The sequence below is a fragment of the Cobetia sp. UCD-24C genome, assembly GCF_001306765.1.
In the GTDB taxonomy this organism is placed as follows: Bacteria; Pseudomonadota; Gammaproteobacteria; order Pseudomonadales; family Halomonadaceae; genus Cobetia; species Cobetia amphilecti.
On the sequence record NZ_LJTD01000004.1, the window covers coordinates 57672 to 115342 of the forward strand.

Here is a 57671-nt window from a genome sequence, read left to right on the forward strand (position 1 = left end):
TCGGCACGGCGGCACTGCTTTTGAATGTGTTGACGTTGCTGCTGCAACCTCGTCCAGCCTTTGCCTTCGAGACCGGCTTTCTGTAGCTGCTCCTTGAGTATGACTGAGTCGGATAGATCAGCGAGCGTGGTAACCATCTGTTGCATTTGGCGCTTCACAAACGGATAACTGAATCGGCACTCATCCGAAAAGGCCTGCCAATCGCGCGGTAGTAGCTGCATCGAATTGAACTCCCCGCCGAGGGAGAAGGCCATGTCTGAGTCGTAACCGAGCACTATGGTGCCAACGAGGTCATAGGCTGGGGCGATCTGCCAACGACCTCGGGAGTCCTGTAACAAAGACACGTTCTTGGTATGGCCGTCACTGTTGCCAACCAGCACATTGAATATTTGCCAGCGAAGCAGCTGCTGAATGGATGTCGCTGAGGGTCGGCAGGCTTCGCGGACTGTTTGCACGATTTCTCCGAAACGTGGCCCACCGTAAGCCTGGTATTTCTGATTCCGTGACACGCCCATGGCCTGACACAGATCCTCCTGATGCAAACGCTCGACGTGTCCGCTTTCAATACCCAAGCGGTCGTAGCGTTCGACCATCAAGTAAGGATGTCGGCCGGCATAGACCATCGTGGTCCTCGGGCAGGCTATCCCCCCCAAGCGTGCCAGATTGTTCAGATACAGCTCATTCAGAATGACTTGCTCACGCCCTTCGACGGCGAATTTCAAAATATGGGTAGAGGGTTCGATTCCGATAGGTAAGTAGAGTGTATCGTTCCACAGTCGCACAGGGATCTTGTCCTGCGCGCCGGCCAGCGAAAGACGAGGGCGTTTGGCCAGAGCTCCTTCGTTCATCAGGGCATACCGCTCGCGAGCACCTGCCCATTGCGCAAGTCGATCGAGCGGCAACTCGCGGTAGTTGTCATCGAGGGATGACGGTAGGGCTTTTGACGGCGGCATATGATCGCTCGGAAGGATCGTCAGCGCACCAGCACAATCGCCGCCTATGGTCGCCAGTAGCGAGAAGTCGTCGTCTGGTATACCCAGGCGCTTGATCAGCGCCGCTCGGGCTTGCTCTTCAGGCAGCAAATTTGCGAACCAGTGATGCGCCAGAAGGTCTTGGGGCTGCCAAGCCTTTTGGCTTAGTGGCAAGCTATACGAAATGGCATGCCCATTCTGTCGCCAGGTATCGTTGTATTCGAAGCCCATCAGTCGGCCATCCGTGCCGCGCCACAACGTCCCTACATGCTGCGTGTCGCGCCATACGTTCAACGAATCCGGCAATATCATGATTCGAATCCCTCCGGAGGAACAGCGGACAGCTCGATGCCTAGCGTATCAAGTACGATCAATATGCGACCCAACCCGCAGGTGTCACGGCCGTTTTCCAACTCACTCAGAAAGCGAATGCTCAACCCGCAAAGACCTGCGAGGGTTTCAAGATTTAGCCCTTGCTGCTTGCGAGCGCGGCGAATCAACTTGCCAAGCGTTGCGGCATCATGAATGGGAACTGCTTGCGATAGGGGCATGCTAAGACCTTTCACGATAAGAAAGCGGGTTGTTGTAAACAATTTAGTATACTTAAAAATTTCCCTATAGGGATAATTGGGTAGATATATTGGAGCAGTCCTTAATTTTTCCCTATAGGGAAAATAGTTAGTGTGCGGGTTGCAAGTGCTGCAATTTTTCCCTTTCAGGACAATTGAGGGCGATCAGGCTGTCAAAGTATCAAGGAGATCATCGCACCACGCATGAACTGCTAATGCTCCATCCGTGTGTACAGGCTCGGACGGCCTACTCCACCTCCTGATTCATCCCGACTGCCGAGCGTGAGATGGCGCAGGCAGACTCTGAATGCAACACCGCGATTGATGGAGGATGGTGCATCGTCGTTATGCTATTCCCAATCTGTCGACCATCTGCGCTTCGATATCCACTGGCGACAGCCAGTATGCGGCCTTCGCCTTCAGCGTCGCCTCATCAGCTCTAGAAGTACCTCACCATGTATCTCACCCAGCACATGCGTGTAGTGATGTGTCAGTGTTTGAGAGCTGCGATGTCCGATCAACTTGGCGAGTAATTCGAGACGATGACCTCGTGCCTTGGCATCCTTTTCCAGTACGTCGTAGACCGCTCGGCGGCAGTTCGCCAGTGCTGGGGGAGTGAAGGACCAATGCCCTCGGCAGGCGGAGGAAAGACGATCCAGGAGCTGAGGGTAGTCGTCGCTGTAGAGACGAAGTACGAGCCACGAGATCGCGTTGTGCCTCAAGAGATGAAAATCGAAGTGGATGTCCTCCAACTTCAGGCCGGGCGTGAGGGCACCTCGGAGAGACTGCCGGGCCCATGCCATGAGCGGGGTCAGCAGGCTCTCTCTTGAATAGCCCAGCGGAGAGCTTTCTGGCCCCAGCAAGGCAATATTCTGCAAACGATGCTGGTCAGCAAAGGACTCTCGGCGCCTATCAATCCATTCTCTCACCAGCGTCATCAATTCTGGGGATATCAGAAGATGAAGAGGAACGCTGCGACGAGCATTTGCGGTCTTCCCTGCATGGATTTCTACGTAACAGTAGGTGGGGCCGTCATCTCCCGGCTGATTGATGATGACGTCATGCAGTGTCAATGCCATCACTTCTCCTGCCCGAAGGCCCCCGTAGTAGCCAAGGAGGAAGGCGATCAGCCAGCTGCGCCGCAATCCACTTCGTCTTCGGGAGAGTGCCCGGGTCAGATGTTCCGCCTCGTGTGGCATGATCAGATGTGTACGCAACGTACTGATGAAACGACCTCCCTCACCCTGTACTGGTGGAATACCCGTTAAACGATCGTTACCTTGGCAAAAGCTGATGAACTGATTGAATGTCTGGAAGAAGTTGTGGGACGTTGAAGTGTCCCAGCCTTTCTGAGTCGGTAGCTGTTCGCTGATAGCCTCCATCAGTTCTCCATCCCAGAGAGCCAACCATGGGATATCGGGCAACATCATCATGGAGGCGGGCGTCAGTCGACTGAGGTAAGTCCTGAGCGTGCTGGCTTTGTTGCCTTGAGTGCTCGATTGATAAGACAGCCATAGCAATATCCAGAGTGGGTAGCTGTCTTCGCCCAGCATGTGTATCAGCTTCTTCGCGTAGCGAGACGTAACGGTGTCATGCCGCTGGATCGCAGATCCCCCTCTGGGGGTTATCAGACCTTCATGCTCCAGTTCGGTGATATACGCATATAGTTGGTTGCCTGCTTTCACATACCAGTCTGTTGATAGTTGATCCTGCCGGTATCGGGGAGAGGTAGATGGTGACGATTCGTTGCTCCTGACGCCTCCTCCCATAAGGAGTTCAGGGGTGTGAAGATCGGTATCGATGTCTTCCGGTTCAGAGACATTCATTGCGTCAGAAGCGCTTGACGTATTGGAGGTAGGGAGAGTTTCCGCCGAAAAAAAGAGGCTTTCGTCATGTTGCCAAGGAGAGCGCCAGCTACACACTGGCAGGGGATAGCGTCGAAGCAGCTGTGACCAGAGGGGCGCAGGGCCCAACAATGTCGTGCACCGGAAGGCATGACGAAGCAATGATCGGGCATTCTTCAGCGAAGCGGAGGAACCAGCCCTGCGTGATGCCTGGCTATCTAGTAGCTGTGACAGACCGGTGACCAAGAGCTGGTCCAGATGGGTAGCTCGTGCTTCCAATGGACTGTTCAGATCCAGCGTAGCATCCGAGGAGAACCACCATACATCTGCTTGCTGGGAGGAGGTGGCTGGTGATGTGACAGGGGACTGACGGCAAGCCCTGAGTAGCCTCCTGAGATGATTCGGGATTTTTAGCCGGTAATGGGCTGGATGTGTTCGAGATAACCCTGGCAGGCAACCGATGAACCAATGGTGGGGGCCGCACTTGGTGTTCAGGCGTGGCAGATGCTCTGAGCTCAAGTTCAGCAAAGTATGGCGAATCACTTCTTCCTCCATCCCCAGCAGGGTACCCATGCTCAGGGCCAGGAAGAGAAGAGACTGCTCTGGCGTACATTGGTTGGCGGGAATGCGCTGCAGGGCGTGTACCGAATCCAGCACCCGTCGCTGAACCTTGATATCTCGTGATGAGGTAGCCGCGGATGAGGGTCTTACCGGGCGTTTGATACTGGTCGGAATCGTAGCCTCGAAGTCAGGCTCTCGGTTGAGATGAGTCAGTACAAGCGCGACTTCCTTGGTGACCTTTCGGGAGCTGAAGTCAAGTTCAGTTTCCTTGGCAAGCTGGATGGCGTTGCGAATCAAGGCTTGTACATCTCGCTGGTTCAAGCGTGTGGCATTGTGTCGAGCGCGAGACGGCTTGGTGGAAGGCGCACTTTGCGCTCTGGCTTGTGCTCTGGTTACCTTTTTCTTATGCCGTCGCCAGGCGTAGCGTGCGACATTCTTGCGGAAATGTCTGAGCTCTTCAGAAGAGGAGAAAAGGCGATGATCTGGATCATCCCAGCGACGGAATACCCTACCCAGTGTTTTCGAAAGCTCGATCGGAGACAGCTTCGGAGTTGTAAGCTCTTGGTGCGTGGCCTGGGCAGGTACATCGGTTTTCTTCCGAAGATCAATGGTGGTAATAGCGCTCATCCTCTATCTCCTTGAATGGCTGGTCCGGCGTGCTGAATGGGCCATGGGAGGTCGTCTCTGTGAAGCAGATCCGGTGTCAAGCCGCATAGTCTGGCGGTATCGGTTAGTGCGCTTCGTGTCGCCGATTGAATCAGGTTCCGATCACTGGATGGGGATTGGAGTGAATGTCCCTGAGTGGTGTGTCCAGCGAGCGCGCTGAATTCAGCGTGAGAAAGTCGCGATTGGAGCGCGGTGATCATACTGTGGCGCGTGATATTGGAAGACTGGCGGCCCCACTGGCTCAATTCAGTTGCCAAAGGGCAAGGCATGAATGTTGGAAGATCCTTGAGCCACTGCCGCCAGTCAGCATGCTGCATGCATTGCTGCGTCAACATCATTGTCGAGGTATTGAACTTCCATTGAACGGGGTAGGCGATTTGCTCATCCCCAAGAAAATCTCCCTTACCACCCTGGCGTTTCCACCATCGTTGCCATTCCTCCCGCCACTCATGCTGAAGCCGGAGCAATGCGCCAAGGGCGGGGACAAGTGGAATTTGGCGGCTTTCCTGTGCCCGAGCCGAATCCTTGTCGCGTAGCCAGAGCGTATTTTCCAGCTGCTCACATTGGGTTTTGGATCCAATTGGGCGAGCCAAGGTGCAGAGCTGCCATGCAAGTAAGGTCAGCGCCCCCAGTATCTGACCTTGCCGAGCAATGGCTTCGCCGTCTGCCCGTAAGTCGCTACTACGATTCCCTTGTGAGGTAATCAATGAGGTAACCAGCATGGCGTGGTTCTTGGTAAGTTGCGTCAGCAAATGAAGCGGACGTTTGAAATAGCTCGGCTCCTGGGCTTTTGTGGATCCCACGGTGTGATCTTCGCGAGGTGTACGACAGTCTTCTTCTAACAAGGGAAATAGGCCAAGCGCAGCTTGAGCCGAGAGAAAAGCCTTCTGAATCTTGTGCAGAGGTATCGTTCGATACGTTGCCGGGGCAGAGAGTGAGAGCGGGAGCTCGCCTCGCAACCAGGTCGCGATCACTTCATCTTCACAGGCAGGCACCACCCAATGATGATGACTGGCAGACACGCGCCTCAACGTCAGGGTACTTCCCGGGCGATTATCCCCCCAGCGCTTGAGTTTTTTCTCGATTATTGATTTCAGTGCTTTGAAAGGCTGAGCGCCGGGGAGCCATACCTTTTCGGCCATGAGTGACTGATTGAGAGCGTTGGGCAATGGCAACGTGATGATGGTTTCGGTAGGTGCCTTGTTGACAGAGTAGTGGAGTAGCCCCTCCTCCGGTGACCAGCTGGGAATTTGATCCAGCGTCTGGCAGATGATCCACTCACGATTGCTGTCGCTATTGAGGGGCAGCTTGGGGGATCGGGAGATTACCGTCGTCTGCAGCAAGCGCTCAGGTGCTATTCCACTGCAAAGTAGAATGCTAAGAAATGCCAAGGCTTGTCGGTTTGCAATGACACTCTCAGATTCTATGAGAAATTCCTCATCTTTCGGTGGTTGGAAGATACGTAAAGCTGCTAGAACCTCTTCTTGTGGGCGTAGGCTGATGTCTGCAGATGTCTTGAGACTGCGGGCCTGTTGCAAGAGCTGAACGCGTTCAAGGTGAAGCGCCTGATCGCCTTGTGAAAGCAGCGTGTTATGGAATAGCTCTTTCACTGGGTCGAGGGGTGAGATGCTGCTTTGGCTTAGGTCATTAGATGATGATTCATTCTGATGTTCATTGCCATCCGTGAGCTCTTCATCATCCTCTATTAAGGCATGGTCAAGTGCTTGGATTGACCTGTCAAGGGAGCAATAGTCGGTATATTCAGCATGGATTTTGTAAGATTTGTCACTGGCCCAAAGTGGCGAATCACGAAGAATGGTATCGACATGTTGGCGTCTTTTTTGATTTTCATTGCGAGCTCTATGCTGTTTTCTTATTGGGCTACGAGTGAGCTGGCTCGACTGATAAATTTCGTCAAGCAAAGCGCGTGTCGCTTTCTTATTGCGCAGATGGTTGGGATGCTCCGATGGACGATCAGTTGCTGTATCATAGGCATGAAGAAACTGTTCGAGCAGCTTCAAATCAGCATTGGAAAAATGCTCGGGAGGAGGAACTAACTGCTCTCCCAGGGTAGGGGAAATGGGTCTGGGAAAGCTGTTGTGAATATCATCCAGGTCACCCCAGTCAAGTAGCCGCTTGAGCGTCTTTCTAAGCTCAAGTATCTGGGTGTAGTATTTTATGGCAGAGCCACGTGTCACAGTATGATAAGGCTGACCGAAAATCAGTCTAAGCAGCTTTCGGATACTGCTTGCGCGAGGGTCAGTGAGCGATTTAAATCGGTAATTTACCGTATAATGAAGGCAGTGAGACATTCTATAATTTCGATGTGTCTCGTCCTCCATAAAAAATTGGCTTCCTAGGAACTCCTCTACTTGGGACACAAGGTCTGGCATCGAGTAATCGTTGGCAAAGAGGCGAGCGCTGAGGCGATATTCTGAGGCAATCAAGGGAGGGAGGCTCCCCTTGAGCCACTCCGGTATAAGGGCCCAGCGGGACCCGATCGCATTGAGGTCGTAATTAGCCAATATTTGGTCAGGTAGTTGGTGTTCACTCACGTGAGAGCCTCCTGTTAATCAGTCAAGCGAACTTGAAAGTGCAAGTCCCATTTGCGGATTCGAGTCGGTTTCCTCCTTGTTATTCGAGTGCTTGCTTTTTTCTTTAGCGTTGCTTTTCTTATTGACATCTGGTTGCTGCTTCCTATTATCTTTTCGTTTACTATGAGCGTTTTTATTATTTGTTTCAGCAGCAGTAGCAGCGTGTGCCGTATTCCTATCTTCAGATACACCGCTTTGGTGAGTATTTGTATTTTTATTTATTTTGTTCATAAATTTCCTGATCGAGTCATCAGAATAACGATGCCTGAACATTGATGAGATTTGCTTGCGTGTTATTGGCAAGTTTTGTTGAGTGACTACATTGCTCCATGCGTGTTGTAATCTTTCATCATTAATGAAGTTTCTGAGTATAGTGTTCCATAACTTCTTTTCGTTAATTCTGATATCGCCAGTGGTATGTAGGTTGTGGATATTGATCCATTCCCAGCCAAGCTCGAGCAGAGGCTGTAGCACCTGGTAATAGAATCTCACCACCTGGACTTCATCTTCGTTGAGTCTGCCGATCTCGATGCAAAATACACTTTGTGAGACGGGCACTTTCTGTGTGGATACGATGGCTTTGATGACATGAAAATTCACGAACTCCTCGGAAGTGTGAGTTGACTGAACGTTGCTGCGGAAGCGGACAGGCGCTAGGGGCAGATTCTCTGTCGCGACCGTTGGTCGAAAAGCATGCTCCTCGCTCATAAGCTCGGCGGTGTCCACCTCGAGTACTCGCTGATGGATGACAAGCGTCTTGTCAGCGCTGATTTTCACTAGTGACGGTGTATAGGTAGCATCTGGCATATTGATGACTCCAACGATAGGCAAAGGGGGGCCGAGACGTATGAGAGAATCATTCGTCGAGTTCATGTCCAGCAAACGCGAGTAACTTTGAGTAGTGATGATCAGTCGAGTAATACACCCGACCTGTAGAACGATATCTCTGGGAGTGCCGCCTCCTGATATATCCAAGCTGAATCAGTGTGTACTAATAGCATAACTCAAGTGGCAAGAATCTAAGGTATCTTTTAACCGTCAAAATCGACCGTTTCGAGAGCATTAGGGATTTTTGACGTCAAACTTGGTAGATGTTTTATATTACGACGCCTCGAGCAATTGCTTTTGTCAATTCATCGATTATTGAACGGTAATATGCTGCTCATGTTCATCAAAAGTCGTTGGCGCTGTTTTCGAAAGGGTCTGCGACCCGAATGTACTCCGTCAAGGTGCTGAGATGTCTGTGACCTGTCACGCGTTGTATCTGCTCCAGGCTCTTCCCCCGCAGATGAGCTTCAGTGATCAGGCCAGCACGCATGCTATGTGTGCTGAATCCGCGTGAATCCAGGTTTGACCGCTCAAGCCCCCTGATCAACGCATTCTGAAAAGCAGTTCGAGAGAGTTTCGAGCCTCCTGGCCTGCCGCCCAGCGAGACGCTGCGAAATACCGCACCTCTCTGGATATGGGCGGCTTCCAGCCAGCGATACAGGAGATTGACGGGGCAGTAGGGGAGCGAGGTATCCGCATGGTGAATAGCTTTGACTTCATGACGTCCTTCTTGATTGGTCTTGCTGCGGGAGAGCCTGACCAACACGCCTCGTGTATCCCATGTGAGGTGCTCGACACGAAGGTTGAGGACTTCGCTGTAACGGAATGCTCCATAGAACGTCAGGCAGAACATGGCGGCGTCGCGCAGATCTCGCAACTCGCTCAAATCCAGGCTATTCAGCAGCTGATGCAGATCGTCTCGCATCAAGGCTGGTGCACGTTTCACCGGCACTTCATTGAGGCGTGCACAGCCGCGCATGACCCCCTTGATCATTTGCTCATTGCCCAGGGTGGGGCAATTCATGACAAGGTGCCAACGCCGTAACGAGCACAGCTGTCGCTTGAGCGTATTCGGTTTATAACCGTCCTCGAAACACCGGGTGAGGTAGTTGGCAATCTCCGTGTCGGTGCTGGGGAGGGTGCCGCCACGTCTGAGAAACATCCGTATGTCGCTTTGGAAGGCTCGGATGGTACTCGGTGCAAGGCTTGCCATGATCAGCTTTCGTGCCGAGACCGTCAGGCAAAGTCCCGGCAGAGAGTCCTGGTTTCCCTGATAGGGGATCACTTGCATTGCCTGATGTCTCCGTCTTTGAGGCGGATGGATGCCTGTCGGTGGTCTGGACACCATGAGGGATCTCCATCGAGTCGAAAAGTTGGAATGAGGGCCGATATGCGCTGTGAGGTGGCCATCGAATTTCACGCTATCACCCTTCGTAAATCAGCCAACCCGAAATGCATGCCCTAGAAAGCCTGGAGAGTTGAGAGTCACGCATATGCAGGGTTGTTCGAGCAATCCCACTGGTAAATATGCGTTTTGTAGATGTTATATTTAGGGTTAAGCAATAAAAAAGTGAAATCATCTGGTGATCGAGCGGGCGTGGCTGCCGAGCCGCCTTCTGTAATCAGAGCGATACCAGGCGCGCCAAGAAGGCGTTGGAGAACGCCACATCATTTGCCAGATCAAGAGTGATCTCTCGTACTCCCTCTGAGAAGCTCACACACTCACTCATGGGGGCCTGAGCATGTGGCGCGCCATGCATGTCAATCGTGGGGAGTTCTCCGCACGTGCCGGGGTCGTTGGAGGCTATCGAATCAGTGGCTGGATAGACGATCGGGGCGGGTAGTGTTGGCGAGGAGAAGGAATCCAGTTGGATCGCAGCATGCTCGTCGGGCAAGTCGTCAAACAGTCGATAGGCGTAGTGTCGTAACGTGCTTTCGTTGAGGGCATAGAAATAGCACACATCATCCTGTGCATGTCGACGCCGTATGATCCGGCCTAGCACTTGGCGAAAATACTGTTCGGTCCTGATGTGGCTGAGATAGCAACATACCTGCAAGCGGGGAATGTCGATCCCTTCACTGACCATGTTGACGGAGACAATCCACGAGGTATGGCCGTAGCGAAACGCCTCAAGTCGTGCGTGCGCTCCTTCTGTCTGGCTGGTTACCAGGCACACCGTCTGTCCCATCTGTTTCAGACAATCAGCGATGTCTTCTGCATGAGAAATGTTGGATGCCACCACCAATCCTGCGGCGGTCGGGTCTTTCTCCTGAAGCTGTCGCAAGCGTTGGCAGCTGACGTCCAGCAAATGCTGCTGAGGTCCGGGGTGACGCAGCAAGGCGGCGTAATGCACCCCTGGGTGACGCAGCAAGGCCGGGATGCTTTGGTAATACAGTGTCTCGCGCTGCGCCTGCTGCTCAGCCACCAGACGTATGTCGTCGTTATCTATTAAATAGATCTGGGGAGTACGGCAGACATCATCTTGGATGGCATCACGCAGGAGATAAGTGAAGTCTGGGATCAGCGCGAGGCGGTCACTGTCCGCCGATGGCAGGGTTGGCACCGATGGCTCGGACGCTGAGGCGTCTTCATGGCTCGGTGCCATATAACGCAGCATCGGAAGGCAACTGCCATCAGTGCGCCAAGGAGTGCCTGACAAGGCGAGCGTAAAGCGAACATCGCGCTCCAATGCCAAGAGTGCCAACCCCCATTGATTGGCGCCGGTGGCTGCTGAGCTGGTGTAGGCGTTTTTTGCGGCGCATGCTGTCGCGCCGGCGGCATGGTGGCTTTCGTCCCAGACCAGCAGGACACGCCCTTGGCGACAGAGTTGCTTGAGGTCCTCCAGGCGGAAGCTGAGCGCTTGATAGGTCAGCGCGATACCGATGTCCCCCAGCCTGCCCTGCATGGGCCGCCCCAGAATTTGCGAAAACGTCTCGCGTGCACGCTCCATCACGGCAGAGGTGGGGCCGAGATAGATGACGTGATCAATGCTCCCGTTGAGAATCAGCTCCTCAGCCAGGACGGCGGCCATCAGCATCTTGCCCGCACCCGGGGTGGCCTGGCACAGGAAATGGGGCCGCTGATCCGAAAGCCGTTGAAGCGCTGTCTCAATACAACGCGCTTGCCAGGCTCTGAGTGTCGGGCTTGTCAGAGAGGGCAGTAATCGATTGATCTGACGCGGCGTCATGAGGCACCTCCAGCATGGCGCTTTGCAGAGAGCGCCAGCACGGCAGCCAGTTGTCCCTGGAGTTCGCAGGCGCGCTGAATTGCATCCTCCTGGAGTGGAGCGATGTCGGGTTTCGCCTCCGGATAGTCCTTTGCCAATTGATAGAGGTGCTCGGCTTCCGCGCTCGCGGCCCGCATGGATTTTTTCAAGGCTCGACGTTGTTCCTGCAGTGCTGCATCGAGCGGTAGATGCGATGTGCTATCGGTTTTCGACGTGGCAAGATCCTGTCGATTGCTCGGCAAGGGGATATCCGGTGAGCGCTCCGGAATGCTATCGATGAGTTGATAGACGCGGCGACGCTTGCCGATGGTGTCGGATTGCACAACGTGACCATCAATGACCAGGCGATCGATCAGGTCACCGACACGCTGCAGGACAATAATGGGTTTATAGCCCGCCAACTCTGGATGTTTCATCAGCTCGTTGCGGCAGCTGACTTTCGTGAAATGAGTCGGTTTATCCTTTAAGGCTTTCAGCCACTGCTGGAAGTGCTGTTTGATCAACTGTCCTCGCCGATAAGCTGCGGCAGTCGAAGAATCTTGGAATGTGGGAGTGCTCGAGGTGTGAGGGGGAGGAGAGCGACGCTGGCTCTCTGAGGTGATGGTAGATGTCGAGTCGTGTGACACCGAAGTCTCGGGCGTTTGGGAAGACTCGGCTATTGCCTTGCCCGTATCAGAGGGCGCAATAGGAGTAGATGAGGGTGTTGGTGTGGTGTGAGAAGAATGCGAGGTCATGACAGCACCTCGCTGCAGTCGCCAACGACGCGTGCGCGACAGTCTTGGGAAGGGGGATCGGGATAGCCGCCATAGGGGGTAGGCAGATCGGGGCTACGCGGAGATGCCGTAGTCTGAATGACCATGGTTGAAGCTCCTAGAGTTGAGGAGCCGCACCCGCTGTCGCCAAACAGTGATGGGGGCGGCCGTACACGGGTTGGCGAACCGGCACTCTAGGAAACCGGCAGACCCGGAGGTCTCCCACGCACGACCGCCATAACGCATGGCAGACACAAAAAAAGCGCCTGTCATGGTCTGGGGCGCTGATGCGCCTAGAGGTATTCGAGTCGCCAAACCCGACCGAGGATTTTGCCTCGATAAACCAAATCTAGCAGATGAAAGAGAGGTCGTAAATATCACCCATCGGCAAAAGAGGCGTCTATTCGAAGTTGGCCTCAATATCGTGAAAATTCGTCTCTGGCGTGGCACGTTGCCATGGCATTCCGTCGAGGGAATCGGGAGAATGCTGCCTTTCTTTCAGCCGCGTAGCGAATCGATAGTCATGACGGAGTTGGTGGATCGGCCCTTGGCCGGAATTGTTCTCAGATTGCTGTCTGGTGTGTTGTTCACCGGCATGATGGTGTGTGTGAAGGCGGTCAGCGAGACGGTGGAAGTGGGGCAGACGGTGTTCTTTCGTTCGGCCTTTGCCTTGATTCCGATCATGATCTTCATGATGTGGCGCAAGGAGTTCCCGCGTGGTCTGGCGACCCGCCGACCGGGCGGGCATCTGCTGCGCTCCGGATTCGGTGCGGCCGCGATGTTTGCCTCCTTTGCGGCGGTGGCCTTGCTGCCCATCTCTGAGGCGACGCTGCTGGCACAGCTGACGCCGGTCATGATGGCCGTGGGTGGTGTGGTCTTGCTGGGGGAGCGGTTCAGTCGCCAGCGGGCGTTGGCGCTGGGGTTGGCCTTGGCGGGAGTTCTGGTGCTGATTCTGCCGTCGCTGAACCTTGAGAGCAGTACCGGCAATGTGACTGGCTACGTGCTGGGGGTACTCTCGGCACTGCTGACGACTGGCGCGTTGTTGACGGTGAGGCGAATCTCGCGTACCGAGACGGCCGGAGCGATCGCCTTCTATTTCATTCTGGTCTCGGCCTTGGCAGGCTTGGCGACGCTACCGATGGGATGGGCGCCGCTTTCACAAGAGGCGCTGGGGCTGTTGGTCCTGTCGGGATTGTTCGGGGGTGCCGCGCATATCTGCATGACACTGGCATTGCGCTACGCTGAGGCGTCCCGCCTGGCACCCTTCGAGTATGTCGCGTTGCTCTGGCCGATTCTGGCGGACCTGCTGATCTTCCATGCCCCCATCTCGAGTGGCTTCCTGTTTGCCCTGCCCCTGATGCTGGCAGGAGCAGGGCTGGCCGCCTTCGAAGGGCGTCAGGTCAGATGGCCTCTTCGACGATGAGCTGTGGCTGCCCCTGGGAGCAGGGCTCGATGCGGGCAGCCACGCGATAGACCTCACGCAGTCGCTCCGGGGTGACCACCTCAGCGGTTGGGCCGCTGGCGATGAGGCGGCCGTTCTGAAGCAGCATGGCCTGGTCCGTGAAGCGCAATGCCTGGCCCAGATCGTGCAAGGCGGCAATGATCAGCATGCCTCGCTCGCGGGCGAGGCGGCGCAGAATCGTCAACAGCTGCAGCTGGCGATGCAGATCCAGTGCGGAGGTTGGCTCATCCAGCAGCAGAATCTCGGGTGACTGCACCAGCGCCTGGGCGGCACCCACCAATTGGCGCTGGCCTCCACTCAGACCACTGATGTCCCGCTCGCCCAGCGCGCTGATTCCCAGATCGTCCAGTGCACGCTCTACCTCTGCCATGTCCTCAGGCTGAACCTTCAGGCTGCGGCCCTGCATGCGCGCCAGTAGTACCGATTCATAGACCGTCAGCACGGCATTGACGCCGGTGTCCTGTGGCATGTAGCCGATGGGGCGCTGGCGAGTCGCGCCCTCGACGCGTGCCTCTCCACCGCCGTCGATCAACCCGAGGATGCGCCGGAACAAGGTCGACTTACCGGCGGCGTTGGGCCCCAGCAAGGCCACCACCTGGCCCCCTTCGAAGCAGGGCGTCGTGACCTCCGCCAGAATCTGGCGGCGACCATAGTGGGCGGACAAGCGATCAAGCGTGAGCGTTACCATGAGGAAGACTTCTGTCGCAGGATGAGGAACAGGAAGAAGGGAATGCCGACCAGTGAGGTGATGATGCCGATCGGGATCACCGTACCCGGCAGGATGATCTTCGACAGCACCGAGCCGATCGAGAGAATCAGCGCCCCGCACAGGGCAGAGCCGGGCACGAAGAAGCGTTGATCTTCCCCCAGCAGCAGGCGTGCGATATGTGGACCGACCAGACCGATGAAGCCGATGGTGCCGACGAAGGCGACGGCGATGGCAGCCAGTAGCGAGACCAGTACCAGCACTTCCAGGCGCAGCGCCTTGGGTTTGACGCCCATGCTTTCCGCCTTGGTATCTCCCAGACGCATGGCCGTCAGTGCCCAGCCATGACGTGCCAGCAGCGGCAGCACGATCGCCAGAACGCCGAGCGAGACCCAGAACTTGGGCCAGGTGGCCTTGGTCAGGCTGCCCATGGTCCAGAAGACCACGGCGGCCACGGCCTGTTGGCTGGCGAAGAACTGGATCAGGGCCATCAACGAATTGAAGATGAAGACCATGGCAATGCCGAGCAGCACGATGGTCTCGATCGTCACGCCACGCTTCATGCTCAAGGCGTGGATGAAGAAGGCCGTGATCATGGCCATGACAAAGGCATTGATGGGGACCACATAATCGATGGCGGCGGGAATGATCGCGACGCCAAAGGCCAGTGCCAGCGCGGCACCGAAGCTGGCCCCGGCCGAGATGCCCAGGGTGAAGGGACTGGCCAGGGGATTGCTCAGGATGGTCTGCATCTGGGCACCGGCCACCGACAGGCTGGCACCGACCACCAGCGCCATCAGGGCGACGGGCATGCGAATTTCCCACAGGATGACTCGCACTTGATCACTGACGGAGTCTGGTGAGATCAATGCCGCGATGACCTCATCAAGCGGGAAGCGTGCCGGACCGAGCGACAGGTCTAGACACAGACTCAGGAACAGTGCCACGCCCAGTGACACCAGAATCAGCTGTCGTTTGACCACCGAGGCGCGGTAATGGCTCCCCCCTTGCGAGAGGGGAGTGGAAGAGGTGACATCATTCATCTTTCAGCGATACCCAGTAGCCAGGTGCGTAGCCCACGGGCAGGAAGCGTTCGTGCAGTTCCTGCATGGTGGCTTCCGGATCAAGATCGGCAAACAGCTCCGGATGGAACCACTTGGCCATCTTCTGAACCGCCACGAAGTAGTAGGGGCTGTTGTAGAACTGATGCCAGATAGCGTGGAAGTTGGCGTCGTCCACGGCTTGAATGCCTGTCATGGCGGTGCGCTGAGTCAGGGCCTGGAGCTTTTCGCGAGCGAGATCCTGATCAGCCCCCGGACCGACACCGACCCATTTGCCGCCCGGGACATAGGCGTCCCAGCTTCCCCCTGTCACGACGACATGCTCAGGGTTGGCGGCGATGATCTGCTCGGGGTTCAGGGTGCCGAAGGTGGAGGGAATGATGCCGTCGGCAATGTTGTGGCCGCCGGCCAGGTCAACGTATTCGCCGAAGTTGCCCGGCCCGAAGCTCATGCAGCAGTCGTCGGAGTAACCGCCGGCGCGATCGATGAAGACGTCAGGGCGCTGTGGGTCCTGCTTCGCGATGACATCGGTGACGCGAGCCATCTGCGCTTCGGTGTAGGCGATGAACGCTTCGGCCTTGTCTTCCTTGCCCAGCAACTGGCCCATCAGGCGCATCGACGGCGTAGTGTTCGCAAGCGGATCTTCGCGGAAGTCGACGTAGACGATCGGGATGTCCAGCTGTGCCAGCTTGTCGTCATAGGCTGCGTCCTCGGTTGCCTGACGGGCTTCCAGATTCATCAGCACCACATCCGGCTTCAGGGCTGCTGCCTGCTCGACATCGAAGGTGCCATCCTTGAAACCACCGAAGGTCGGAATCTTCTCGAGTTCGGGGAAGCGCTTGGCATAGTGGGCGTAGTTGTCCGGGTCGGCTTGAGAGAAGTCCTCACGCCAGCCGACTACCTTGTCGAAGGGAGCCTCGGGCTCCAGCGCGCCCAACAGGTAGACCTGGCGACCCTCGCCCAGGATCATGCGCTCGACCGGGGCGTCGAGGGTGACTTGCCGGCCGGCAACATCTGTCAGAGTGATCTCATCGGCGACAGCGCCGAAGCTGGAAGCCAATAGCAGGCCGCCGGCTGTCATGGAAAGCAGAGGCTTCATGTGTGACTCGCTGGGAGGGTAAGGAAAATTCATCGGGCGCGTTGTCGCCCGCACGGCTGTGATCGATGCGGAACAGGTTGCATCTCATTATCATCTGCGTTGCGATTATGAAGTAATTCCCGATGAGCGTCGATATGGTCCCTGTCGTCTCGTTTTTCGTCGGTGTCGTTACCTGGCACTCCAAGAGGCAACGACATTGTGTGATGGTGTCGGCCAACGGCACCGGCCCCAGCAAGCGACGTTGTTTGGGGCCGGCGAAGGCGGAAGAGGGGGGGAGAGAATCGCGGTCAGCAGCACCTCACACCACGGGGATGGCCCCTCACACGGCGAGCGCTGCTTTCTGAACGTGTTGTGTCAGCAGTCCCCTCAGATGGCCAAGGCCACCAAGAAGCGAGAGACCATGTTGTAGGCGGCAACCGTGGCGACGGCCTCGACGGTCTGCTGTTCACCGAACAGGGTCTTGAGGGTCTCGATGATGGCGCCATCGACTTTCACCTGGCGGGTTGATTGATCCGTCAACGCCAGCAGTGCACGTTCCTCTTCATTGAAACGCGATGACATGCCTTCCTCACGCAGCGCGTCACATTTTTCCTGTGTGCCGCCGGCCTCCAGGTAGGCGGGTTGGTGTACTTGCCATTCAAACTCGGCCCGATTGAGCACGGCTACGCGACACATGATCAACTCGCGATATTCCAGGCTGAGCGTGAAGTCCTTGCGAACACGGCCTAGCAGCCCATTCCAGCCCGTGGCCAGTGGCACACTCTTGAGCAGATAGCGATCGATCCCGATAAGCTCTCGGTTGGGGCGGCGTGCTTGCATGCTTGCCAGCAGGTCAGCAGGGACGGCATCGCCGTCTTGCCAGAGAGTGACACGCGGTTTTGTCTCAAGACCTGCTGCCACCGAGGGGGAGGCGGAGAGGGTGGTGCTTGATTGCGGGAAGGAGTTTGACTGTGACATGAGGCTTCCTGTGTCTAGAAAATGTCATGCCTCGGGTCGCACGCATGTCGTGGTAGTGCTTGTCGCAGGGCGGGGCAATGATGGTGGGAAGTGGTAATATGCGGGGATGGGCGATGCAGTAGGCGCATCGCCACGTGTGAGCTCTGAAACGGATTGCCTGGCTGAGCAGGTCAGTTGGTGCGATGTGGCCAGGGGCATGACCCGGTGGTCATTTGGCCGCGAAGATTTCCTTTACTTCCTTGTCGCGTACTTTCTTCGCCATGCCGGTCAACAGCACCTTGAACAGCAGGCCACTCACCAGGGTGGAGAGCGTCAAGGTGAAGAAGCCGGCCAGGATGCAGTCCACCAGCACAAATCCGCTGTTCGTCAGGGTCGGGTGATAGAACACCATGCCAGCGAAGACCACCCAGTGGCTGATGCAGAAGAAGCATTGGAAGAGGTGGCCGGTCATGTGGCCAAAGCATTGTGCGTACTGACGCAAGGGCGCGAACAGTTCACCTTGGGTGATCGAGATTGCGATGCTGCTGGCTGCCAAGGCCATCACTAAGCAGGTCCTCGGGGGAAAATACGGTAGTCATGGGGATCCTTGTGTGTCTTCGTCAAAGTGACGAGTGGGGAAAGTGAGTGGGTCGTGCTCAATGTCTGTCGATGCGGGTGTCTGGTTATCTCTCAGCCTTCTGTCTAGCGTGCGCTCAGCATCCGCTCGACACCTCGGGTGGCGGCATCGAGGGCGCCCGCAAGGTGACCCGGGAATCGCGGTGACCATTCACTGGCGATACCGAACAGACGTTGCTGCCAAGGGCCTTCATTTGCCTCCAGCAGCGGCACCGAGACATGGGATGCCACGTCTTCCAGATCTGCCGGGCTCACGATGAAGGGTGAGGTTGCCCAGTCCTTGAGGTATTCCTGCCGAGGATGTGCCGCCTCAGCGCCGAACAGGCGCGCCAGCTGGGATCGACAGTGCTGGCGTAATGCGTCCGGCGTGATCTGACGTCGGTGACCTGCCGGGACTCCCACGAACCCGAAGAGTGCACCCGAGCCTTCCATTGGGCTGGCATCGTGAATCTCCACCATCGGGCCACGCGCGCTGCGTGCGACGCCGGACAAGCCGGCCTAGCGCCAGAAAGGACGATCGTAGACCGCGAGATACTTGGCATGGGGCGCCATCCAGGTCGCGGACTGCTGCCACTGTGCCGTCATGGCACTCGGCAGTGCCGGCGTGAACTGGATATGCTGGAGTGCCTGACGTGGCGGGACAGTCAACAAGACCTGCCCCACTTTGCAGGTCATGCGTTGCCCGGTGTCATTCTCGCTGTTCAGCGCAACCCCGTCTGGCAAGCGCTCGAGATGACGGACGATCTGTCCAGTCAGTGCCTTGTTCGCGGGAATATCGCGACGCAGCTGCTAGATCAGTGTTTCGACTCCGCCGGTAAAACGCATGGCGGTCAGTAAATTCCAGTGGATAACCACCGTGATGAGCAAGATGATGGGGCAGGTCAATCTCGTTCGGATCGGTCAGCACTATATTGCCGAGGGCGGTTCATTCACTCTTATCAGCGGCATTCTCAACGTGAAGCCGATTCCCATGGCCATCGCGGATGCCACCACCAGCGGTGCCATTGACACCGTCGTCAAGTGCGTCGCCTATGAGCTGCCGCGTGGCGTGCGTATCAACGCCATCAATCTTACTGTGCTGGAAGAGGCCTGGGAGGCGTATGGAGAGTTGATGCTATGCGTCATCCCGCTCAAGCAGATCTTGAGAGGGCCAGCTTGCGCCCGCACACTAGGGGAGACTCAGTTTGTCGCCGAAAGGGGAATGATGCCGAAGTCTTTCGAGAGTGCGGCGATTTCACTGCCATCCTTATGCAGCAACCGGTCGACGCTGACGTGGCAGGTCACTTCGCAGACACCACTTTCGGCATCGACGTAACTTCTTATGCTTTTCTTCATGGCCCCTTCAATGAGGACTTGCTTGAGCTCTCCTTCCAGCAGAAGCGAGATAGGCAGTCGGATGGTTGCGCCATCGTGAGGGATATCCTGCGTGCTCGCGATGGGGAACCAGTGTGAGTAGGGAGGGCTGTCTTCGGGAATATACTTCATGAGGTTCTGATAGACAGTGCCGCCCGATAACAGGAAATCAAGAAAGTACTTCATGGTGTCCCTCCCGGGAGATGTGCATCGATTCGAGGTGATGAAGGCTCATGACACTGGTTCCTTTAGCATGTCGGGGGAAGGGCGGGCCGGTATCATCAGCTTCAGGTGGTGATGTCCGCCATCCAGCGGCAAGTGGACTTCGCCTGCTTCACACAGGGTGGTGTCCCCATTGAGGTGTGCCTCTGTCAGGGTGAGGTCTTCCAGGGTGGAGTGCTTGATTTCCACGGTGTAGTGAGTCGATAGCATGCTGATGGTGGCCGTGAATCCCGGCCAGCTGGCAGGCAGGTTCGGGGCAATGATCAGCACGTCCCCTGCGCGACGGATGCCCAGGATGCCTTCCAGTCCCGCCCGATACATCCAGCCAGCGGATCCCGTATACCAGGTCCAGCCGCCACGACCCTCATGGGGGGCGATGGAATACACATCGGCAGCCACGACGTAGGGTTCTACCTTGTAGCGCGCCGTGTCCTGTCGAGACAGCGCATGATTGATGGGGTTGAGCAGCGAGAACAACCGAACGGCGTTATCGCCCTGTCCCAGCTGTGCATAGGCCAGAATGGCCCACATCGAGGCGTGGCTGTACTGGCTGCCGTTTTCCCGCAGTCCAGGGGGGTATCCGCTGATGTATCCCGGATCTCGCTCGGGATGATCGAAGGGCGGCCAGAACAGCAGTGCCAACCCGGGGTCGTGGCGAATCAGCTCTTCATCCAGTGATTGCATGGCCTGCAGGGCATGGCGTGGGTCAGCGGCCCCGGACAGGACTGCCCAGGACTGGGCTATCGAGTCGATACGACACTCCTCACTCTCCCGAGTGCCAAGCCAGCTTCCGTCGTCGTAGGTCGCGCGCCGGTACCATGCTCCGTCCCAGGCATGCTGTTCGATGGCCTCACGCACCGAGATGGCATGGGCACGCCAGCGTGCCGCTCGACTCGCTTCCCCCTCACGGCGTTCCGCATGAGGGGCGAAGAGGTCCAGGGTGCGAATCAGCAACCATCCCAGCCAGACGCTTTCTCCCTTGCCGGCTTCTCCCACTCGATTCATGCCATCGTTCCAGTCCCCGCCGCCGATCAATGGCAGGCCGTGCTCCCCCGTCAGTGTCAGGCATTGATCAAGGCCACGCGCACAGTGTTCATACAGCGTCGCCGCCGTATCCGCGATCATGGGCTGGAAGAAGGCGTCGTGTTCATCACTGCCCAGCAGGGGGCCTTCCAGGAAATTGACGGACTCATCCAGCACCTCGATATCCCCTGATGTCAGGACATACTGGGCGCAGGCATGCGCCAGCCATACGCGGTCGTCGGATATGCGGGTGCGGACGCCCTGACCTGAATGCGGCAACCACCAGTGCTGCACATCACCCTGCACGAACTGGCGTGATGCGGCCCGCAGCAGGTGATGGCGTGTGGTGTCTGGACTGGCGAAGGACAGCGCCATGCCATCCTGCAGCTGATCACGGAACCCATAGGCGCCACTGGCCTGATAGAAGGCAGAGCGAGCCATGATCCGGCAGGCCAGGGTCTGATAGAGCAACCAGCCGTTGAGCATGATGTCCATGGCGCGATCCGGGGTGGAGACCTGCACGGCTTCCAGTCGATCCTGCCAATACGCGGTGACGGCGGCGAGCTCGGCATCAAGATCAGCCTGTCGATACTGATGTATGAGGTGCCTGGCGTCTTCACGTGAATGACTCTGCCCCAGCAACGAGACGATCTCGACACTTTCTCCGGGGGCTAGTTCGATCAGGCACTGGAGTGCCGCACAGGGATCCCAGCCAGCCCCGATGGCACCGGACAGGGGAGTGTTCCCGGTGAGAGCGGCGGGAGCGGCGTGGTGCCCCCCATGCCCCAGGAACTCGCAGCGGTCTGTCGTGAATGACGTCTGCAGGCCACAGAGATCAGCGAAGGCGATGCGCCCGGCAAAGTTCATGCTCCAGGGATTGCTGGTCAGCAGTGCGCCAGTGTCATCATCCTTGCACGAGACGACGAAGGGAGCGGATGTGCCGCGGGCGAGTCCCAGTGCCCATTCGGCATAGGCGGTGACAGAGAGTCTGCGCGACCGATCAGAGCGATTCTCCAGGGTCATGCGCGAGATGCGGAGGGGGTCGTTCAGCGGGACGAAATGTATCAGGTCCACGGCAATACCCTGTGCTTCGTGTTCGCAGCGGCTATGACCAAACCCGTGGCGAGCGACGTAACGTCCGTTGTCGTTGATCGGCGAGGCCGTTGCCGTCCATACCGCCAGGCTGTCTTCATCGCGTAGATAGATGGCATCACCGCAAGGATTCATCACGGGGTCATTGGACCAGGGCGTGAGGGGGTTCTCGCGGCTGTTGTCCGCCCATGTGTAGCCCGCCCCTTCTGCCGATACCTGAAAACCGAAGCCTTCATTGGCGATGACGTTGAGCCACGGAGCGGGTGTGGTGCATCCCTGCTCCAGAATCGTCACGTATTCCTTGCCGTGCTTGTCGAAGCCGCCCAGGCCATTGAAGTACTCAAGCGCTGCGGACTCGTCTTGTCGGGTGGCGGTGTGCTGCGCGGTGGGAGGCGTGGCCACCTCAGGGGATGCCGGGACGGGCGCGGGGAGCTGGATCGGCGGTATCAAGGCCAGTTGATCGGCGAGCGGCCCACGCTGAGCCAGCAGCATCACTCTGGCCACGGACTGCAGCAACAGGCGGGAGGCAAGGTTCATCAGGTCCGCACGCAGGACGATGACGGAGCCTTGATCGTGCCCTTCATGGATGCGCGGGCGTGTCTGGCTACTGTTGACGGCCGCCTCGATCGCTTGCTGGAGATCCTGGACGTAGGAAGAGGCACGCTCATTGACGATCACCAGATCGACCCCGAGACGCTTCATTCGCCAGTACTCATGAGCGCGCAGCAGCTGACGCACCTGTGCCATGTCGTCGATGGCATCGATGCGCACCAGCACGATTGGCAGGTCTCCGGAAATGGCCAATGGCCAGAGTGCGGATTGTGGCCCTGCTCCGCGGGCCATGGTGTCTCGTGAGGCCCTGAAGCGCGCGTCGGCATACAGGATCGGCGCGGTCAGGCGCTGGAAGTCCGTCGCTTCTTCCGGCGTGATGCCCAGGTGATGGAGCTGAACCTGAGCCTGGGTCCAGGCCAGTGTCTTGGCTCGTTCATAGGCACTGCGGTCATGGTGCTTGTCGACGAGATCCAGCAAGGCCTCACGGGTGTCCGCGACCACCGTCCAGAACGCGATCCGGGTGATCTTGCCCGGCGGGACCTTCAGACAATGTCGCAGGGAGAATACCGGGTCCAGCACGGTGCCCGTGGTGTTGGTCAGGAGGTGCTCGGCCTGCAGAGCGGTCGCTGTGCGTACCGTGCGACCCCTGCCGATGAAATGCGCCCGGTCCGTCTCGTACTGGAGGTCGCTGAGGGTCTCGCCTTCCACGACCGCGAAGTGCGCCGCCCAGATTTCATCATCATCCGGACTGCGACGGCGACGTGTCGCGACCAGCGCCGCGTATTCTTCCAGGTACTCGGTGACCACGAACAACTTGGCAAACGCCGGATGGGCATTCTCGGTTGCGGGCGCCGTCAGGACCAGCTCCGCATAGGAGGTCACGTCAATCTCGCGGGCCGTTCGCCCGCTGTTGATGAGCGAGATGCGCCGGACTTCGCTGTCATCCTCGCCAGAGACGAGGATATCCAGATGCGTGGTCAGGCTGTCCTGGCGATGGGTATAGCGAACGTAATCCTCGGCAAAGGTGGCTTCGTGATCTGCCGGGGCGAGCGCCTCCTCATTTGTCTCACCCGGCAGGGAGTCACTGGCCATCCAGAGGGCTTTCGTCTTGCGGTCGCGCAGGAAGACGAAACTGCCCAGATGATCGCAGGTGGCATCCTCCAGCCAGCGACTGATGGCGATATGCTGCCAGCGGCTATAGCCCGCTCCGCTGGCCGTCAGCATGATGCAATAGCGCCCATTGGAGAGGAGATGGGTGAGATGCGCGCCCACCAGACGCTGTGTGACATGGCGGATGGCACGGCTTTCACCGAGCGTCTCGTTCGGGGCCGACGCGACCTCCTCGGCGCGAGGGTGGGTGATCGACATGTCGCGCGGGACACGCTCCTGCAGCAGCAATTCGCAGGCCTGGATGATCGGTTCTCGATGGAAGCGTTCGCGCATGTTCCCGTCGTGAAGCGCGTTGGCAATGGCGACGATCGTCATGCCTTGATGGTGGGCCATGTAACTGCGAATGATCGCGAAGCGCTCGCCTGCGGAGACGTGGGTGAGAGTGAAATCGAGCGCCTCATAGAACCCGTGTCGTCCCTGGGCGCCCATTTCCTGCAGCGACAGGAAGTTCCGGTATGCCCCGACAGCGTCCACCATCGTGGCGAGGGCAGTGGCATAGGGCGCGATGACCAGATTGGCGGACAGCCCCCGTTTCAGCCCCAGGCCCGGGACGCCGAAGTTGGTGTACTGATAGGTGAAGTGGCCATCGCGTACGTTGTACGCCGATTCGGAAATCCCCCATGGCACCTTCAATGCGCTGGCATAGGCGACCTGTCTGGCGACGGCCAGACGGTTGCTCTGTTCCAGAAGGCTGCCTGCCGGCGCGCGCATCACCAGCGACGGCATCAGATATTCGAACATCGAACCCGACCAGGAGATCAGTGCCGAGCCATTTTCCAGCGGAGTGGCCGTGCGCCCGAGGCGGAACCAGTGGCGTGTCGGGGCATCCCCCTTGGCGATCACGAACAGACTGGCGAGGCGGGCTTCAGACGCGAGCAGGTCGTAGCAGCTGCTGTCGAGGATGTTGCCCTCTACCGAGTATCCGATTGACAGCAACTGACGTTCCGGTGCGAGCAGGAACGTGAAATCCATCTCCAGCGCCATGTGTCTGGCAGTGGAGGCAATCTCGTGGAAGCGTGCCATCAGGCGTTCACGAGGGTCGGGATGGTGGATCATTCTTGCATCATGGCAATGTTCGGCAATCGAGGTGCGCATGGCACCGATCCAGTACAGCAGGTCCTCGGCCCAGGGAGCGTGGACGTGTCGCAGCACCTCATGAGCCAGGTGGGTGGCGTGATCCGCAAGAGGATGCAAGGCGGGCAGCTGTTCCATGAATCCTTCGGAGGAGCTCGCCTGCAAGTGGGCTTCCATCGCGGCGATGCCGGGACGCAGGCGCGTCATCTGCTGAGCATGGGCCGAGGGGGCCTGCGCGAGGCATTCATGTACCAGACTCAAGTGGTCCATGATGCCCTGATGAAGATTCCCCGATGGCAAGGTCTTCGCCCAGACGTCGCAGGCATTGGCGACGACCAGCAGATGTCCGGCCAGATTGCCGCTATCGACCGATGAGACATATTTCGGGTCCAGCGGCCTGAGATCTCGAGTGTCATACCAGTTGAAGAGGTGTCCGCGATGCTTTGCCAGCGACTGCATCACCTTCAACGAGGTGTCCAGGCGTTCCGCACTCTTGTTGGCACCCAGCCAACCGAAATCCCGGGCGGCCAGAATGGAGATGAGATACAGGCCCATGTTGGTGGGCGAGGTGCGGTGCGCGATGACGGGCTGAGGCGTTTCCTGGAAGTTGTCCGGCGGAAGCCAGTTGTCGCGCGCGGTGACGAAGGTCTCAAAGAAGCGCCAGGTCCGGCGAGCGATCAAGCGTAGCTCGCGGTTCTCCTCCGAGGACAAGGCGGCCTGCGGGGCAAGACTTCTTGAGCCGCTGACCCATTGCGCTATCGCCGGGGCGGCGAGCCACAAGGCGGCGAACATCACCACCACCGGCCAGGTCTCTGGGGACTGGCTGAGCACACCGGCAGCGGCGCACAGCGCAAGCAATGTCCCCGGCGCCATGCTGCGATAAGCGCCACCCAGTGACAGTCGCGGCTGCCCGGAAGTCTGAGCTGCGGTGGTCCACTCGAGAAGGTGGCGGCGAGTGATCGTCAGACGCAGCAAGGTACGCCCGATGGCATCCAGCATTCGCCAGGCCTGGTCTGGCAGGAAGGCAATCCACAGCAGTGTCTGGGAGGCGGCAAGCGTCAGGTCATTGCCCCATTGCTGGAAATAGTGCCGCAGATTGATGCCGGAGCGCATTGGCACAAGCGACAGCACGAGAGGGATCAGCGGCGGGGCGGCGATCACGATCATCACACACAGCGTGCCCAGCAGAGCGGCGGAGAGAGGCAATCCCCAACTCACGACCAGAAACGACAGCAGTAGCGGCGCCAGCAGTGAGCGCCGCAGGTTGTCCATGAGCTTCAGTCGTCCGGTCCATGGCATCTTGCGTGACACGATCCATGGCAGCAGCTGCCAGTCACCACGGGTCCAGCGGTGGGTGCGCTTGGCTGAGACCTCATAGCGGCACGGGAAGTCCTCGATGACCTCGATGTCTGACGCAAGACCGGCGCGCGCGAAGACCCCTTCGAACAGATCATGGCTGAGCACGCGGTTGTCCGGGACGCGCCCCTTGAGGGCTGCCTCGAACGCATCGATCTGATAGATACCCTTGCCGGCGAAGGACCCCTCGCCCAACAGATCCTGATAAAGATCCGAGGTGGCGGCCGCATAAGGGTCTACCCCGCCGGGTGCCGAGAACAGGCGCTGGAAGAGGGAACCTTGTCTGCCCATCGGCAGGGATGGCGTGACACGGGGCTGAAGGATGCCATACCCCTCCACGATGCATTGGCGGTGCTTATCGAACCGGGGATGATTCAGAGGATGCGCCATCTTGGCGATCAGCTTGCTTGCGGCCCCGCGAGGGAGGCGAGTGTCCGCATCCAGCGTGATCACATAGCGTACCCCGGCCGGTATGCGTTCAGTGGGCAGGAAGGTGGTGTCGTCTGCACCGCGCAGCAGGCGATTGAGCTCATGTAGCTTGCCGCGCTTGCGCTCCCACCCCATCCAGCAGTGTTCGCTGTCATTGAAGACCCGGCGACGGTGCAAGACGAGGAAGCGGGGAAATCCCTCATTGTCGCCATGGCGCAGATTCAGGTCCGCAATGGCCGCGTTGGCGAACGATAGCAGTCGAGTGTCTTCTGGCATGACGTCATGCGCCGCATCCACGCCATCGGTCAACAGGGCATAGAAGATCGAGCCTCCACCGCTGGCCAGATAGTGCACTTCCAGGCGCTCTATCTGCTCCTGGAGATCAGCCTCGCGGGTCAGCAGGGTCGGCACGGCGATCAGGGTGCGCAAGTCAGGTGGTACGCCCTCGGACAGGTCGAGACTGGGCAATGGCTGCGGCCCGACACAGAAGATGATGAGACGACTGACCAGCAAGGTCGCAAGCTCAGTGGCAGGCAGCAGCCCCAGCAGGCCGAGCAGCCACATCCATCCAGCGCTGAATGCCTCCGAGGACAGTGACGCGATGCCCTGCAAGGCCATCCACAGCAGCGCCGCGGTGGTCAGGATGATCAGGCCGACATAGCCACTGATGCCTCCTGCGATGCACCAGTGGCGAAGGTGTTGGCGCCCTGTACGTCGATACCCGAGGGTGTCTTCAAATGCCTTGCGTCCCGCCGCGATCAGCACATACCCCGGGTCACCTCGTCGCGCTGACTCATTGGCATCCTCGGTGGCGCTTGCCGCCTCGCGAGCCGCCACCAGCGCGCATTGGGTGATGTGAAGCTCACTGTGCTCAGAGCCACGTGCCAATTGCTCGATGGCACTTCGATAGCTGTTGCGGGTCGGGAAATCGAGTGTGGAGAAACGCGGAGCGTCCATGAGGCGAGCATTGACCAGGCTGAGGCTTTCAAAGACATCGGCCCAGTCAATGCTCGAGACGAAGTGCATGCTGGTAATGATATTGCGGACGGTGACGTTGGCGGCGCCCTGACGCTGCTGAGCCCGTTGTACCAGCTCATCGATGGAGGAGCCCTGCAGACGGACTCGACGCTCCAGCCAGCTCATCATGGGGTGAGTGCGCGTATCGATACCGCGCAAGCGCTTGGCCAGCTGGGCGACGAAAGGTGCTGTCAGCGGTGTCTTGCCCTGAGGCAGGGTGGTGGGGTCCAGAGTGTGATGCTGGCTTTCGGGAATCAGCCACTGACTCGCCAGGGTGTCGGCGTCATTGCGTGCCGTCTGTTCATTGACGATCTGCTCGGCAAGCCGGCGAAGGTTCTCGATCAGCACGATGCGCAGCGTGATGGCCACCGCCCATAGCTCACCGATCGTCAGGGGTTGAACGCGCTGGTAGGCCTGGATGAAGCCATGAAGCGTGTCGAGGTCGAGATGGCTGTCAGTGTGGACCACAAAGGCCCAGGCAATCCCGAAGACACGGGGGTATCCCGTGAAAGGGCCCTCGGCCAGCTTGGGCAGCTGGCGATAATAGCCGGGTGGCAGATCATCACGGATCTCACGTACCTGCGCCTCGATCAGATGATAATTGTCGAGTAGCCATGTGGCGGCAGGGACGATATCGCGGTCTTCCGCGACTTCCTTTGCACTGGCGCGATACGCTTTCAACAGTACCTTGGCGTTGTCTTCAAGGCGTCTCGACAGTGGCAGGACGCGAGAGGGGGTTTCCGTCACGTTCTGTGCCAGCGCAAGGCTTGAGGCGTGCTGTTCAAGACGCTCGATGCTGAACAGCTCGCCTCGCACCGGAGCAGTGTCATGCCAGGGGGATGTCGGGGGATAAGCGCGGAATATCCTGCCTGAGAAAAGGGTCACGAGCGCTATCCTGGTCGATGCGCGAGTCCCGGTAGGGCGCGCGGAAATCCATCACCAGACAGTATGCGATAGCCTTGTGCTTTCGTCGGTTCGCTAGCGCACACAACCCCGACTCCGGTCTCGGTCCCGATTCCGGTCCCGGCCAGCCGTCGCATGAGAGCGCAGTGCTCACAGGGAAGGGGTGTCGTCTCCTGAAGTGTCTGTCATCGGCAGTGTCATGGAATAGGGCATCAGGCGATCACTTTCCTTCTTTACCACCGCGTAGCACTCGCAGCAGAGCTGCTCCAGCCTGGGGCGGTCGAGTACCGTGATATGCCCTCGATGGTATTCGATGACACCTTGCCTGTGCAGTTTTCCTGCGGCTTCCGTGACCCCCTCACGGCGCACCCCGAGCATGTTGGCGATCAATTCCTGCGTCATGTCCAGCTGATCGCCTGGCAGACGGTCCAGCGACAGCAATAACCAGCGACACAGCTGTTGATCGATCGAATGGTGTCGGTTGCAGACGGCTGTCTGGGACATCTGGGTGATGAGGGATTGCGTGTAGCGCAGCAGGAGGTGAAGCATTTCTCCATGTCGGTTGAATTCCGCCTTCAGGTGATGCACCGGCAGTCGTAGCGCCTTGCCAGCGCTTTGCACGATGGCACGGCTGGTGGTGCTTTCGCCGCCCATGAACACCGCAATTCCCACCAGGCCTTCGTTGCCGACGACCGCGATCTCGGCGGATGCGCCATTCTCGGTCACGTAAAGCAGCGACACGATGGCATCAATCGGGAAGTACACGTGGCTCAAGGCACTCCCCGCGGTATACAGCACCTGGCCAAGCGACAGATGGATCGGCTCCAGATGCGCTGCCAGGCGTTGGGTCGTCTCGGCGGACAATCCCGCTAGGAGATGATTCTGTTCATGTGACAACTGATCCGTCATGCATTTTCCTCCCCGAGGAAACCTGTCCCTGATGTGGGCAGGTGTTGGGGGATGGGCAGGGCACGTCTCCCTGTGCCCCCCCGCGTCTGTCACCTTTGGCAGCCTCCTTCTTCGGCTACCTTGTGCTGCTGTCTTCTGCTGCTACCTTCTGCTGCGATCGTCCGTTGCTGCCTACCTCTTGCGTCGATGACGCGACAGGGTGTGCGAGGGGCTCTCGCCAAACAGGCGGCGATAGTCCTGCGCGAACTGGCCCAGATGATAGAAGCCCCAGTCGCTGGCGATCTGTCCTATCGTACTCGTTGCCTGAGGTTCACACAGCCGTCGTCGCACCTGGTTGAGTCGATTCAGGCGGATGAACTGCATCGGACTGATACCGAGAATGCTGGTGAAACTGTTGTGCAGCGTTCGCTGGCTGACGTGAGCGATGCCGCAGAGCATGTCGATGCTGATCGGGGCAGGCGCTGCGCCGTTCACATGCTCTCGCACCCGCTCTACGACCTGTCGTCGGTGGTGGTAGCTGGGATAGCGATCGGTGAGGGGTATCCTTTCCTCGAGGATGGCGGTCACGGCCAGTGACAGGATGCCCTGATGCACCTGAACCTCGAATCCCGGCCCCTGTCGCTTGATCAGTCGGTCCATCAGGAAGGTGGCCGCGCGGCGAGTCTTCTGCGATACCCCGAGGCGCATCGTGTGTTGCGGGTCACTCTCCAGCAGTGTCAGCGCCGATTCCCCCACCACCGTGAGCAGCCAGTCACGCCGCAGCACGAGACAGTGGATCGCGAAAGTGTCCGGTGTGGTCAGCGCGAAATCCTGCCCACCCGGCTGACACATGATATCGCCTGCCTCAAGCGCGTAGCCATTGATCCGGCAGGGCTGTCGCTCGGCGGGAATACCGATCCACAGCGAATCCGGCCAGACATGACATTGCTGATCCAATGCCTGGCTGGTGTATTCCTTGAATACCTGCATTCCCGGCAGATGGAGTTCATCGATACGTCCGTAGAAGGCGCCCTGACCGTACTGATCGTAGTGTTGCGACCAGTCGGTCAGGTTATGCGCCTGTTCATTGACGTCCCATGCCTCCCGTGTGCACTTGCCTGGTGCATGCTCAAAAATCCCGTGCTGCCAGGTGGCATCACTGTCGTCCGTTCGTGATACATCTTCGTGCATTGATCAATCAACTCATTGTTCTTGTTGGTGTTTTCAGCTTTGCCGGATGCTGATAACGCATCACCTCGCGCTGTCGTTAGTCTGAGTCATGCAACTTTCGCGCACAGAGTCATGCCGTGAGCCAGATCGTGGGTCGTGAGATTGGCCACTGGCTTCTGACCGCAGACGAAGTGTGACACCGAGACCGCAAGATCCCCGGTCTTCCTATGTCAGCGAGGTGGTGAGATGTATACGGAAACTCTGATAAATCAAACAAGACACGAGTTGGTCACTTGCCTGGAAAAATGGCACATGGCGGAAACCTCGCGGATCTCGCTGCTGACCATGTCAGAGAACGCGACCTTTCTGGCCGAGGATGACGAGGCGGGACGCAGGATCATCATTCGGGTTCACCGCCCGGACTATCACTGCCGGGAGGAGATCGAGTCCGAGCTGACCTGGATCGAAGACCTGCGCACGACGGCACGGATCAATACGCCGGCCCCGGTCATGACCACGGCAGGCAGCCCTGTGCTGAGCATCTCCGCCGGCGGGCAATCCCTGTACGTGGTGGCCTTCGAGCATGTGGTCGGCAGTGAGCCGGATATCGGCGATGACCTGCCGCAGTGGTTTGAACGGCTGGGCGCGATGAATGCCACGCTGCACGAACACAGCCGTCGCTGGCAGCCCCCGGAGGGCTTCGTGCGCAAGCGTTGGGACCTGGAGAGCATGATCTCGCCCCGTGGGCTGTGGGGCGATTGGCGCAATGCGCCGGGCATGACGGTGGAAGAGGCCCAGGCCATCAATGCTGCCATCCCCTATCTCAAGTCGGAAATCGCGCTTTATGGCACGGCACCAGAGCAGTTCGGTCTGGTCCATGCCGACCTGCGCTTGACCAACCTGCTGGTGTCACAGGACAGCATGGCGATCATCGACTTCGATGACTGCGGCTTCTGCTGGTATGCCTATGACTTTGCTGCGGCGATCAGCTTCCACGAGACGGATCCGTGCGTCCCGCAGCTGCGCGATGCCTGGATCAAGGGATACCGCTCGGTGGCCGAATTCTCGGCGGCAGATGAGGCAATGCTGGATACCTTCATCATGCTGCGTCGCATTCTGCTGTGTGCCTGGCTGGCCACGCATCAGGAAAGCAAAGAAGGCAAGACATTGAGTGATGGTTTCAGCCGGGATACGGCCATCATGGCGCGGCGCTATGTTCAGCAACGAGGGGGCCAGTCACGAGAGGGCCAGCAAGGTGTCGTGCAGACACCGGGCATGCAAGAACACGACGATCAGGCGGATGTTGATCGGACCAGTACTGTTCGGACAAGTACTGTTCGGACAGGTACAGATCGGACAATCAATGACAAGGTGAGGATGGCGTGATGGAAAAGGTACGCGGGATTCTGGATCAGAACGCCTTCAGCATGGCGCACATCGACAAGGCAGATGCGCGAATCGGCGCACTGGTACGCAAGCGGCTGGAAACGGTAGGGCCGACGTCCATGCTCTTCTATGAGGAGCCGCTGCACATCGTACGAGGGGAGCGGGTCTGGTTGTTCGATGATCAAGGCAAGCGCTACCTGGATGTCTATAACAATGTGCCGTCGATCGGCCACTGCCATCCTCGCGTAGTCCAGGCGGTCGCCGAGCAGATGGGGACCCTTAACGTGCACAACCGCTATCTGCACGAAGGCATCCATCGCTATGCCGAGCGCCTATTGGACACGCTGCCGCGCACGCTCAATCGACTGGTGATGATGTGTACCGGCAGTGAAAGCAACGACATGGCGCTGAGACTGGCGCGTGGCTGGACGGGCCGCCACGGTATCATCGTCACCGAGGCGGCCTATCACGGCAACACGGCGGCCGTGACGGAAGTTTCACCGTCTTCCTATAAGCAGGGCACGCCACCGGATCACGTGCATATCCTGCCGATTTCCGAGATGTCCCAGCAATCGGACCCCACCGCCTGGTTCACCGAGCAGGTGCGGCACGGCATCGAACAGCTGGAGGCGAGGGGCCATGGATGCGCGGCGCTGCTGGTTGACTCCATCTTCTCGAGCGATGGCATCTATGCCGACCCCGCAGGTTTCCTGAAGCCCGCGGTCGAACTCCTGCAGTCCCGGGGCGGCCTGTTCATCTCCGATGAAGTCCAGCCCGGCTTCGGGCGCACGGGGCAGGGGATGTGGGGCTTCTCGCGCCACGGCGTCACGCCGGATGTGGTCACCATGGGCAAGCCGATGGGCAACGGCTTCCCGATGTCGGGGCTGGCGGCGCGCGAGGAGTTGCTGGCGAAACTTAATACCGATGTCGGCTACTTCAATACCTTCGGGGGTTCGCCCGTCGCGGTGGCGGCAGGAACAGCAGTGCTCGATGTCATCGCTGAAGAAAACCTGATGGAGAATGCGAAGCGTCAGGGCGCCTATCTCATGCGTCACCTGCACGATATTCAGTCACGCTTCGAGGAAGTAAGTGATGTCCGAGGCGCTGGCTTGTTTCTCGGCGTAGACCTGTGTGATCCGGCGCGTGATGGAGCCGCGGATGCGGCACGGACGACCGCGTTGATCAACGACCTCAAGCACAATGGTGTTTTGATCGGCGGGGCGGGCAAGTCAGGCAGTACCCTCAAGATTCGCCCACCACTGTGCATCACGCAGGCCGAAGCGGACCTCTTCATGGAAAGGTTCGAGCAGTCACTTAGAGCGACCGCCACCTGAATCGCTAGGGGGGATGGATCATTGGTCGTGACTAGAGGCGGTGGCTGGCTCCGCCAGACAAAGACCGATTGAATCGGTGACAGGAAAGCTCCAGGCGGCCGCTGTAATCTCAGCGGCCGCCTGGAGTTCTGGGGCCAAGGTGTCATGCATGCGAGTCAAATGACATTGCCATTTCACTCACTGCTCAGTGTGGTGAGGGATTAACGCGGAGTCTTCAGATCAACATCAAATGGGCTGCCTATGAACTGCCCCATGGCATTGGCATCAACGCCATCAATCCCGCCGTGCTGGAAGAGGCCTGGGAGGTATATAGCGAGATGATCCCGGGCTTCCAGCCGGTGCCGAGCGCATTGGTCGGTGATGCAGCAAAAGCCCACCGTGATGCGGGCGTTATCGACGCTGGAGCGCATAGATTGCATTGGGTGCAACGCACAGTTGCAGGATTGCTGAAGAAAGGTGTGCTAGTTTCCAGAACACAAATCGAACCAATTATTATTTGCACCAAGGGAATGTCGATGAAAGTGTCTGGACTCACGCTATCTGTCACCACGTTGTTGTTGGCCTCTCTGCCATTTAGTGCACAGGCTCACGAGGTTGAAGGAGGCGCGCATGGCCCCTCCGTCGTCAGCCTGGACTGGGGGGCTGCCGATACGCTGGATGAGCTCGGCCTGTCTGAGCATCTGATCGGTGTGTCGCACAAGCCCGCGCCTGCCTACGTGGCGCATCTGGTGGAGGGGCGAGCAGATATCGGCGGGCTCAAGGAGCCTGATGTCGAGGCGATCGCGGGACTGGAGCCGGACCTGATTCTCGTCACCGGCCGTCAGTCTGGATCGCTAGAGGTGCTGAAGGCGGTGGCGGAAACACGCGATGTGACTCTCGCAGAAGGCGACTATTTCGAGGCACTGAGCGGCAAGGTGCTGAGCCTGGCATCTGAGTACCATGCGGAGGAAAAGGCGCGTGAGCACTTGGCAGCGCTTGAGTCGGATATCGCGACGGCTCGTGAAGGGCTGGCGGAGGATCTCGAGGCACTGGTTGTGATCCATAACGACGGTCGCTACATCTTGCGCCAAGAGCCGGTCGTGACGGAGCTTCTGCAGATCGCTCAGCCTGAGCTGCCGGATTCCGTGGAGCCGGTCAGCCGTGGCAAGCGCACCTTCTACCCACTGTCACCGGCAAACATCGCCGAGATGGCGCCGGATGAGCTCTATGTGATCGATCGCAGTGCCGCCATCGGTCAGACCCCGATGGATGCTGAGGTGCTGAGAGCCGCGTTGGCCGACGCTGGCGGTGAGACCATTGGCGTTACCGTGCTCTCACCTGGCCTCTGGTATCTCTCCGGCAGCGGCCTGCAGAGCGTGCGGGCCCAGATGAATGAGATTCTCGAAGGGCTGTAAGATCACGTTTAGACCACTACCAACACCGCTCTGGCAGTCTGCAGAGCGGTGTTTTTCGTTCTATGCATCGCGTTGCATGCTTTGCGTTGCAGGGTGCGGCCGCTACAGGGAAAGATGCGCCCGATACGGGGTCTGACGTTCCCGAGAAGAGAACTAAAACACCCTTCTTTGCATCCGCGCTCTGGGAACTGCCGTATCTCATTGCATCAGTCATGCAGGAAGAATAGCCCTGAAGACATCACTACCGGGGAGCATGATGAACGCTGAGGCCGACAGGTTTCGTGAATCGAGATGAGTGGAGTGAGGATGAGGCATGCAAGGTAATCATCAAGGGATCAAGCAAGGTAGTATCGGCTATTACGTTGGCGTATTTGGTGTTGCGCTGCTCTTGCTATGGCTAGGAGTCTACAAATTCACTCCCACGGAAGCGGATCTCATTCAGCCGCTGGTCGAGAACCATTTCGCCATGGGTTGGCTCTATGACGTGATATCGGTACAAGCGGTATCGAACCTGGTCGGCCTGTCCGAGATCCTTGTCGCTATCGGTATTCTGATTGGGCTCAAGTACAGGAAGGTAGCGTTCTATTATGGTCTCGCGGCCAGTGCCATATTCTTGACGACACTGAGCTTTCTGTTCACGACCCCCGACGTGTGGAAAGTGACCGATGGCGTATTGATCGCCAACTTCTTCCTGGTAAAGGATATACTTTTCCTGGCGATATCCATCAGCATGATCGAGAGAAATGCCCCAGAAAAGCGTTGATACGCTGAGCGACCTGTTCGTCGCGTCAGTGAGGTATTCGCACATCCTTCATCCTCGCCAGGTAGCGCTCCAGCGGCTGGAAAATGCAGACTGACGAGGTGGCTCAGGGGGCCCGCTGACGATTCAGCGGGCCCTTGGCGTTGCAAGGAGAGAGTCTGTCGTCTATCAGTGCATCATCTATGGATGCCGATCGACGCTGTACAGATTCCAACACGATTTACGATGCTGCGTTGGACCAGGTTATGGAATGGTGTGATTTTTCTCACGCAAAGTATGATCTGATAGGATTATTACTCTAGGAGTGGTTGCTATGCTGGGGCACACGCGGGGCTTCCGTGCGTGTTAACAGAAATCAGGAAAAGTCGCATGGCAAAGTATTGCTAGGCCAGTAATGTAATGCTGATCTTCCAGGGCAGGATATCAAGAAGGCGAAATCCAGGATGAATAGTGTGACACTTGACGATGTAGCAAGACACGCGGGTGTATCGCCGGCGACGGTTTCTCGTTATCTCAATAATCCTGATATCGTCAGCGAGCGCACCAAGCTCAAGATAGAGAAATCAATCTCGATGACTGGCTACGTCCCGCATGCGGCGGCGCGTGCCTTGGCATCCAATAAGTCACGCATGATCGGTGCCATCGTCCCATCATTGGATAACACGCTTTTTGGCCACTCACTTGAAGAGTTTCATCAATATATTTCCAATTCCGGCTATACCATGGTGGCGGCATCGTCGCGCTATGATGTCGAGGAAGAGCGTGAGCAGATCATCCAGATGGTGGCGCATGGCGTAGATGCATTGCTGTTAGTAGGCCTGTCACGAGATGACGGCATCTACGACCTTCTCAACGCTAAGGGGATCCCATATGTCATCAACTGGTCAATTGATACGACGTTGAGGCACCCTTGTATCGGCTTCGACAATCATGATGCAGCCAGTAAGGTAACTCAGTATTTGTTGGACTTGGGGCATCGTGACTTTGCGATGATTTCCGGACGACTGGAAGGCAATGATCGCGCCCAGCATCGATTGCAGGGAATACGGGATACCTTGTCATCACATGGAATTGTCATGCCCGATAGCTCTGTCATACAGAGTCCCTTCGGCGTGCAGCATGGCCAGCAGGGGTTTCGAACCCTGATGTCTCGAGACAAGAAGCCAACCGCCATCATTTGTGGCTCGGATCCCTTTGCTTATGGGGCTATCTTCGAAAGTAAGTCCATGGGGATCGACGTGCCGCGCGATGTTTCCATTACCGGCTTTGATGACACTTGGTTGGCAGAGCATTTGGTACCGGCCCTGACGACGTTGCGAACCCCGCAACGGCGAATGGGGGTACTGGCTGCGGAATATCTGATCGCACGACTGAAGGAGCAGGCGCATCCGGTTCCCGCCTTGCTGGACGTCGAGCTGGTCGTACGCGACTCCTGTGCGCCCCCGCGTTCTTGATCGAGAGGGCAGTTCACTTCAGCAGGTCATTTGTCTCTTGCGCTCCCCATTGCCGCGCTTGCCCGTCACGCGAATGGCTTTCTGACGTCTGACCCTTATTTCACCCCTCAGCCCATGGGGGGAGATATCATTCTCCGACCATGGCGCGTGGCTGGCTGCTTGAACACGCCTCCTGTTTCGCTACCTGTCGCCTGGTGCGCTTTTCCTCTGATTTCTCATCTGCCAACACCGTCTGTCGCATTGCGACCCTTCGTCTGGTGCCTCCCCATGGCCCCTTGGGCGATCACGAAGAGGGGACGGCTGTGATTTTTTTCATGCTCCCGTGTTACCAGCCTGCCAATAACTCCGCGATTGCAACCCCTTTTCAGGACTGCCTTTCTTTCATAGGGCGATAGCAATTGCTATGTGCCGAATCCTTGCCAGTTTTTTCCACTGGATAACGAGCTTGGTTGATTCCGCGTTGGACTGGGGTTGGAAGTAGGTCATTTGCTTAGAGGTAAAAAAGTGAGCAGGCGTACCTTGTCAGCCCCGGATTCTACTGCTAGAAATGAAAGCGCTTTCATTCATTGTGACGCACGGCCGAAAGACACCGCCCAAGGAACAAGTACAACGCTGAGATGAGCTCGTTCGTGCCGGTAATGTTTGATGTTTTATCAATAAGAACAAGCTGAGGAATATCAATGAAGACACATGCAAAAGTCGTAGTCATCGGCGGTGGGATTGGCGGTTGCAGCACGCTGTATCACCTGACCAAGGAAGGGTGGACCGATGTGGTGCTGGTGGAGCGCAACGAACTGACTTCAGGAACAACCTGGCATTCTGCTGCACAGGTGACCAACTTCGGCGCGGTTCAGACGATGGTGGGGCTGAAGAGCCACAGCATAAAACTTTACAAGGAGTTGTCTCAGGATCCGGATCATCCCATCAATTACCACCATGCCACCGGGGGGATCCGCCTGGCGTCGACCCAGGAACATATGGATGGCTATAAGCACTTTATCTCCCTGGCCAAGGGCATGGGGGTCGACTTTGAACTGATCGATGCTCAGGAGTGTGCCAAGCGTCATCCGCTGCTGGAGGCCGATGAAGAGCTGTTGGGTGGCCTTTGGGATCCACTCGATGGCGATATTGATCCGGCCCAGCTGACCCAGGCGCTGGCACGTGGGGCGCGTAAAGCCGGGGCGGAGATCTATCGCCACAACCCGGTGGAGAATGTCTATCAGAAACCCAATGGCGAGTGGGTCGTACAGACCAAGAATGGCGATATCACCTGCGAGATCATCGTCAACGCCTGCGGGTACCGGGTAAACGAAGTCGGCAAGATGCTGGGTGTCGAGTACCCCGTCATCTCGATGGAGCATATGTATTTCCTGACCGAGTCGCTACCCGAGCTGGAAGCCCGCGAGGAACGTGTCCCGCTGCTACGTGACCCGCGTGATGACTTCTACAGCCGTCAGGAGAAGAAAGGTCTGCTGGTCGGTATCTACGAACAACGCTGCAAGACATGGGGCATGGACGGTATCGACCCCAACTTCGTCAATGCCCTGTGCCCGGATGATCTGGACCGCTGCTTGGACAACATGGAGCGTGTCTTCAAGCGCATGCCATGCCTGGAGCGCACCGGGATTCACAGCATCATCAATGGCCCCATCACCTATTCTGCCGATGGCAACCCGCTGGTCGGCAAGACCCCGGGGCTGACCAATGCCTATTCCATCATCGGCCTGCGTGCCGGGCTGGGCGAAGGTGGCGGCCACGGCAAGATTCTGGCCGAACTCATTGTGCATGGTGAATCCGAGTGGGACACCTGGTGTCTGGACCCGGCGCGCTTCACCGGTCATGCCAATACCGAGTTTACCGCGCTGAAGGCGATCGAGGACTATCAGAATGAATTCCGCTTCCACATGCCGCATGAGCATCGTGACGCGGGACGTCTGGCCAAGACCACGCCGTTGTATTCCGTGTTGAAAGAGAAGGGCGCCGAGTTCGGCACCGTCAATGGCTGGGAACGTGCACTGTTCTACAAGCCGACGCCGGACTTCGAGTTCAAGCACAGCTTCCGCTTTACCGAGGTGGACAAGATCGTCGCCGAAGAGGTCAAGGCGGTGCATGAAAATGTCGGCCTGATGGAAGTCAGTGGTTTCAACCGCTACGAGATCAAGGGGCCCAAGGCGGCAGAATGGCTGGATAGCCTGATGTGCGGCAATGTGCCGAAGAAGGTCGGCCGTGTGGGGCTGTGCTACTTCCTGACCGACAAGGGCAATGTCGCCGGTGAGGCGACGCTGGCCAAGTTGGCCGATGATCGCTTCTGGTACGGCTCTGCCGCCGCCGCCGAATATCACGACATGGAATGGTTGAAAGCGCACCTGCCGGATTGTGGTGTCGAGCTGGTCCCCATGACCAATTCACACACCATCCTGGTCGTGAGCGGGCCGAAGTCACGTGATCTGTTGGCCTCTCTCTCGCCCCGCACCGACTGGAGCAACCAGGCATTCCCGTGGCTGACGGCCAAGAAGGTCTATATCGGTCATGCCGAGGCCATGGCGCTGAGGGTGAGCTTCAGCGGGGAACTGGGTTGGGAGCTGCACGTCCCCAACGAGCAACTCTATCTGGCCTACAAGCTGCTGGATGAAGCAGGACAAGCCTTTGATCTGAAGCCCTTCGGCTCACTGGCCACGGAATCCATGCGTCTCGAGAAGAGCTATCGCCACTGGAAAGCCGATCTGATCACCGAATTTGACCCCTTCGAGAGTGACCTGGGCCGCTTCGTGAAGATGGACAAGCCGACCTTCCCGGGCAAGGAAGCGCTGCTGGCCAAGGAAGGCAAGCCGATGCGACGCAAATTCGTCACCCTGGTGGTCGATTGCCAGCATGCGGCCGCGCACCCCGGTGATTCCATCTACGCCGATGGCAAGGTGGTCGGCACCGTGACATCGGCTGGCTACGGCTATCGGGTCAACAAGAACATCGCCATGGGCTTCGTGAACCCGGAGCACGCTGAAGAGAGTGCGGATCTGCATGTCGACATCATCGGTGAGCAGCATGCGGCACGTGTCGTGGCGGTGCCATTGCTCGATCCCGACAATGCGTTACTCAAGTCATGACGTTCGCGTGAGGTCTTGAGCCATCACATTGCAGTGCCGTGATGCGTGTTGTTGAGCAATGTTGAGAGCACCTCTCTGTCGTCGTTGTTTGGCGGGCCGTCATGGCCCTGCCGAGAGGTGCTGTCTCTCAATCACTGTGTCTCAAACACTCACTGCCACTCAAACAATCATCGTCTCGCGCACACCGTTGCTTACAACAATACAAATCGACACTAGTCGTGGAGGGATCGCATGAAGATTCTGGTAGGTGTCAAACGTGTCATCGATCACAACGTACAAGTCAGGGTCAAGGCCGATGGCTCCGGGGTGGATCTCGACAACATCAAGATGGCCATCAACCCCTTTGATGAGGTGGCCGTCGAACAGGCCATCACACTGAAGGAAGCCGGCGTCGCCGAGGAAGTCATCGTCGTCTCCATCGGGCCGGACAAATCCCAGGAAACGCTTCGCCAGGCACTGGCAGTCGGAGCTGATAGAGCCATTCATGTGCCTTTCGACGGGAGTACCGAGTCGCTGTCAGTGGCCAAGGTCTTCAAGGCGCTGGTCGAGCGGGAAGGGGTGGACCTGGTCATGCTGGGCAAGCAGGCCATCGATGATGACTGCAACCAGACCGCCCAGATGTTGGGCGCCATGATGGACTGGCCGCAAGGCACCTTCGCTTCGACGTTGACCACGACGGACGGTGCACTGGAAGTCGTACGCGAGGTCGACAACGGCCTGGAAACGTTGGCGTTGTCCTTACCGGCGGTGGTCAGTGTGGACCTGCGTCTGAATGAACCGCGTTATGCCTCACTCCCGGCGATCATGAAAGCCAAGAAAAAGCCGCTGGAAACCGTGGAGGCCAGTGAGCTGGGCGTGGACCTCACGCCACGACTCGAGCTGGTGTCGATGAGCGAGATGCCGGCACGCGAATCCGGGGGAGTGTTGGTCAATTCGGCCGGCGAACTCGTGGAAAAACTCAAGAACGAAGCCACCGTCATTTAAGGAGTGCGTCATGTCGATTCTTGTCATCGTGGATCACGATAATCGTGAAATTGCCTCGGCCACTCTCAATACACTGACGGCGGCACATCAGCTAGGTAGTGACATCGACCTGCTGGTCATGGGGCATGACTGTGAGGCAGTCACCCAGGCAGCCGCTCGGTTCAGTGGAGTTCGTCAGGTAATGACGGTAGACGCAGCACAATTCGCGCTGCCGGCAGCAGAAGATATGGCACCGATCGTCAAGGGGTGTGCAGAGGGCTATACGCACCTGCTGGCCCCAGCCAACAGCTTCGGCAAGAACCTGATGCCGCGAGTGGCGGCGCTGCTCGATGTCGCGCAACTCTCCGACATCAGTGCGGTAGTGGACGCCAATACCTTCGAGCGTCCCATCTATGCCGGAAACGTGCTGGCGACCTATCGCAGCCAGGAGGCGACCAAGGTCATTACTGTACGCAGCACCAAGTTCGAGGCCTTCAGTGAAATGGAGGGCAGCGCAGAGTGTGTGGCATTGCCGGCGCCGTCACCGCAAGAGAAAGCCCGGGTCATGGGGCGCTCCGCGCCACAATCCGAGGGCCCGGAGCTCGCCACCGCCCGTGTGGTCATTTCAGGCGGGCGCGGCATGGGGAACGGTGAGAACTTCGCAATGCTCGACAGCGTGGCGAACAAGATGGGGGCTGCCGTGGGGGCCTCGCGTGCTGCAGTGGACGCCGGCTTCGTTCCCAACGACTACCAGGTTGGCCAGACCGGCAAGGTGGTCGCACCTGAGCTTTACATTGCTGTAGGCATCTCCGGCGCCATTCAGCACCTGGCAGGCATGAAGGACGCCAAGGTCATCGTGGCCGTCAACAAGGATCCGGATGCCCCGATCTTCCAGGTCGCTGACTACGGCATCGTCGGTGATCTCTTCGAGGTCATGCCGCAATTCGATTCCGCTCTCTAAGAGCCCGACCCAGGAGCGTAAAAACAACAATCATGAAAAACAAGAATTCCTACATCCTCAAAGTCTCCTGCCCAGGACGTGTCGGCATCGTAGCGGCACTGGGCAACTTTATGTCCGACCGTGGTTGCTTCATCAAGGAACTGCACCAATTCGATGACCAGGAAACCGGTCGCTTCTTTTCGACCATCGAGTTTGTCTTTGAAGGGGATCGCACCTTCACGGTCGACCAGATGAAGGCGGCCTTTGAAGTCACTGCCATGAGTTTCGACATGGAGTGGGAAATCCATGATGCCTCGGAACGCGCCAAGGTGCTGATCATGGTGTCCAAATATGATCACTGTCTACGTGACTTGCTGTATCGCCGTGCGACCGGCGAACTCATGATCGACATCACGGCCATCGTGTCCAATCACGAAGACCTGCGGGAGATGGCTGAGCGCGAAGGCATCGAATTCATTCACCTGCCAGTGACCAAGGAGACCAAGCCGCAACAAGAATCGCGCCTGCTGGAAATCGTCCGTAGCACTGATACAGAATTGGTCGTCCTCGCACGTTACATGCAGATTCTCTCCGACACGCTAAGTAAGGAGCTGGAAGGGCGCTGCATCAATATTCACCACTCCTTCCTGCCCGGCTTCAAAGGGGCTAAGCCGTATTACCAGGCCTACGATCGTGGTGTGAAGCTGATCGGAGCTACCGCACATTATGTGACGGGAGACCTGGACGAAGGTCCCATCATCGAGCAGATGGTCGAGCGGGTCGACCATGCCCATGATCCGAAGCATCTCACCCAGGTCGGGCGTGACATGGAAGCGCAGGCGCTGGCGCGAGCTGTCAAATATCACGTCTCGCATCGTGTCTTCCAGAATGGGTTGAGAACTGTCGTGTTCTGATGCAGAGGAGTTAAGCAATGAATCAGCTGAGTGCCTCCCAGGCAATCGAAGAGACGTGCAGCATCGTGATCGATGGCAAGGCCTTCGCCAAGCGGCTGCGAGGCGAAGTGGCCGAAGAGGTCGCCTCCTTCGTGGCCGACACCGGGCATCAGCCGGGGCTTGCGGTGGTGTTGGTGGGTAGTGATCCCGCCAGTCAGGTGTACGTTCGTACCAAGATGCGTCAGGCCGAAGAGGTCGGCATCGCCTCATTCCAGCATCTACTGGGGAGTGAGACGACCGAGGCGCAACTACTGTCACTGATCACACTGCTCAATGAAGACGACAGTGTGGATGGCATTCTCGTACAACTGCCGTTGCCTGAGCACATCAATGAAAGCGCTGTCATCGAGGCAATCGATCCTGCCAAGGACGTCGATGGGTTCCATCCCATCAATGTAGGCCGCCTGAGTGCTGGCGAGCCGGGCATGGTGCCCTGCACGCCACTGGGGTGTCTATTGCTGTTGCAAGATCGCCTTGGCGATCTATCTGGCATGAAGGCAGTGGTGGTCGGTCGCTCCAATATTGTGGGCAAGCCCATCGGTCAGTTGCTGCTCAATGCCAACTGCACGGTCACCACACTGCACTCGCGTAGTCGGGATATGGTGGCGGAGTGTCGGCGGGCAGATATTCTCGTCGTCGCGGTGGGGTTACCGGAAATGATCGGCGCCGAGCACATCAAACCGGGGGCCACTGTCCTTGACGTGGGTATCAATCGCATCGAGAACGATAAAGGCGAGAAGCGCCTGGTGGGGGATGTTGATTTTGACGCAGCGGCCAGCAAGGCCGGCGGCTTGACGCCGGTCCCCGGGGGGATCGGCCCGATGACCGTTGCATGCCTGATGCGCAATACCCTGGCGGCGGCGCGTCAGCGTTCACATACCTCGGTGACCGGGGGAGGAAAGACTTCATGAGTCAAGATGATCGCGAAGCCATGGAATTCGATGTCGTCATCGTCGGAGCAGGCCCATCGGGCCTATCGGCTGCCTGTCGGCTGATGCAACAGGCGCAAGCGAACGAGACAGAGTTAACAGTGTGTGTCGTCGAGAAGGGCTCGGAGGTCGGGGCCCATATCCTGTCCGGTGCCATTCTGGAAACGCGTGCTCTTGATGAGCTGTTCCCGGATTGGGAGGCGCGCGGGGCCCCTCTTGGTGTGCCTGTGGCTGAGGACCAGGTGCTTTACCTGCCCAATCAGGAGCGCACGTTGCAGTTTCCCGATTGGCTGGTGCCTAAGACACTTCATAACCAGGGCAACTACATCGTCAGCCTCGGCAACCTGTGTCGCTGGCTGGCAGAGCAGGCGGAGGCATTGGGGGTCGAGATATTCCCCGGATTCGCCGCCAGTGAGGTGCTGTATCACGACAATGGCGCCGTGAAGGGTATCGCCACCGGGGACATGGGGGTCAGTCGAGATGGCCAGCCCAACGACAGCTATATGCAGGGGATAGAGTTACACGCCCGCTATACGCTGTTTGCCGAAGGCTGCCGGGGCCACCTGGGCAAGTCGCTCTATCAGAATTTCTCGCTGGACGCCGAAGCCGACAGTCAGCATTACGGTCTGGGTATCAAGGAGCTGTGGGATATCGCACCGGAGCTCCATCAGCCGGGGTTGGTTGTGCATGGCACTGGCTGGCCGTTGAGCGATGGCACCTCAGGTGGCTTCTTCCTCTATCACGGCGACAAGCAGCAAGTGGTTGTCGGCTTGATCGTCGATCTGAATTACTCCAATCCGCATGTCAGTCCCTTCGATGAGTTCCAACGACTCAAACATCACCCGGCGCTGGCGCAATACCTGACGGGAGGCAAGCGCGTTTCCTACGGGGCGCGTGCCATCTGCAAGGGGGGCTACAACGCCTTGCCAAAGATGACCTTCCCGGGCGGGCTACTGATTGGTTGTAACGCGGGCACACTGAACTTCGCCAAGATCAAGGGCACACATACCGCGATGAAGTCGGGATTGTTGGCGGCAGAGACTGTCTTTGAAGCGCTGCAACAAGGCGATAGCGGCGGCAATGAGCTGCATGAGTATCGCGAGCGCTTCAAGGCGTCCTGGGTACACGAAGAGTTGTATGCCAGTCGCAATTTTGGGCCGGCATTGCACAACCTGGGACCAGTGCTCGGCGGGGCCTTCAATTTCCTCGATCAGAATCTATTCCGAGGCAAACTGCCATTTCGTCTGCGCGATGATACCCCAGACCACGCTCAGATGAAGCCCGCCGAAAAATGCCGTGCTATCGAGTACCCCAAACCCGATGGCGTCCTCAGTTTCGACAAGCTCTCCTCGGTGTATCTCTCCAATACCCAGCATGCAGAAGACCAGCCCTGTCATTTGACACTGCAGGATGCGTCGATTCCGATTAGCGTCAACCTGCCCAGATATGAGGAACCGGCGCAGCGTTATTGCCCTGCTGGTGTATACGAAGTCGTGCAGGAAACGGCAGGCAAGCGCTTCCAGATCAACGCGCAGAACTGCCTTCACTGCAAGACATGTGACATCAAGGACCCGGCGCAGAACATTCGCTGGGTCGTGCCGGAAGGTGGCGGCGGGCCCAACTATCCCAACATGTAAGTCACTCATACCAAGACAACAACAATACAAGGAAGCAGTGATGATACCGATGAAACATATCACGTCGACATTGATACTCTCCCTGTCCAGTGGCCTGGCAAACGCTGCAGATGTCACCGTGGGCGTCCCCAACTGGCCAACCGCTGCGGCGACCAGCCACATTCTGAAAGTCGTGATGGAGGATTATCTCGGTCTGGATGTCGGGCTGCAGAATGGCACCAACGCCGTCATCTTCGAGGCGATGGACAAGGGCACTATCGACGTTCATCCCGAGGTGTGGCTCCCCAATCAGCAGAGTCTGCATGACAAGTACGTCAAGGAGCGCGGCACCGTGCTTCAGGACATGAATGGAGTGGAGGCAACACAGGGTATCTGTGTGACCCGAGAGGTATCAGAGCAATACGGCATCTCGTCCATCTATGATCTGACCAATCCCGAGACGGCGAAGCTATTTGATCGTGACGGGGATGGTTACGGCGAGCTCTGGGCGGGGCCGCCTGCTGCAGCCTCCAGCATGGTCGAAAGAATCAAGGCCAAGAGCTATGGCTATGATCAAACCATGAAGCTCTACGAGCTGGACGAAACCTTGTTTGTCGCCGAGCTATCTGCCTCAGACAAGGCTGACAAGCCGATCGTCTTCTTCTGTTATAGCCCGCACCAGATGTTCCAGATGTATGACCTGGTCCATCTTGAGGAACCTCCGCATAACCCGGATACCTGGCATATCATCCAGCCGACTGATGACCCTGATTGGCTGGAGAAGTCCAATGCCGACAGCGCCTGGCCGGAGGCCGCGCTTTATATCCATTACGCCAAGAAACTCGAGTCCGAGCAACCTGCTGCCGCGAACCTTCTGAGTCATGTAAATCTGGATCTCGAACAGATCAATGACATGAGTTACGCCCTGACCGTCGACAAGAAAGACCCTGAGGCCTACGCCCATGAATGGGTGGCTGACCATGCGGATCTTGTGGAGTCATGGCTTGCGCAGTGACGCCATGCATGACAATCGACTGACAAGTGAGACGACTCCTGCCTTTCCATGAGGGGAGGGCATCAGTCATGGATTCGCCCACTGGCTTGGCTAGAGTCACGGCGCTGCCGACAGGACAAGGGGTACGCATCATGCAGGAAACGGTCATTCGCCTGGAGGGTGTCTGGAAAATCTTTGGTCAAAACCCTTCGGATGTCTTGAAGGCCATTGAAGAAGAGGATCTGGACAAAGCCAGTGTCAGAGACAGATACGACTGTGTCGTCGGGATCTCTGATGTCTCCTTCAGCGTCGAGCGCGGTGAGATATTTTGCATCATGGGGTTATCGGGCAGTGGCAAGTCGACTTTGATTCGCCACTTCAATCGGCTCATTGAACCTACCTCAGGCACCATCGAGGTGCTTGGCAAAGACATGGCGACACTGTCGCGCGATGAATTACGTGATATACGCGCCAAGAATATTGGCATGGTCTTTCAGCACATGGCATTGCTTCCCCATCGCAGTGTGCTGGATAACGTCGCCTTTCCGCTCGAGGTCCAGGGAATTCCCAAGTCCAAGCGTTGGGATATCTCCCAACATGCCCTGTCCCTCGTCAATCTCGATGGCTATGAGGATTATTATCCGTCTCAACTTTCTGGAGGGATGCAGCAGCGTGTTGGCTTGGCGAGGGCGTTGGCCAGTGACCCGGAAGTGTTGTTGATGGATGAGCCATTCAGTGCACTGGATCCCTTGATTCGCCGTGAGCTTCAGGACCAATTCGTATCACTGACCAAGACGCTCAAGAAGACCACCATCTTCATCACTCACGACCTGGATGAGGCGATCCGTATCGGCGATCGGATCGCCATCATGAAGGATGGTCAGCTGGTGCAGGTGGGAACGCCTGAGCAGATCGTCATGCATCCTGAAGACGATTACGTACGTGAATTCGTCAAGGATATCTCGAACCTCAAACTCATCTCGGCCAGCGCGATCATGCAGGAGATTGATGTCGAGATGCTCAGTGATGCAGATGCGATGCGCCAAGCGCCACGTGTCACACAAGAGACGTCTCTGGAAGCATTGATCGAGGTATCCACCTCCAGCGACTTGCCCGTACTCGTCACTCAGAGCGATGGCGAGGAGGTCGGCATGATTACCAAGGACAGGCTGCTGTTGGGTATCCGGGGAGGGCAACAGGATGAAAGATAACGTGAAGCCATCGACGGTATCAGGAACCGATCATTCGGTTCAGAATTTTGCCGACAGAAACGGCAAGTACTACGAGACACAATTCCACAAGGTGCAGTCACATACCGGCATGGCGTGGACCTTCAATGTCACCGCTGCCGTCTTTGGCCCACTGTGGGCTGCATCACGACATCTCTGGGGCATGTTCTGGTTGAGTGCGATCGCCTGCCTGTTGGCGATGGTGCAGATCGGCAAGGGCCTCTGGGGGGAGCTTGGGGCAGAACAGATCTCCCGCGCCACTGGCTTGATGGCCAAGTCAGAGGAAATGGCCGAGAAGGCCAGGCTGGCCCTTGAGGCGGGGGCGGCCAACGCGGACTCCCTGCAACGTGCCTCGGATAACCTGCAGCAAGCCGCGGAAAGGATGATGACGGCGGCCAATGCCTCAGCCTCCGGTGGCAATGAGTTGATGCTGTGGGGTGGGGTCGCCCTGGTGGTGATCATGGTCGTACAGGGTCTGGTCGCGATTCCTGTCTATGAGAAGAAGTACTGCCGCTGGCGGGTCAACAAGCGGGAACGTAGTGGTTTCAGCTGGCTGAGTCTCTTCTATGGGGTGCTTGCCCTGGTGCTGATATACCCGGTCACGCTCTATCGCTACACGGTTGAGAAGCCGGTCAGCTGGTTGCTGGCATTCCCCAGCAATCAGGCTATCTACTCCTCTACGGCCAGCTGGACCGACGGTGCCTTTGATTACATCGCCCTTCACGGCGGGAGTGTCTTTGACGGCATCGCCAACGGCATCAGCCTGCTGCTCGACACGCTTGAAGTCATTCTGGTCGATACGCCCTGGCCGGTGATCATGATCCTGACGCTGGTCATGGCCTGGCGTCTGGCGGGACCCAGAGTCGCCATCTTCACCGCAGCGGCCTTGGGCTACCTGGCATTCCTGGGCTTCTGGGAAAAGAGCATGTCGACGATAGCGCTGCTCGGGGCCGCCGCCACGATCTGCGTGCTCATCGGTGTCCCGCTTGGCATCTGGTGTGCCAAGAACCGGTACGCGCATGCCGTCACGGAGCCCGTGCTGGACTTCATGCAGACCATGCCTGCCTTCGTCTATCTGATCCCCATCATCGCGTTCTTCGGGACCGGCAAGCCACCGGGGATCATGGCGACCATCATCTTCGGGCTGCCGCCGGTCGTCAGACTGACGGCATTGGGCATTCGCCAGGTGCCACCCACCATCGTGGAGGCAGCATTGGCCTTCGGCTGCACGCGACGCAAGCTGCTGCTCGATGTCGAGATTCCCTTGGCGATGCCCAATATCATGACCGGGGTCAATCAGACGATTCTGATGTGCCTGTCGATGGTGGTCATCGCCTCCCTGATCGGTGCCGAGGGCTTGGGGTCTGATGTGCTGATGGCGCTGCAGTACGCCGCCAAGGGGCAAGGATTGTTGGCCGGTATCGCCATACTGCTGTGCGCCATGGTGATTGACCGTATCGTGCAGGGGCGCTTCAAGAGCGTGGCGTGACCCGTCATTGCCACTTGGAAAGCGAGAAGGACAAAGAGCGCAGAAGGACGAAGAGCGCAGAAGGACGAAGAGCGCAGAAAGACAGAGATAGACGACAAGGGCCCGCTGCATCAGCAGCGGGCCCTTGTCGTTGTGATGCACTGCTGGCGAGTCAGCGCACATCTGTTCGCGTCAGCTGCCAGTTGGCATGGCTCAGCGCTGCTTGAGCTGATCGCGCAGGCCTGTCGGAACCTGCTTGATGATCAGACGGTCACTCGCTTCATCGTATTCCACCGAGTCGCCCAGCAGGTGCGAGTCAAAGCTGATCGAGACGCCCGCGGCGCGCCCGGTGAAACGCTTGAACTGGTTGAGCGTCTTCTTGTCCGGCGGGATTTCCGGTGACAGCCCATAGTCACTGTTGCGAATGTGATCGTAGAAGGCCTGCGGGTGCTCTTCATCGATCAGCTCTGACAGCTGGTCCAGCGTGATCGGTTCGCCGAGCTTGGCCTGGTCGGTAGCGTAATCGACCAGGGTGTCGGTCTTCTGCCGGCTGGCTTCCTCGGCCATGTCTTCCTTCTCGACATAGTCGCTGAACGCCTTGAGCAGGGTGCGGGTTTCCTGACCGGCATCCCGCTGCTCCTGTGCGCCCAGCGTTTCGGCGAAGGCCTCGGCGAGTTTGGTGCGTCCGCGATCGCGCGCCCAGGACAGATAGGGGTGAGACGTCGAGCTGCCTTGCCACTGACTGATGTCCAGTCGTGCGGCCAGTGACATCTGAGTCATGTTGAGTTGTCGGGCAGGTATCACCGCGAGAGACTCGTCGATCGCGAAACCATCACGATGGTGCAGCAACGCCATGAACAGATGGCGTGTCTCACCCTGTTGGTGATCCACCACCAGCAGATGCCCGCCGGTCGGGAGGTTGTCATCGATCAACGGCATGAGACGACCGGCAAGTGTCTGGGTCAGGCTCGCGAAATCGCTATCACCGGCGAGGAAGGCAGCCAGCTCGGTAGGGAAGGCGGCAGGCGCGTCTTCATTGAAACGTCCCCAGTTCTTGGCCTTGCCGTGGTAGGCATCATTGAGCCCGGACACTAGGTCATCCAGTGCATCGGATGCCGGCAGGGTGGTGGCGGCAGGCACTAGCTGGGCCGGCGTCTCGCTATTGCCCTTGTCGATACGGTGAATGATGCTGTGCAGGATCGGCATGGAAACCTCCCTCGGCTGCGATGAACGGGCTGGGGATGATACCTGCCACGATTCGGCAGTGGTAGGGCTGTAGGCAGCCGGGAAGAGCGTCTTGTCTATACACCTTTTCTGCAAGGTGCCCATCAGGAGCTCACCTGTCAGAGGAGCCTCTGACTTTATATTGTTGAATGCATCAGTGGATGGCTGCTTTCGTCTCTACTTCGTCATGACATGCCTCAAGAAGCATTCTCAAATTATTGGCATCTATAGTGCCGCGCTTTCCAATCACAATCAGTTGAGTGCCTGGCGTTTGTCCCTTCCATGCTCCTGTAGGTGTGATCTCGCAACGCGTTCCTACAAGATGAAGAATGCATCTCTGGTCGTGAGCTTCCGCGACATGACAAATGCCCTTGGCACGGTAAATAGTGGCGGGGAGGTTAGCCATCACCTTGCGGAGAGCCTTCAGGTTCAGTGGGGTATCGCTTTGCCAGCTCCATGTATCGAATAGATTGTCGTGATGGAGGGGGGCTGCCCTGAACGTCTCAAATGTCATCGTGGATGCTGGGGCGTTACCGCTATCAGGGCTGACAGGTTCAGCAGCCACCTTTCTTTCCACACCGAGTAACAGCTCCAGTGGGACTACACCATATTCACTTTCTATCACGCGCGCGTTCGGATACAGCCAACGTGCCTTGAGTGAAGTGTGTTGATCCGGTGTTAGTAGGTCAGTTTTGTTGAGTATGATGATATCAGCAGCATCTAGCTGCTCGGTGGCAAGCCGTGTCATATCACTATCCAGATCATCAAATTGAGCAGCATCGACTACCGTCAGAATGCCATCGATATGGAGCGACTGACGAAACTGAGGATAGCGCAAGGTGTTGGCGATCTTGACAGGATTCGAGACACCGCTGGCTTCGATGACCAGATGCTCGGGACGTGTCTGTGGGTCTGCCAACAGCGTGGAAAGTTGCGCGATCAGGTCGCCCTCCACCGTGCAGCAGATACATCCATTCGCCAGACTGACGGTGGTCTGGGTCTGGCTGACGATCAACTGTGAATCAATGTTGATAGCCCCGAAGTCATTCACCATCACGGCCATGCGGCGACCATGGTCACTGTTGAGCAGATGATTGAGCAGCGTCGTCTTGCCCGCACCGAGAAAGCCTGCGACCAGCGTGACGGGAATGCTGTGTTGTTGTGTCATGGGAGTTTCTTCTCATTATTGAGCCAAGCCGTTTCGCTTGGCTCGTGGTCAGGAAGTCGGGTGTCAGAAAGCGGGCAGTGGTTCCTGCCAGGTAGCAGCCATATCGGTATCCGTGAAGGCTCCCAGACGATCCCAGGTCACTTCTCCTTCCAGCAGAGTCAGCTCCACTTGTGTGGTATGCAGATTTCCCTTGATGGCGATATCAAAGAGGTCACGGTCCAGCACGATGAGATCGGCCGACTTGCCGACTGATATTGATCCCGCGTGTTGTTCGATTCCCATGCACCATGCGCCGTTGATCGTCATGACACGGATGGCTTGCTCTAGAGAGATGGGGTGACCAAAGAACTGACCTTCTTCTTCACCGAAGGGGTTTTGACGGGTAATCATGGCTTCGAACCCGATCCACGGGTTCAGGCTAGAGACTGGCCAGTCTGTCCCCATCACGGCATTGCCGCCGGCCTCAATGACACCCTTGAAGTTGTAAGCACGCTGCATGCGTTCTTCGCCGAAGACAGCGCGAGCATTCGCGAAGGAGGAGGGGAACCATCCCACGGGCGAGAATTCGGCAGTGACATCCAGTGCCTTGAACCGTGCAAGGTTGGTGTCCAGTAGCGTTGTGCTATGGGCGCATTGATGACGCACGCCATTATTGCCATTACGTGCTCTTGCCTGAGCGACGGCATCCAGGAAGATATCGGAAGCTCCATCACCGGTGCAGTGCGCGATGACACGAATCCCTTTGCGATCCATGTCGACCACCATGTCGACGATATGCTCTGGCGTGAGATTCAGGTGTCCTCTCCAGTTCTTCTCGCCTGGCCAGGGAGTTGATAGATAGGACGAACGTGATTCATGAGTGCCATCGAAGTGAAACTTCACCGCATTGGCATTCAGGCGATTGCTCCGATAGTAATGACGCTCTCCTGCCAGTAGCTCCCAGCGCCGTTTGACCGGGAAGATATCATCCTGCCAGCTGATGGCTGCTTCTACTCGGACGGATAGCTTGCCATCTTGATCGAGACTGCGAAGTGCATTCAGGCGGTGTTCGCAGACGTGCACGTACTTGGTGCCCACCACGCCATGTCCACTCTGGAAATGCAGCCCCTCTCGATAGGCACGTGTCAGCGCATGCTGCGGTGTTGGTGGCATGGTGGCGTGGATGATGGCGTAGGCACCATCGACCAGAATGCCGGAAGGTTCATGGGTAATGGAGTCTCGCTCGATATAGCCATGACGTGGGTCCTGAGTCTCAGCGGTAATGTTTGCCAGCGCCAGCGCGCGCGAGTTGACCATCATGCAGCCCCATGAGCGATCAAGAATGGCCACGGGGCGATCAGGCATGAAGCTGTCCAGCCAGTCACGATCAGCGACCAACCCAGCCTGCTTGAAGGTATAGCGCACGAAATATTGGCCGTAGATCCAGCCATCGCCCGGATGACTGTCGGCGTAGTCGAGTATTGCCTGCTTGACCTCCTCCGGGGTGGGATCCTCAAGGCCGATATTCAGATAGTCGGCATAGCCGGGTGCCAGCGCCAGGTCGGGGTGAGTATGCATGTCATAAAGACCGGGCATCACGAAACGACCTTCAAGGTCGATGACCTTGGTGTGGTCTCCAATGAAGGGTGTCACATCATCTTCATTGCCGACGGCCATGAAGCGACCACTGCGAATCGCGACGGCTTTCGCCCAGGGAGTATTGTCGTCCACGGTATGGATGTTGGCATTGATCAATACGATATCGGCGGTCTCGGTCGGTGAGGAGGCCGCTATAAAAGAAGGTGTCGACAGAGTGCTGGAGGTAATCATTATCATGAACTCATAATCTAAAGGAGAAGGCACAGCACGAGAGTAGAGCGAGGCACGGGCGTGCATCACGATGGGATACACGCCCGTTCATCAGCCGATCATCCAATGTCCCAGCAGGGCGAGGATAGGTAGCGAGATCAGCACTCGCAGGGCATAGATCATGACCAGATCACGTAATGTGAGCCCAATGTCAGCTCTGACCAGGATGATGGCAGCTTCGGTAAAGAAGATGATTTGAGTGACGGCGACACCCGCCATCACGAAGCGTGTCACTTCGCTTTCGATTCCAGCACCTAGAATGGAGGGCATGATGCTGTCGACGATGCCGGCGAGTAGCGCGGGCGCTGCCTGAGCAGCCTCAGGAAGACGCAACAACTCCAGATAGGGCACCAATGGCAGTGATAGCACCTGGAATAATTGGGTGAACTCGATCAGTGCCAATCCGACACACCCCACCAACATCATGGCCGGATAGATGGAGAAGGCCACATCTGCGCTGATCTGAAGCCCTTGCTTGAGCTGTTCTGTGGGAGAGTTGGCTTGCTCGGCACGTTCGACGGCGCGGCGTAGACCAAGGGCCAGTACACCTTCTCCAGGACGACGGTCTGTCTTGAGCTGCTTGCCGACTGCGGGATGGTAGACCGGCAATTTGTTACGAAGCGGTGGCAGCTTGGGCACAATGATGGCGCACAGGACGCCGGTGATGGCAACGGCGATGTACCATTGAATGAACATCTCCTCGAGGCCGATCAGCTTGAGCAGCAAGTAAGAATACGCAATCGAGACGATCGAGAAGTTGGTCGCGATCGTGCACGCCTCACGACTGTTGTAAAACCCCTGACGGTACTGCTGAGTCGTAAGGATGATGCCCACGCTGGAGGCTGACAGCCAAGAGGCGAGGCAGTCCACTGCTGCTCTCCCCGGCAGGCCGAAGAGACGCTCGAACATGCGGCTGCACAAGGTGCCGGCGAACTCCATCAGTCCGTAGTCAGTCAGCAGAGGTAATAGCAGTGCTGACAGGAAGTAGATGGCCAGCACGACTGGGCCAACATCATAGAGCATTACGCCGCCGGTATTGCGGCTCCATACCCACTCAGGCCCTACCTCGAAATAGACCATCGTCATCAACAAGGCGCCGATGACGCGTACGATGGTCCAGCCCATGCCGGGGTTGAATAGCGTGATCAAGCGTCCCTTGCGGTGGCGTAATGGACTGAAGGTGACGGCCAGAGTGATCAGACTAGGAATGATGGCGACCGCGGCTGTTGCCGTCACCATGAGGGGTTTGAGTACATCATTGATGTAGTCGATGACGAACGCAATCATGATCGTCGTCCGATCATCAACACTGATGGGCGTAAAGAAAAGCAAAACGCCGAGAAGAGTGGGGATCAGGCATTTGAGCAGCTGTTTCGTGCTGTAGCGAGATGGGGGAACTTCTGAGGCGACGGGAGTCGGGCGGTCGGCCATGGGACGCGTACCTTTTTTATAGTTGTAATGACGATTTGATGATTGTCGTGAATCATCAATCTGTGCTTTTACGATGTCATCGTGCAGGCAGCTCGTGCCAGGGCGGATGTGTCCAGCGCGAATATGTCTGCCGTGCTCATCCGGAAACGGCGTGACGTTCTAGAGACGGAAGTCGGGCGCTTCTCTGTCCAGACGCCGTAGTTCCGCAGCCCAGGTCAATGCCACGCTTTCTGCGTGGTAGCGAGGGTTCTCGAACTGCTGAGCAGTGAATTCACACTCTTGTGGTGAAGGCATGATGAGAGGGCGACCCATCTTCATCGCCTCAAGCTGAATCTCGCAGGCCTTGTTGAGGTAGAACATGTTGAAGTAAGCCTCAGCGACACTGCGGCCGGTGGTCAGCAGTCCGTGATTGCGCAGAATGGCGCATTGTCGATTACCGAGTGCTGCCACGATGCGATTACGGACTTCAAGATCGAGTGGAATGCCTTCGTAGTCGTAATAGGCCACGCGATTGTAGAAGGCCATGTTGGTTTGATTCAGAGGAAGAAGACCCTCTTCTAATGCCGCGACTGCCATACCAGCCAAGGTATGGGTATGCATGACGCATACGGCATCATGACGATGCATGTGGATGGCACTGTGAATCGTGAAGCCTGCAGGATTTACCTCAGGATCATCAATATTCAGTTTCTGCCCATCAATACCGATAGTGACCAGATTGGAGGCGGTAATCTCTTCTGGCAGCAAGCCATAGGCATTGATCAGGAAAGCCGGTGTCTCACCTGGCAGGCGTACGGATATATGAGTGAAAACTTGATCGCTCCAGCCGTTTCGCTCAAGCAGGCGATAGGCGGCGGCCAGATCGGCTCTCAAGGTCTCTTCAATCGCGGGTTTTAGCATGTGGCGCACTCTCGGACGGGAAGGCATAAGAAAGCGGTGCGGCTCAGGGCACGGGATAAGGGAGTGCTCGTCCTGTGGCAGGCTGGCCTTGCATGCATCCTAGGTTGCTTGTGAGAGAGCGAATATCGATTTATTCTTCAGAAGTTCATTCCAAAAAGTCATGACCTACCATGCAACGACAGCTCCCCAGCATGATATCTCTTCGGTGCATCGTCGCTTTCGCACGCTTTTCCAGCGTCACAAGAGCTGCTGAAGAGTTGAATCTTACCCAGAGTGCCGTGAGTCGCCAGATCAAGAATCTGGAGGAGTTTCTGGGCTGCCCGCTGGTAACGCGTTCTCGACAGCGGCTGACGCTCAATGAGTTGGGGCAAGCCTATGTGCATGAGATCTCGCCGTTGTTGGAGAGTCTTGAAACAGCGACTCATCATGTACGCACCAGTCACGTCGGTCATCTGCGTATCGGAGCCGAACCTTCGTTTACCTCTCGCTGGTTATTGCCAAAACTCAAGTCCTATGCAGTACTCAATCCCGAGATTGAGCTCGAGATCATGAACGATCTGCGCCGGCTGTATGACAGTCATGAAGGCTATGATGTCGGCATCCTTTTTGGAGAGGGTGAATGGCCAGGATTTGATGCACGTTTTCTCATGTCCAGTGAGCTACTTGCTGTGTGTACACCGGACTTGCTGACTGAAAAGGGTCCTGTCATTGAGCGGCAGGATATTCTGCGTTACCCGATTCTCCATCATGTGGCGCATTCACCTTTGATGAAGTCTTCCACTCAGTTGTGGTTGGAAGCAGCGGGGCTATCGATCAGAGAGTGCAATGCATTACCAGGGCAGCGGTTGGAGCACTTCCAGTTTGTTCTTGAAGCGGCTTTACACGGGCTCGGGATAGCCATATTGCCGCGCTATTTTGTGACACCAGAACTTGCTGAGGGGCGGCTGGTGGTCGCAAGCACCTCGCCCTTGAGGTGCGGTGGTTATTACGTAGTTGTGCCCTCAGGGCAGCATGACCCCAAAGTCAGTCGCTTTGCGGATTGGTTGTTGTCCTGGGAGTCTTGATATAGGCGACTATCAGAGGGCTGCCTGGTGCGGGGTACATCATAGGACTGCCAATGGTTCCTTCCTCACGGGCAGGTCTCGCCCTGGATCAGCTGTGTCGAGAGCCGGTGTGATGACGCGGGCTCCAGCCCCAGAATCATTCGCGCGGCAAGGCGGCCTTTCTCGGTACTGTCCTGGTGGACGGTGGTCAGGCGCGGTGACCGATATTGTCCTTCCTCGATGCCATCGAAGCCGGTGATACGCAGATCCTCGGGAATTCGGATGCCACGTTGTTCGGCCAAGGTCACGGCGGTCAGAGCAATGCGGTCTGACATGCACAGCAGGAGGTCTGGCCGCTCGCTGGCCGGCAGGTCGAGTATCTCTGCCAGCACCGGCGCGCAGACCTCATAGGTGTTTTCCTCGATGTTCCACATCGCGACGTCTTGCAAAGACACCTCTCGCTCTGCCAGGGCGCGATGAAACCCCGCCAGACGCGAGCGAGTAATGGTACGGCCGGCCGGAAGCAGCGTATGGGCATCGGTGATGGGGCCATTGCAGGGCGTGTCGGTCAGGCGCAGGTTGACGATACCGATACGACTGGCGGGTGTCTGCAAGGCATGTTGCGCGATGGTGTAGCAGGCGGGCTCATCATCCACATGGATGGCGGGGTGATCGCCCAGATCGAAGTCGACTGCCACGATAGGCTTGTGACCCGCGCTCTGGAGTTCTTCCACCAGCGCCATGCTGGCCATGAGCCCGTAGACGATGAAGCCATCGGCAATGCTGGAAGATCCGGGTGCCTGGGAGGCATTCTGGCGGCCTGAAAGCAGCAGTAGGGTATGGCCGTGAGCATCCAGCACTTCCGCGATGCCCGACAGCAGTTCGCTGGCGACGGCGTCCTTGAGGCTGTAGGTCAGCGTCTCCGCGAGTACCACGGCGATGATTCGTGAGCGCCCCGTGCGCAGACTGCGCGCCTTGGCATCCGGGCCACGGTAGCCAAGGCGTTTGGCCTCCTCGAGCACCCGCTCGCGCAATGCTGGCGAGAGCTGGTCGGGGCGGTTGAAGGCGTTGGAGACGCTGGCGGTGGAGACGCCGAGTTGAGCGGCTAGCTCCTTGAGAGTGATGCGGCGAGGCGATGACACAGGCGTCGGGTTCCTGAAGGTGAAAAGCTTGAACGATTAAGTGCAGAGATAGCATATCGCCACGTACCAGAAATGCCCAGAAAGTGTCGGAGTTGGCCGACCGAGCGGTCAACTGCGCACAAGGCGTCCAGCTGGGCAACGCCTGCTAGCGGTCCTGCTCTTGCGATGTATCGGCTGGCACGACCAGCCAGGCTGCCATCCCTGGCGCCAGACTCAATTGGCCTGCTTCA

The 57671-nt window shown here is 57.8% G+C and carries 40 protein-coding genes and 1 pseudogene (2 of these 41 cut by a window edge); 17 read left to right on the plus strand and 24 right to left on the minus strand.

Annotated elements, in window-relative coordinates; genetic code table 11:
* The 8 genes from AOG28_RS06770 to AOG28_RS18160 all read right to left on the minus strand — a co-directional run.
* A protein-coding gene (locus tag AOG28_RS06770) for a type II toxin-antitoxin system HipA family toxin (RefSeq protein ID WP_054555798.1) crosses the window boundary here: on the minus strand, nucleotides 1-1283 show its 5' portion. 10 nt of this gene lie to the left of the window's left edge; only the first 1283 of its 1293 coding nucleotides appear in the window; its start codon is at nucleotides 1281-1283; the stop codon falls past the left edge of the window.
* Nucleotides 1280-1522 carry a helix-turn-helix domain-containing protein gene (locus AOG28_RS17675; RefSeq protein WP_082388427.1) on the minus strand — a complete coding sequence of 81 codons (243 nt, stop codon included), beginning with the start codon at nucleotides 1520-1522 and terminating at the stop codon, nucleotides 1280-1282. The genes AOG28_RS06770 and AOG28_RS17675 overlap by 4 nt, the downstream gene beginning before the upstream one ends.
* Before the next feature lie 437 nt (nucleotides 1523-1959).
* On the minus strand, nucleotides 1960-4572 hold the full coding sequence (locus AOG28_RS18145) for a site-specific integrase (protein ID WP_152965353.1): 2613 nt from the start codon (nucleotides 4570-4572) through the stop codon (nucleotides 1960-1962).
* Nucleotides 4569-7166: a hypothetical protein gene (locus tag AOG28_RS18150; protein WP_152965354.1), complete on the minus strand. Its 2598-nt coding sequence runs from the start codon at nucleotides 7164-7166 to the stop codon at nucleotides 4569-4571. Before AOG28_RS18150 ends, AOG28_RS18145 begins: the two co-directional genes overlap by 4 nt.
* 18 nt (nucleotides 7167-7184) lie before the next feature.
* Nucleotides 7185-8012, minus strand: a complete 828-nt coding sequence (locus tag AOG28_RS18155) for a hypothetical protein (RefSeq protein ID WP_152965355.1) — start codon at nucleotides 8010-8012, stop codon at nucleotides 7185-7187.
* A 364-nt stretch (nucleotides 8013-8376) separates the two neighbouring features.
* The gene (locus tag AOG28_RS06790; protein ID WP_054555802.1) at nucleotides 8377-9324 is read right to left on the minus strand and encodes a site-specific integrase; all 948 of its coding nucleotides are present in this window, start codon (nucleotides 9322-9324) and stop codon (nucleotides 8377-8379) included.
* 331 nt (nucleotides 9325-9655) lie between these two features.
* Nucleotides 9656-11221, minus strand: a complete 1566-nt coding sequence (locus AOG28_RS06795) for a DEAD/DEAH box helicase (protein WP_054555803.1) — start codon at nucleotides 11219-11221, stop codon at nucleotides 9656-9658.
* Complete coding sequence (locus AOG28_RS18160) at nucleotides 11218-11763, minus strand: hypothetical protein (RefSeq protein WP_152965356.1); 546 nt, start codon at nucleotides 11761-11763, stop codon at nucleotides 11218-11220. Before AOG28_RS18160 ends, AOG28_RS06795 begins: the two co-directional genes overlap by 4 nt.
* Before the next feature lie 772 nt (nucleotides 11764-12535).
* Between AOG28_RS18160 and AOG28_RS06810 the strand changes: the two genes are divergently transcribed.
* Nucleotides 12536-13435, plus strand: coding sequence for a DMT family transporter (locus AOG28_RS06810; RefSeq protein ID WP_054556094.1), 900 nt, complete (start codon nucleotides 12536-12538; stop codon nucleotides 13433-13435).
* On the opposite strand, the gene AOG28_RS06815 is transcribed toward AOG28_RS06810, so the two are convergent.
* From AOG28_RS06815 to AOG28_RS18640, 6 genes and pseudogenes are all read right to left on the minus strand, one after another.
* Nucleotides 13413-14162, minus strand: coding sequence for an ABC transporter ATP-binding protein (locus AOG28_RS06815; protein ID WP_054555806.1), 750 nt, complete (start codon nucleotides 14160-14162; stop codon nucleotides 13413-13415). The two genes, AOG28_RS06810 and AOG28_RS06815, sit on opposite strands and share 23 nt — an antisense overlap.
* Nucleotides 14156-15223 carry a FecCD family ABC transporter permease gene (locus tag AOG28_RS06820; protein ID WP_054555807.1) on the minus strand — a complete coding sequence of 356 codons (1068 nt, stop codon included), beginning with the start codon at nucleotides 15221-15223 and terminating at the stop codon, nucleotides 14156-14158. The genes AOG28_RS06815 and AOG28_RS06820 overlap by 7 nt, the downstream gene beginning before the upstream one ends.
* Nucleotides 15216-16340 carry an ABC transporter substrate-binding protein gene (locus AOG28_RS06825; protein WP_054555808.1) on the minus strand — a complete coding sequence of 375 codons (1125 nt, stop codon included), beginning with the start codon at nucleotides 16338-16340 and terminating at the stop codon, nucleotides 15216-15218. Before AOG28_RS06825 ends, AOG28_RS06820 begins: the two co-directional genes overlap by 8 nt.
* Nucleotides 16341-16706: 366 nt before the next feature.
* Nucleotides 16707-17297, minus strand: coding sequence for a carboxymuconolactone decarboxylase family protein (locus AOG28_RS06830; RefSeq protein ID WP_082388431.1), 591 nt, complete (start codon nucleotides 17295-17297; stop codon nucleotides 16707-16709).
* A 208-nt stretch (nucleotides 17298-17505) separates the two neighbouring features.
* On the minus strand, nucleotides 17506-17838 hold the full coding sequence (locus AOG28_RS06835; RefSeq protein WP_054555809.1) for a DUF1360 domain-containing protein: 333 nt from the start codon (nucleotides 17836-17838) through the stop codon (nucleotides 17506-17508).
* A 140-nt stretch (nucleotides 17839-17978) separates the two neighbouring features.
* Nucleotides 17979-18698, minus strand: a pseudogene (locus AOG28_RS18640) (FAD-dependent oxidoreductase).
* A 37-nt stretch (nucleotides 18699-18735) separates the two neighbouring features.
* Here AOG28_RS18640 and AOG28_RS18645 point away from each other — a divergent pair.
* Nucleotides 18736-19227, plus strand: a complete 492-nt coding sequence (locus tag AOG28_RS18645; protein WP_235506973.1) for a hypothetical protein — start codon at nucleotides 18736-18738, stop codon at nucleotides 19225-19227.
* A 269-nt stretch (nucleotides 19228-19496) separates the two neighbouring features.
* Here AOG28_RS18645 and AOG28_RS06850 read toward each other — a convergent pair whose 3' ends face one another.
* The 3 genes from AOG28_RS06850 to AOG28_RS06860 form a co-directional block, all read right to left on the minus strand.
* Nucleotides 19497-28085: a GH36-type glycosyl hydrolase domain-containing protein gene (locus tag AOG28_RS06850; protein WP_054555811.1), complete on the minus strand. Its 8589-nt coding sequence runs from the start codon at nucleotides 28083-28085 to the stop codon at nucleotides 19497-19499.
* Nucleotides 28086-28253: 168 nt separating this feature from the next.
* A complete protein-coding gene (locus tag AOG28_RS06855; RefSeq protein ID WP_054555812.1) occupies nucleotides 28254-29012 on the minus strand; it encodes a Crp/Fnr family transcriptional regulator in 759 nt (252 codons plus the stop codon).
* Nucleotides 29013-29183: 171 nt separating this feature from the next.
* Nucleotides 29184-30182 (minus strand): helix-turn-helix domain-containing protein, encoded by a 999-nt coding sequence (locus AOG28_RS06860; protein WP_082388433.1) that lies wholly within the window; start codon nucleotides 30180-30182, stop codon nucleotides 29184-29186.
* A 291-nt stretch (nucleotides 30183-30473) separates the two neighbouring features.
* Here AOG28_RS06860 and AOG28_RS06865 point away from each other — a divergent pair, with 291 nt between their 5' ends.
* The 14 genes from AOG28_RS06865 (at nucleotide 30474) to AOG28_RS06935 (ending at nucleotide 48706) form a co-directional block, all read left to right on the plus strand.
* On the plus strand, nucleotides 30474-31547 hold the full coding sequence (locus tag AOG28_RS06865; RefSeq protein WP_235506974.1) for a phosphotransferase enzyme family protein: 1074 nt from the start codon (nucleotides 30474-30476) through the stop codon (nucleotides 31545-31547).
* On the plus strand, nucleotides 31547-32881 hold the full coding sequence (locus AOG28_RS06870; protein WP_054555813.1) for an aspartate aminotransferase family protein: 1335 nt from the start codon (nucleotides 31547-31549) through the stop codon (nucleotides 32879-32881). Before AOG28_RS06865 ends, AOG28_RS06870 begins: the two co-directional genes overlap by 1 nt.
* A 284-nt stretch (nucleotides 32882-33165) precedes the next feature.
* Entirely contained in the window at nucleotides 33166-34275 is a 1110-nt protein-coding gene (locus AOG28_RS06880) for an ABC transporter substrate-binding protein (RefSeq protein WP_152965358.1), read from the plus strand.
* Between the two features lie 313 nt (nucleotides 34276-34588).
* Nucleotides 34589-35038, plus strand: coding sequence for a DUF417 family protein (locus tag AOG28_RS06885; protein WP_054555816.1), 450 nt, complete (start codon nucleotides 34589-34591; stop codon nucleotides 35036-35038).
* A 449-nt stretch (nucleotides 35039-35487) separates the two neighbouring features.
* Nucleotides 35488-36489: a LacI family DNA-binding transcriptional regulator gene (locus AOG28_RS06890; RefSeq protein WP_159055759.1), complete on the plus strand. Its 1002-nt coding sequence runs from the start codon at nucleotides 35488-35490 to the stop codon at nucleotides 36487-36489.
* 680 nt (nucleotides 36490-37169) lie between these two features.
* The gene (locus AOG28_RS06895) at nucleotides 37170-39593 is read left to right on the plus strand and encodes a GcvT family protein (RefSeq protein ID WP_054555818.1); all 2424 of its coding nucleotides are present in this window, start codon (nucleotides 37170-37172) and stop codon (nucleotides 39591-39593) included.
* Nucleotides 39594-39824: 231 nt separating this feature from the next.
* Nucleotides 39825-40577, plus strand: coding sequence for an electron transfer flavoprotein subunit beta/FixA family protein (locus AOG28_RS06900; protein ID WP_054555819.1), 753 nt, complete (start codon nucleotides 39825-39827; stop codon nucleotides 40575-40577).
* Nucleotides 40578-40587: 10 nt separating this feature from the next.
* On the plus strand, nucleotides 40588-41517 hold the full coding sequence (locus tag AOG28_RS06905; RefSeq protein ID WP_054555820.1) for an electron transfer flavoprotein subunit alpha/FixB family protein: 930 nt from the start codon (nucleotides 40588-40590) through the stop codon (nucleotides 41515-41517).
* Between the two features lie 32 nt (nucleotides 41518-41549).
* Nucleotides 41550-42410: a formyltetrahydrofolate deformylase gene (gene purU, locus AOG28_RS06910; RefSeq protein WP_054555821.1), complete on the plus strand. Its 861-nt coding sequence runs from the start codon at nucleotides 41550-41552 to the stop codon at nucleotides 42408-42410.
* Between the two features lie 17 nt (nucleotides 42411-42427).
* Nucleotides 42428-43360: a bifunctional methylenetetrahydrofolate dehydrogenase/methenyltetrahydrofolate cyclohydrolase FolD gene (gene folD, locus AOG28_RS06915; RefSeq protein ID WP_054555822.1), complete on the plus strand. Its 933-nt coding sequence runs from the start codon at nucleotides 42428-42430 to the stop codon at nucleotides 43358-43360.
* The gene (locus AOG28_RS06920; RefSeq protein WP_054555823.1) at nucleotides 43357-45015 is read left to right on the plus strand and encodes an electron transfer flavoprotein-ubiquinone oxidoreductase; all 1659 of its coding nucleotides are present in this window, start codon (nucleotides 43357-43359) and stop codon (nucleotides 45013-45015) included. Before folD ends, AOG28_RS06920 begins: the two co-directional genes overlap by 4 nt.
* A gap of 49 nt (nucleotides 45016-45064) precedes the next feature.
* The gene (locus AOG28_RS06925) at nucleotides 45065-46009 is read left to right on the plus strand and encodes an ABC transporter substrate-binding protein (protein WP_054556097.1); all 945 of its coding nucleotides are present in this window, start codon (nucleotides 45065-45067) and stop codon (nucleotides 46007-46009) included.
* A 68-nt stretch (nucleotides 46010-46077) separates the two neighbouring features.
* Nucleotides 46078-47199 carry a quaternary amine ABC transporter ATP-binding protein gene (locus AOG28_RS06930; RefSeq protein WP_235506975.1) on the plus strand — a complete coding sequence of 374 codons (1122 nt, stop codon included), beginning with the start codon at nucleotides 46078-46080 and terminating at the stop codon, nucleotides 47197-47199.
* Complete coding sequence (locus AOG28_RS06935) at nucleotides 47189-48706, plus strand: ABC transporter permease (protein ID WP_054555824.1); 1518 nt, start codon at nucleotides 47189-47191, stop codon at nucleotides 48704-48706. Before AOG28_RS06930 ends, AOG28_RS06935 begins: the two co-directional genes overlap by 11 nt.
* A 192-nt stretch (nucleotides 48707-48898) precedes the next feature.
* On the opposite strand, the gene AOG28_RS06940 is transcribed toward AOG28_RS06935, so the two are convergent.
* The 5 genes from AOG28_RS06940 to AOG28_RS06960 form a co-directional block, all read right to left on the minus strand.
* Nucleotides 48899-49891 (minus strand): nucleoid-associated protein, encoded by a 993-nt coding sequence (locus AOG28_RS06940; RefSeq protein WP_054555825.1) that lies wholly within the window; start codon nucleotides 49889-49891, stop codon nucleotides 48899-48901.
* A gap of 172 nt (nucleotides 49892-50063) precedes the next feature.
* Nucleotides 50064-51077 carry a CobW family GTP-binding protein gene (locus AOG28_RS06945; RefSeq protein WP_054555826.1) on the minus strand — a complete coding sequence of 338 codons (1014 nt, stop codon included), beginning with the start codon at nucleotides 51075-51077 and terminating at the stop codon, nucleotides 50064-50066.
* A gap of 63 nt (nucleotides 51078-51140) precedes the next feature.
* Complete coding sequence (locus tag AOG28_RS06950; protein ID WP_200906742.1) at nucleotides 51141-52886, minus strand: amidohydrolase; 1746 nt, start codon at nucleotides 52884-52886, stop codon at nucleotides 51141-51143.
* Nucleotides 52887-52976: 90 nt separating this feature from the next.
* A complete protein-coding gene (locus AOG28_RS06955; protein ID WP_054555827.1) occupies nucleotides 52977-54356 on the minus strand; it encodes a YjiH family protein in 1380 nt (459 codons plus the stop codon).
* A 159-nt stretch (nucleotides 54357-54515) separates the two neighbouring features.
* The gene (locus AOG28_RS06960; RefSeq protein WP_054555828.1) at nucleotides 54516-55256 is read right to left on the minus strand and encodes a class II aldolase/adducin family protein; all 741 of its coding nucleotides are present in this window, start codon (nucleotides 55254-55256) and stop codon (nucleotides 54516-54518) included.
* A gap of 170 nt (nucleotides 55257-55426) precedes the next feature.
* Here AOG28_RS06960 and AOG28_RS06965 point away from each other — a divergent pair, with 170 nt between their 5' ends.
* Nucleotides 55427-56320, plus strand: a complete 894-nt coding sequence (locus AOG28_RS06965) for a LysR substrate-binding domain-containing protein (RefSeq protein WP_200906743.1) — start codon at nucleotides 55427-55429, stop codon at nucleotides 56318-56320.
* A 65-nt stretch (nucleotides 56321-56385) separates the two neighbouring features.
* Here the strand turns inward: AOG28_RS06965 and AOG28_RS06970 are convergent, their stop codons facing one another.
* A complete protein-coding gene (locus AOG28_RS06970) occupies nucleotides 56386-57441 on the minus strand; it encodes a LacI family DNA-binding transcriptional regulator (protein WP_200906744.1) in 1056 nt (351 codons plus the stop codon).
* A gap of 145 nt (nucleotides 57442-57586) precedes the next feature.
* Nucleotides 57587-57671: the 3' portion of an alpha-amylase family glycosyl hydrolase gene (locus tag AOG28_RS06975; RefSeq protein WP_054555829.1), read on the minus strand. It continues 1634 nt past the right edge of the window; only the last 85 of its 1719 coding nucleotides appear in the window; the start codon falls outside the window, past its right edge; it ends in the stop codon at nucleotides 57587-57589.

Coding starts and splice junctions, on each gene's coding strand:
- AOG28_RS06860 (WP_082388433.1), bottom strand. CDS start 30,182: ATGCACGAAGATGTATCACGAACGGACGACAGTGATGCCACCTGGCAG.
- AOG28_RS06930 (WP_235506975.1), top strand. CDS start 46,078: ATGGATTCGCCCACTGGCTTGGCTAGAGTCACGGCGCTGCCGACAGGA.
- AOG28_RS06895 (WP_054555818.1), top strand. CDS start 37,170: ATGAAGACACATGCAAAAGTCGTAGTCATCGGCGGTGGGATTGGCGGT.
- AOG28_RS06905 (WP_054555820.1), top strand. CDS start 40,588: ATGTCGATTCTTGTCATCGTGGATCACGATAATCGTGAAATTGCCTCG.
- AOG28_RS06885 (WP_054555816.1), top strand. CDS start 34,589: ATGCAAGGTAATCATCAAGGGATCAAGCAAGGTAGTATCGGCTATTAC.
- AOG28_RS06855 (WP_054555812.1), bottom strand. CDS start 29,012: ATGACGGATCAGTTGTCACATGAACAGAATCATCTCCTAGCGGGATTG.
- AOG28_RS06940 (WP_054555825.1), bottom strand. CDS start 49,891: ATGCCGATCCTGCACAGCATCATTCACCGTATCGACAAGGGCAATAGC.
- folD (WP_054555822.1), top strand. CDS start 42,428: ATGAATCAGCTGAGTGCCTCCCAGGCAATCGAAGAGACGTGCAGCATC.
- AOG28_RS06900 (WP_054555819.1), top strand. CDS start 39,825: ATGAAGATTCTGGTAGGTGTCAAACGTGTCATCGATCACAACGTACAA.
- AOG28_RS06790 (WP_054555802.1), bottom strand. CDS start 9,324: ATGCAAGTGATCCCCTATCAGGGAAACCAGGACTCTCTGCCGGGACTT.
- AOG28_RS06835 (WP_054555809.1), bottom strand. CDS start 17,838: ATGGCCTTGGCAGCCAGCAGCATCGCAATCTCGATCACCCAAGGTGAA.
- AOG28_RS18645 (WP_235506973.1), top strand. CDS start 18,736: ATGGCGGTCAGTAAATTCCAGTGGATAACCACCGTGATGAGCAAGATG.
- AOG28_RS06935 (WP_054555824.1), top strand. CDS start 47,189: ATGAAAGATAACGTGAAGCCATCGACGGTATCAGGAACCGATCATTCG.
- AOG28_RS17675 (WP_082388427.1), bottom strand. CDS start 1,522: ATGCCCCTATCGCAAGCAGTTCCCATTCATGATGCCGCAACGCTTGGC.
- AOG28_RS06815 (WP_054555806.1), bottom strand. CDS start 14,162: ATGGTAACGCTCACGCTTGATCGCTTGTCCGCCCACTATGGTCGCCGC.
- AOG28_RS06810 (WP_054556094.1), top strand. CDS start 12,536: ATGACGGAGTTGGTGGATCGGCCCTTGGCCGGAATTGTTCTCAGATTG.
- AOG28_RS06950 (WP_200906742.1), bottom strand. CDS start 52,886: ATGATTACCTCCAGCACTCTGTCGACACCTTCTTTTATAGCGGCCTCC.
- AOG28_RS06870 (WP_054555813.1), top strand. CDS start 31,547: ATGGAAAAGGTACGCGGGATTCTGGATCAGAACGCCTTCAGCATGGCG.
- AOG28_RS06925 (WP_054556097.1), top strand. CDS start 45,065: ATGAAACATATCACGTCGACATTGATACTCTCCCTGTCCAGTGGCCTG.
- AOG28_RS06820 (WP_054555807.1), bottom strand. CDS start 15,223: ATGAATGATGTCACCTCTTCCACTCCCCTCTCGCAAGGGGGGAGCCAT.
- AOG28_RS06795 (WP_054555803.1), bottom strand. CDS start 11,221: ATGACGCCGCGTCAGATCAATCGATTACTGCCCTCTCTGACAAGCCCG.
- AOG28_RS06955 (WP_054555827.1), bottom strand. CDS start 54,356: ATGGCCGACCGCCCGACTCCCGTCGCCTCAGAAGTTCCCCCATCTCGC.
- AOG28_RS06830 (WP_082388431.1), bottom strand. CDS start 17,297: ATGTCACAGTCAAACTCCTTCCCGCAATCAAGCACCACCCTCTCCGCC.
- AOG28_RS06825 (WP_054555808.1), bottom strand. CDS start 16,340: ATGAAGCCTCTGCTTTCCATGACAGCCGGCGGCCTGCTATTGGCTTCC.
- AOG28_RS18155 (WP_152965355.1), bottom strand. CDS start 8,012: ATGCCAGATGCTACCTATACACCGTCACTAGTGAAAATCAGCGCTGAC.
- AOG28_RS06960 (WP_054555828.1), bottom strand. CDS start 55,256: ATGCTAAAACCCGCGATTGAAGAGACCTTGAGAGCCGATCTGGCCGCC.
- AOG28_RS18145 (WP_152965353.1), bottom strand. CDS start 4,572: ATGAGCGCTATTACCACCATTGATCTTCGGAAGAAAACCGATGTACCT.
- AOG28_RS06965 (WP_200906743.1), top strand. CDS start 55,427: ATGCAACGACAGCTCCCCAGCATGATATCTCTTCGGTGCATCGTCGCT.
- AOG28_RS06920 (WP_054555823.1), top strand. CDS start 43,357: ATGAGTCAAGATGATCGCGAAGCCATGGAATTCGATGTCGTCATCGTC.
- AOG28_RS06865 (WP_235506974.1), top strand. CDS start 30,474: ATGGCGGAAACCTCGCGGATCTCGCTGCTGACCATGTCAGAGAACGCG.
- purU (WP_054555821.1), top strand. CDS start 41,550: ATGAAAAACAAGAATTCCTACATCCTCAAAGTCTCCTGCCCAGGACGT.
- AOG28_RS06945 (WP_054555826.1), bottom strand. CDS start 51,077: ATGACACAACAACACAGCATTCCCGTCACGCTGGTCGCAGGCTTTCTC.